The organism is Salmonella sp. SAL00672, assembly GCF_046552175.1.
Classification (GTDB): Bacteria; Pseudomonadota; Gammaproteobacteria; order Enterobacterales; family Enterobacteriaceae; genus Salmonella; species Salmonella enterica.
Map to the genome: position 1 here is coordinate 1 of NZ_JBGDUQ010000016.1, position 49,669 is coordinate 49,669.

The window sequence follows — 49,669 nt, forward strand, 5'->3', positions numbered from 1 at the left end:
GGTGCGTTTGAACTCAGTCATCATCACGTTCTCCGGATTTAAGTCTGGAACGTGTCAACGCTATTCAGGACGGGTCAAACACAATAAAAAAGGCGCCGGAGCGCCTTTTTTGATCAGAACAGTTCGTGTGTTTCACCATTATCAATAATGGTGGTTCCCACCTCGTGTACCGCCTGTTGTGTCGGCTGCGTGCCTTCGATGAAATACTCTTCACGGCTGTTACCGCCGCTCGCCAGTTGTCCGGTACTGCGGTCGATATTCACCGTGACGATGCCCGGCGGCGGCGTTAGCGGCTGTTCCGGCACGCCTTCCAGCACGGCTTTCATATAGGCGTCCCATGCAGGTTGCGCGCTCTTCGCGCCGCCCTCATAGCCGGAGATTTGATCTTTGATCGCGCCGGAAGCGGTGGTGCGGCCTAAATCACGGCGGTGATCGTCAAAGCCGATCCATACGGAAGTGACGACGCCAGGACCATAGCCGGAGAACCATGCGTCTTTCGAGCTGTTGGTTGTACCGGTTTTGCCGCCGATATCGCGACGTTTAAGGTCACGCGCCGCACGCCAGCCGGTACCCATCCAGCCGGGTTCGCCGAAGATATTGGTGTTCAGCGCGCTTTTAATCAGAAACGCCAGCGGCGTATTGATCACATGCGGCGCGTACTCCTGCGTGCCGTTTTGCGCGACCAGCGCCTGGTTTGCCTGTTCCAGCTCAGGCATCGGTACGGCGCTGTTTTGCTGCTCTTGCGAAACCGCGACCTCTTCCACATTGGTGTTTTCCAGCACATCGGATTTCTGCGTATTGCCGTAAATGACCGGGATATCGCACTCCGGGCAGGCGATTTTCGGTTTCGCTTCGAAGATCACGCCGCCCTGATCGTTCTCAATCTTGCTGATGAAATACGGATCGATCAGGAAACCGCCGTTCGCCATCACCGCATAACCGCGCGCAACCTGCATCGGCGTGAAGGAGGCGGAGCCCAGCGCCAGCGATTCGGTATGCACGATATTCTGCGCCGGGAAGCCGAAGCGTTGCAGATACTCCGCCGCATAGTCGACGCCCATGGCGCGCATGGCGCGTACCATCACCACGTTTTTCGACTGCCCCAGCCCCTGGCGTAAACGAATCGGTCCGGCGTACTGCGGCGGGGAGTTTTTCGGACGCCAGTCTGAACCTGCCCCGGCGTCCCAGCGGGAAATCGGCACATCGTTGAGCATACTGGCGAGCGTCAGCCCTTTATCCATTGCGGCGGTGTAGAGGAACGGTTTGATGTTCGACCCCACCTGACGCAAAGCTTGCGTCGCGCGGTTAAATTTACTCTGATTAAAATCGAAACCGCCGACCAGCGCCATTACCGCGCCTGTTTGCGGGTTAAGCGAAACCAGCGCGGAGTTCACTTCCGGTACCTGCGCCAGCCACCAGTCGTTATCCACCTGACGAACCCAGATTTGCTGACCTGTCTGGACGACATCGGTAACTTTACGCGGCGTCGGCCCCTGCTGTGTATCCGAGCGGTAAGGCCGCGCCCAACGCATTCCTTCCATATGTAGCGAAACGGACGTACCGTCGGCAAGCGCAGCGGTCGCCTCTTGCGGATTAGCGCTGGTGACCACGGCGGGAAGCAGCGGTCCGTAGGTCGGTAACGCTTTCAACGTATCGGTAATTTTTTTACTGTCCCACGCCGTTTCGCCCACTTTCCATAGCACATTCGCCGGGCCGCGATAACCGTGGCGCATGTCATAGTCCAGCACGTTATTACGCACCGCCTGTTGCGCGGCCTGCTGCACTTTGCGGGTGATGGTCGTGTAAATACGATAACCATCTTCGTAGGCGCTTTCGCCATAACGGTTATACATTTCCTGGCGCACCATTTCCGACAGATAAGGCGCGGAGAAGGCGATTTCCGGCGCGTGATAATTTGCGTCGATAGGTTCGCTACGGGCCTGATCGTACTGCGCCTGAGTGATATATCCCTCGCTTAACATTCGCGAGAGCACTACGTTACGGCGCGCCACCGCCCGATCCATCGAGTAGAGCGGGTTAAAGGTAGAAGGCGCTTTCGGTAGCCCGGCGATGACCGCCATTTCGCTTAGACTAAGCTGGTCGACCGTCTTACCAAAGTAGACCTGTGCCGCCGCGCCAACGCCATAGGCGCGGTAGCCGAGATAGATCTTGTTCAGATAGAGTTCGAGGATCTCATTTTTATTCAGCAACTGCTCAATACGAATCGCCAGAAACGCTTCCTTGATCTTGCGCATCAGCGTGCGTTCGGGGCTAAGGAAGAAGTTTCGCGCCAGTTGCTGGGTAATGGTACTTGCTCCCTGCGATGCGTGACCGGAGAAGAGCGCGACGCTGGCCGCACGGAAAATACCTACCGGGTCAATGCCGTGATGCTCATAAAAGCGGCTATCTTCGGTGGCGATAAAGGCGTTGATCATTTCCGGCGGAATTTGATCGAGCGTAACGGGAATACGACGTTTTTCGCCATATTGCGCGATAAGTTCGCCATCCGCGCTGTAAACCTGCATCGGAATTTGCAAACGCACATCTTTCAATGTCGCGACGTCAGGTAGCTGTGGCTCAATATAGCGATAAAGGCCATAAATCGAGCCTGCTCCCAGCAGGATGCAACATACTGCAAGGATCAATAAATACTTTACGAACTTCACTGGAGATTTCCCATTTAGTGTCATTTGGGCAGTTTATAAACAAACGCGCGGTAGTATAAAGGCAAGCCAGACGCATTGATATACCCGTTAACGCGACGGGTGATAAGGAGATCGACCGTTATGGCTTTTAAAACCTGGCAAATAGGATTGCATATTCAGCAGCATGAAGCGCTGGCCATCGCCGTTATTCGCGGCGCATCGGGCTGGTCCCTGCAACGTTGGTGGCGACTGCCGCTGATGAACGTCTCCACGGCAGAGGGTACGATTCCTGACCCGCAATCGCTGGCTCACGTACTGCGACCCTGGAGCCGCGAGCTGCCGCTACGTCACCGTATTTATCTCTCTTTTCCCGCAAATCGGACATTGCAACGCGCTTTTCCACATCCGCCGATGCGTCTGCGGGAACGTGAGCAAGTCGCATGGCTTTCACAAACGATGGCGCGTGAGCTGGATATGGATCCGGACTTATTGCGTTTCGACTTTCAGGACGATGCGCTAAGCCCTGCGTTCAACGTTACCGCCGTGCAAAGCAAAGAAATTTCAGCGCTGTTAACGCTGGCGCAAACGCTCAATGTGCGCATCGCTGCTGTAACGCCCGATGCCTGCGCGTTACAGCGCTTGCTGCCGTTTATACCTTCGGGGCGGCAATGTCTGGTCTGGCGCGATGAGAGCCAGTGGCTGTGGGCGACGCGCTATGCGTGGGGGCGTAAATCGGCGCGCGAGGCGACGACGCTGCATGACCTTGCCGCGACGTTATCCGTCATGCCGGAACATATTTCGTTATGCGCCGAAGACGAATTCGACCCCTGGCGCGCCGTTACCGTCCGCCAACCGCCGGTTCCGCCGGACGGTTATCGCTTTGCGATTGCGCTGGGTTTAGCCATAGGGGAGATACGCTGATGGCGCATTCTGTCAATTTGCTCCCCTGGCGGCGCCAACATTACGTAGCGCGTCTGCGGCTGTGGTGCGTGGTATGGGGCGCGTCCCTGCTGCTGATAGCAAGCCTCGCGACGATCGCCCGGTTGGTTTTTTGGCAGGAGGGGAGGATTAATGAACTGCTACTGACGGCGGAAAACGGACACACGACGGCGCTTGCGGCGAACATACCGCAGTTGCAGCAGCGTCAGCGGCAGCAACAGGCGCGATTACAACGTCAGGCGCAGCGTGAACTGACGCAAGCCTGGCAATCTATCTTGACTGACCTTGCCAACCTGTTGCCAGAGCAGGCATGGCTGACAAGCCTCAATTATCAGCAAGAGACGCTAGAGCTGGAAGGGCTGGCGAGAACGTTTGACGCTCTGCTCACGCTTGAGACATCGCTTCGTCACTATGTCAGTTTTCCGCTAAACCGCACGGGCGCCACGCAGCAGGATGCGCAAGGGCGCTGGCAGTTCCATTATCAGTTAACGAGGAGCGCCGCCCGTGAACGCGCTCTTTGATATCTGGTACGGGATGTCGCGGCGTGGTCGGGTTTTTGGTTGGTGTGCAGGCGTGCTGTGCCTGACGCTGACGGTTGCGTTATCTGTGGGCTATCCCGGCTGGAAAACGCTGGATACGCAACAAATGCGGTTAAGCCAGCAGCGCGAGGCCGCCCGGCAACAGTGGCGTCATCTGCGCCGTCTGAGCGTCGCGGCTGAACCGCTTTTCGGGCGCACAGTGGAAAATCCGCGTCCTTTTTCGCCGTTAGATTTCCAGGCGCCTCCCCTGCGTTTGCTGCACTGGCAGCCATCGGCGCAGGGGGGAGAAATGGCGCTGAAAACGTCCTGGGATGCGGTGCCGTCGCTGTTTGTCCGGTTGGCCGAAAGCGAGATGATCGTAAGTCGGTTTTCATTGCGTAAAGAGGGGGCGGAATTATTGATGACGTTGCAACTGGAGCGCCTGGCGAATGAAGGTTAGCTGCGGTGTATTGCTCTGTTTTTGTTTGCTGACGTTGACGGGAATGCGCGATCCCTTCCGCCCGCCGGAAGATCGCTGCCGGATAGCCGAACTCTCGCAGTGGCGGTATCAGGGCGCGGTGCGTAAAGGCGAGCGATGGACAGGCATTCTTAAAGACAGCCAGCAAAAATGGCGGCGAGTGGAAGAAGGGCAGACGCTGGAAAACGGTTGGACGATTGTCCACCTGACGGCGGAAGCCTTAACGTTAACGACCGGTAAAAATTGTGCGCCGCCGCAGTGGCGGTGGCTACGTCAGGGAGCGGACAATGAAGCGATGGATAGCCATAATACTGATAGCCTTGATGCCCGCCGCGCAGGCGGGAAAAGCGGCGAAAGTGACGCTGGTGGTTGATGACGTCCCTGTGGTGCAGGTTTTGCAGACTTTAGCCGAGCAGGAGCGGCAGAATCTGGTGGTGTCGCCGGACGTCAGCGGGACATTATCGCTACATCTGACGGATGTGCCGTGGAAACAGGCGCTACAGACGGTGGTCAATAGCGCGGGGCTGGTGCTACGTCAGGAGGGGAATATTCTCCATGTTCATTCACAGGCCTGGCAGAAAGAACACAGTGCGCGGCAGAATGCCGAGCGGTTAAGGCTTCAGGCTAATTTACCGCTGGAAAACCGCAGCATTAACCTGCAATACGCCGATGCCGGCGAACTGGCGAAAGCGGGCGAGAAACTCCTGAGCGCGAAGGGAACCATCATGGTAGATAAGCGCACCAACCGCCTGCTGTTGCGCGATAACCGCGCGGCCCTTGCGGAGCTGGAAAAATGGGTATCGCAAATGGATCTGCCGGTGGCGCAGGTGGAGCTGGCGGCGCATATCGTTACCATTAACGAAAAGAGTCTACGGGAACTGGGCGTAAAGTGGACGCTGGCTGACGCGACGCAAGCGGGCGCGGTGGGTGACGTGACGACGCTTTCCAGTGATTTATCCGTCGCCGCCGCCACCTCACGCGTCGGGTTTAACATCGGGCGCATTAACGGACGCTTGCTGGATCTGGAGCTGTCAGCGCTGGAGCAAAAGCAGCAGTTGGATATTATCGCCAGCCCCCGGCTGCTGGCTTCCCATCTGCAGCCAGCCAGTATCAAGCAAGGCAGCGAAATTCCTTATCAGGTTTCCAGCGGCGAAAGCGGCGCGACCTCCGTGGAATTTAAAGAAGCGGTGCTGGGGATGGAGGTGACGCCCACCGTTTTGCAAAAAGGGCGCATCCGCCTGAAGTTACATATCAGCCAGAATGTTCCCGGTCAGGTACTACAACAGGCTGACGGCGAAGTGCTGGCGATAGATAAACAGGAAATTGAAACGCAGGTAGAGGTAAAAAGCGGCGAGACGCTGGCGCTGGGCGGTATTTTTTCGCGAAAAAATAAATCGGGTAGCGATAGCGTGCCGCTGTTGGGGGATATTCCCTGGCTTGGTCAGCTCTTCCGCCATGACGGCAAAGAGGACGAGCGACGCGAATTAGTGGTGTTTATCACCCCCAGACTGGTGGCGACAGAATAATTTATGCATAAAAAAGCGCTGTTTTTGCACTGAACGCATCTGCGGGATTTGACGTGCGGATGTATTTAGCATACAAGGAGTACCGATTTGAGAGTCGTGCTTTTCGTTGCTTACGCATTGATTAATGCGCTTTGCCTTGCCGAAGGTGTGCATAAGACCGATGATAAACGGCTGAATGTCCGCTGATGCAGACGTATTGGTTCTGCGGATTGCGCACAATTGTTTGAAAGTAGAGCAATTTGTAGGCCGGATATGTTGTTCTGGTCGCCATTCGGCAACGCTAACTCGGGTTTTGCAACAATCAGGCTTGGTGATTTATTCAGTTGCCAAACCCGCTTGAGTATTGAGATAATTTTCAGTCTGACTCTCGCAATATCTTATGAGGTTTCAGTTCATGTCCTGCTGCGCTGGGTGTCTGTGAAGCGGGTTTACCATTAACGAATAGTCTTAGTAGTACCGAAAAAATGGCAGAGAAACGCAATATCTTTCTGGTTGGGCCTATGGGTGCCGGAAAAAGCACTATTGGGCGCCAGTTAGCTCAACAACTCAATATGGAATTTTACGATTCTGATCAAGAGATTGAGAAACGAACCGGAGCTGATGTGGGCTGGGTCTTCGATGTTGAAGGTGAAGACGGCTTCCGTAATCGTGAAGAAAAAGTTATCAACGAATTGACGGAAAAACAGGGTATTGTGCTGGCAACCGGCGGTGGCTCTGTAAAATCGCGTGAAACGCGTAACCGTCTCTCCGCGCGTGGCGTCGTGGTCTACCTTGAAACGACCATCGAAAAACAACTGGCGCGCACGCAGCGTGATAAAAAACGCCCGCTGTTGCAGGTTGAAGCACCGCCTCGCGAAGTTCTGGAAGCGCTGGCTAACGAACGCAATCCGCTGTACGAAGAGATTGCCGACGTCACCATTCGCACCGACGATCAAAGCGCTAAGGTTGTGGCAAACCAGATTATTCATATGCTGGAAAGCAACTAATTCAAGCAGAATACGCTGGGTAAGCGGGCACAAGTAACTAAGGTGGATGTCGCGTCATGGAGAGGATTACAGTCACTCTCGGGGAACGTAGTTACCCGATCACCATCGCGGCTGGTTTGTTTAACGAACCAGCTTCATTCTTGCCGCTGAAATCAGGCGATCAGGTCATGTTAGTGACCAACGAAACCCTGGCGCCGCTTTATCTGGACAAGGTTCGCGGCGTACTCGAACGGGCGGGCGTTAACGTAGACAGCGTGATTCTTCCTGACGGCGAGCAGTATAAGAGCCTGACGGTGCTGGATACGGTGTTTACGGCGTTACTGAAAAAACCGCATGGTCGTGATACCACGCTGGTCGCGCTTGGCGGCGGCGTGATTGGCGATCTCACCGGTTTTGCGGCGGCCAGCTACCAGCGAGGCGTTCGTTTCATCCAGGTGCCAACTACCTTACTGTCGCAGGTTGATTCTTCCGTGGGCGGGAAGACCGCCGTCAACCATCCCCTTGGCAAAAACATGATTGGCGCGTTTTACCAACCCGCTTCTGTGGTTGTCGATCTTGATTGCCTGAAAACGCTTCCCGCACGCGAACTGGCATCGGGACTGGCAGAGGTGATCAAATACGGCATTATACTCGACGCAGACTTCTTCACCTGGCTTGAGGGTAATCTGGATGCGCTATTGCGTCTGGACGGCCCGGCGATGGCGTACTGTATTCGTCGTTGTTGCGAGCTGAAAGCCGAAGTTGTTGCCGCCGACGAGCGTGAAGCGGGCTTACGTGCTTTACTGAATCTTGGACATACCTTTGGCCACGCCATTGAAGCGGAAATGGGATATGGCAATTGGTTACATGGTGAAGCCGTTGCCGCAGGTATAGTGATGGCTGCGCGCGCATCCGAGCGTTTGGGGCAGTTTAGTTCTGCTGATACGCAGCGCATCATCGCTCTACTCGAACGGGCCGGGCTGCCAGTCAATGGCCCTTGCGAGATGTCCGCGCAGGACTATTTGCCGCACATGCTGCGAGATAAAAAAGTGTTAGCGGGGGAGCTGCGTTTAGTGCTTCCGCTGGCCATAGGGAAAAGTGAAGTGCGCGGCGGAGTGTCGCACGAAGTCGTTCTTAGCGCGATTGCTGACTGTCAGCAGGCGTAACAACAAGAAAGGTCAGACTGATATTGCGTAGCTGTCAGTCTTTTAGCTTCAGGTTATGTGCAATGTCGTAAGCATTAACCTTTGAGTGGGGTGTTAAATGGATGAATTCAAACCAGAAGACGAGCTGAAACCCGATCCCAGCGATCGTCGTACTGGTCGTTCTCGTCAATCTTCAGAACGCGATAGTGAACCGCAGATCAACTTTGATGACGTTGATCTGGATGCCGACGATCGCCGTCCGACGCGTACGCGTAAAGCGCGTAGTGAAGAACCTGAAGTTGAAGAAGAGTACGAATCCGATGAAGACGATACGGTGGACGAAGAGCGTGTTGAACGCCGCCCACGTAAGCGTAAAAAAGCGGCCCATAAGCCAGCCTCTCGTCAGTACATGATGATGGGCGTTGGCGTACTGGTGCTGCTGCTGTTGATTATCGGTATCGGCTCCGCGCTGAAAGCCCCCTCAACGTCTTCCAGCGAGCCGTCGGCCTCTGGCGAAAAGAGTATCGATCTTTCCGGTAACGCCGCCGACCAGGCGAATGCGACCCAGCCTGCGCCGGGCGCCACCTCCGCAGAACAAACCGCGGGCAATACGTCGCAGGATATTTCGTTGCCGCCGATTTCTTCAACGCCGACGCAGGGACAGTCGCCTGTGGTCGCTGACGGTCAGCAGCGCGTGGAAGTGCAGGGCGATCTGAATAATGCGCTGACGCAGAATCCAGAGCAGATGAACAATGTTGCGGTGAACTCTACGTTGCCGACAGAGCCTGCAACCGTCGCGCCAGTTCGCAATGGCAGCACGACGCGTCAGGCGGCGGTTAGCGAACCTACCGAGCGTCATACCACGCGTCCGGAACGTAAACAGGCCGTCATTGAACCTAAGAAACCGCAGACCACGGCGAAAACCACGACTGCGGAACCGAAGAAACCGGTCGCGCCAGTGAAACGTACGGAACCGGCAGCGCCAGCCGCGACGCCGAAAGCGACCACCACGACGGCTGCGCCGACAGCGACGGCAAGCGCTGCGCCGGTACAAACCGCGAAGCCAGCGCAAGCCTCGACGACGCCTGTCGCAGGCGGCGGGAAAAGCGCCGGCAACGTTGGCGCGTTAAAGAGCGCGCCATCCAGCCACTACACATTGCAGCTCAGTAGTTCTTCAAATTACGACAACCTGAACGGTTGGGCGAAGAAAGAGAACCTGAAAAATTATGTGGTATACGAGACGACGCGTAATGGACAACCGTGGTATGTGCTGGTAACGGGGATGTATGCTTCGAAAGAAGATGCTAAACGTGCGGTGTCCACCTTACCTGCCGATGTGCAGGCGAAAAACCCGTGGGCAAAACCGTTGCATCAGGTTCAGGCCGATCTGAAATAATCCAGGCTGTGTCCTGCAATTGCCTGTGAGTGTCGCTGACAGCTATTTTTGTTCAGGACAGGCGCGAGGGGCGCATTTGCTACCGTCAAATGCGCCGTAAAGCAACGCGGCACAGCCTAAAGCGCAGGATGCTGTCGGAGCTTTCTCCACAGCCGGAGAAGGTGTAATTAGTTAGTCAGCATGAAAAAAAATCGCGCTTTTTTGAAGTGGGCAGGGGGAAAATACCCTCTGCTTGATGATATCAAACGACATTTGCCAAAAGGCGAGTGCCTTGTCGAACCTTTTGTGGGTGCCGGATCGGTGTTTCTTAACACCGACTTTTCTCGTTATATCCTCGCCGATATCAACAGCGACCTTATTAGCCTCTATAACATCGTGAAGTTACGTACTGACGAGTATGTACAGGCTTCGCGCGAGCTGTTTATGCCTGAAACTAACCAGGCTGAGGTCTATTACCAACTCCGTGAGGAGTTCAACACCTGCCAGGACCCCTTTCGTCGGGCGGTACTGTTTTTATATCTGAATCGCTACGGTTATAACGGACTCTGTCGCTATAACTTACGTGGGGAATTTAATGTACCGTTTGGTCGTTATAAAAGACCTTACTTCCCGGAAGCGGAGTTGTACCACTTTGCAGAAAAAGCGCAGAATGCGTTCTTTTACTGTGAGTCATACGCAGACAGTATGGCGCGTGCGGACAAGTCGTCGGTGGTCTATTGCGATCCGCCTTATGCGCCGTTGTCCGCCACGGCTAACTTCACAGCGTATCACACCAATAGTTTTAGCCTGACGCAACAAGCGCATCTGGCGGAAATCGCTGAGAATCTGGTCAGTAACCGGATACCGGTGCTCATTTCCAACCATGATACGGCGCTCACACGCGAGTGGTATCAACTCGCAAAATTGCATGTCGTCAAAGTTAGACGCAGTATAAGCAGCAACGGCGGCACACGTAAAAAGGTGGACGAACTGCTGGCTCTGTACCAACCAGGAGTCGCAACGCCTGCAAGAAAATAATTCTCAAGGAGAAGCGGATGAAACAGTATTTGATTGCCCCCTCAATTCTGTCGGCTGATTTTGCTCGCCTGGGTGAAGACACCGCCAAAGCGCTGGCTGCCGGTGCTGATGTTGTACACTTTGACGTCATGGATAATCACTATGTGCCGAACCTGACTATCGGCCCGATGGTGCTGAAATCCCTGCGTCAGTACGGTATTACCGCGCCTATTGATGTCCACCTGATGGTCAAGCCAGTCGACCGTATCGTGCCCGACTTTGCCGCCGCTGGCGCGAGCATCATTACCTTTCACCCGGAAGCCTCCGAACATGTTGACCGCACGCTACAGCTGATTAAAGAACACGGCTGTAAAGCGGGGCTGGTATTCAACCCGGCAACGCCGCTCAGTTATCTCGATTACGTCATGGACAAACTGGATGTGATCCTGCTGATGTCCGTGAACCCAGGCTTCGGCGGCCAGTCTTTTATTCCGCAGACGCTGGATAAACTGCGCGAAGTGCGTCGCCGCATTGATGCGTCCGGTTACGACATTCGCCTGGAAGTGGACGGCGGCGTGAAGGTGAACAATATCGGCGAGATCGCCGCAGCAGGTGCGGACATGTTTGTTGCGGGGTCGGCAATTTTCGATAAACCCGACTACAAAAAAGTAATTGATGAAATGCGCAGTGAGCTGGCAAAGGTAACTCATGGATAAGTTACAGAATATTCGGGGCGTCGCCTTTGATCTTGACGGTACGCTGGTGGATAGCGCGCCGGGTCTTGCCGCGGCGGTGGATATGGCGCTGTATGCGCTGGAACTGCCGGTCGCGGGCGAGGAGCGCGTGATTACCTGGATTGGTAACGGCGCAGACGTATTGATGGAACGCGCGCTGGCCTGGGCTCGCGAGGAGCGCGCCACGCTGCGTAAGACGATGGGGAAACCGCCCGTTGATGAAGATATTCCTGCCGAGGAACAGGTACGCATTCTGCGTAAACTGTTCGACAGATATTATGGCGAAGTGGCGGAAGAGGGCACTTTTTTATTTCCGCATGTCGCCGACACGCTGGGCGCGCTGCACGCCAGCGGATTGTCATTAGGTCTGGTGACGAATAAGCCGACGCCGTTCGTCGCGCCGTTGCTGGAATCGCTTGATATCGCCAAATACTTTAGTGTGGTTATCGGCGGCGATGATGTGCAAAATAAGAAGCCGCATCCGGAGCCGCTGTTGCTGGTGGCAAGCCGGCTGGGCATGATGCCGGAGCAGATGCTTTTTGTCGGCGATTCGCGTAATGATATTCAGGCTGCAAAAGCGGCGGGCTGCCCTTCGGTTGGCCTGACATACGGCTACAATTATGGCGAAGCGATCGCTCTTAGCGAGCCGGACGTCATTTATGACAGTTTTAACGATCTTTTGCCCGCACTTGGGCTTCCGCATAGCGATAACCAGGAAATAAAAAATGACTAAGCCCATCGTTTTTAGTGGCGCACAGCCCTCAGGTGAATTGACCATTGGCAACTATATGGGGGCATTGCGTCAGTGGGTAAACATGCAGGATGACTATCATTGCATCTACTGCATCGTAGACCAACATGCTATTACCGTGCGTCAGGAAGCGCAGCAGCTACGTAAAGCGACGCTGGATACGCTGGCGCTGTACCTGGCATGTGGTATTGATCCTGAAAAGAGCACTATTTTCGTTCAGTCCCATGTGCCGGAACATGCGCAGCTTGGCTGGGCGCTAAACTGCTATACCTATTTCGGCGAGCTGAGCCGTATGACGCAGTTTAAAGATAAATCTGCGCGCTATGCGGAAAACATTAACGCCGGCCTGTTTGATTACCCGGTGTTGATGGCGGCAGACATCCTGTTGTACCAAACCAATCTGGTGCCGGTAGGCGAAGATCAGAAGCAGCATCTGGAACTGAGCCGCGATATCGCCCAGCGTTTCAACGGGCTGTATGGCGATATTTTCAAAGTACCGGAACCGTTTATTCCAAAATCCGGCGCGCGCGTGATGTCGCTGCTGGAGCCGACAAAGAAAATGTCCAAATCGGACGATAACCGTAATAACGTGATCGGCCTGCTGGAAGATCCGAAATCGGTAGTGAAGAAAATCAAACGTGCGGTCACTGACTCCGACGAGCCGCCGGTAGTGCGTTATGATGTGAAAGAGAAAGCGGGTGTCTCTAACCTGCTGGATATTCTTTCCGCCGTGACCGGTCAGAGCATTCCTGAACTGGAAAAACAGTTTGAAGGTAAAATGTATGGCCATTTGAAAGGCGAAGTGGCGGAGGCGGTTTCCGGAATGCTGTCTGAGTTGCAGGAGCGCTATCATCGTTTCCGCAACGACGAAGCGTTCTTGCAGAAGGTGATGAAAGACGGGGCGGAAAAAGCCAGCGCACGTGCGGCCGAAACGCTGAAAGCCGTTTACGAAGCCATTGGCTTTGTGGCGAAACCGTAACGGTAATTGCTTGCCCGATGGCGCTAGCTTATCGGGCCTACCAACGAGCGTAAGTTGGACAAGGCATCTGCGCCGTACCGTTTATCAGACCTGTAAAAAAACCGGGAAAATCCCGGTTTTTTTGTATCTGCGCAGTCGTTTCTATTATTGATCGGCAGCCGGGCCGCAACCGCCAATAATTTTAGAAATAGAAATTGCAGGGTGCAGCAAATAATCGTAGCTGCAGTTATTTTTTTTGTTTTCGATATGACCAGTACAAGCAGTGAGCGTCGCCAGAACCCCTGCCACAACGGCAATTTTTACAAATTTAAACATTTCAAAATCCTTGTTGATAAAACGAGCACTACTGGTGGAATAAATATAAGATCTATTTAGCGTATAGTACGATAGCAATTAATGAATCATCCAGGTAGTCCAAATAAGGACTTTATCTTTACCAGGGGATATGATTTAAAAAGGCCGCTTAATAATAAGCGGCCTGTATTAGTGTTATATAATGTCGTTTATTTAACGAAATGTTTTCTTAACGTTAAGCATAAAGCCTTTATCGCTGATACCGTCTTCCTTCCACTGGTAGGCATCCAGATGTAGCGCGGTATCATTGCTGCTGTATTTCACGCCGATGGTTGCCAGACCATTAACGCCGCCGCCTTTTTGACCGTCATCCACGCCGAACGATTGACCCGCCGCACCCTGTAATGACGCTGTACGCTGGCTCTTGCTGTAGCTCAGGTTCGGGCCGCCTTCCAGGGTAGCGGTGGCGCTCCAGCCGTCTTTCCCGGCGTAATCCAGCTTCAGGCCGACAATAGAGTCTACCGCCGTTTCGTTGCCAGAGTTCATGGACAGGTTAAAATCTCCGGCGTTGCGCTCTTTGTAGCCTCCTTCCATGGTGTGACGGAATTTCACCCCGGCATACGGCGTGACTTTCAGCGTATCACTCATCATGGTGAAAGTTTTCGCCCCTTCACTGCGAAACTCAAGGTACTGCTGACGCATGTCGGAATCGGCAATTTTGTTGACATCGCCATAAGCGACAGAACGGCTACTGTCGAGGTTATGCACGTCATAACGCAGGCTGTTGTTCCACGCCAGACCTTCATCAAACGCCATGCTGTGCTTCAGGCCAAAGAACTGGCTGTAGCCGCCTGTCAGGCCGTTATCGCCCGCAGTTTTCGAACCGTCGCCATCCAGACGCGCAATACCGTACTCCAGCGTCAGATTCTGGCTGGCGGTGAGATCCAACGTCTGGCGTAATGCCAGCATGTCGTACTGGGTGTCGTTGCCCAGCTCCGCACGTGGGTCGCCTTTCGCCACCACGTTGAACGCCAGACCATCTTTAATTTGCGGCGCGGCGTCGGCCAGCATGGTAAAGCGGTTGCTGAGTACACGCGCTTCACGGAATACCGTGGTGGCCTGAGCACCGCTGACCTGCTTGAGTGCGCTGTTCAGCTCGGCGGTAGTCCCCACATTAAGGCTGGTGTACAGCTCGTTGTTGGTGTAACCGGCGTCCAGCGCCTGCGCCACGTCGCTTACCGAGCTGTCGGTCGCCACATCGGCATAGGCGTTTTTGGTCATGGTGACGTCAACGTTGCCGTCGGCATCCTGGCTACCCTGGGCGTTCCACACCACGCTGGTGGAAGTGATGTTGTCCGCGCCCTGGATATTGCTGCCGGTGAAGGCGTTATCCACCACCACGGTGGTATCCGCCGTACCGCTGGTAAAGCCGGTATCCACCTTCACGTTGTCGCCAATCACCAGGTTATTGGCTTTCAGCGTACCGGAGCTACCGTCGGCGTTGGTGCCAACAATATAGTTGGAGAGCTGCTGCGGCGCGTTGGGATCCTCTGGCGGCGTCGGGATGCTGCCCTCGGTCGGGGCGGTAGTCGCATCCGGGATGACGATGTCCGCTGTCCCGTTATGGTCGTTCTGCGTGCCCGTAGTACCCGGCGCGTAGATGTCGCAGCCGCTGTCGCACAGCAGGTTGATTTCGCCGTTGTTGATGATGGCTTTGGTCTTGCCGCCAAACGCATACGAGTCATCCGCGTAAACGTTAATCACGCCGTCTGCGGTGTTGTTTATGGTGGTGGCATTACCGTTGCCCTTGATGCCGATAAGCCCGGTGCCGTTGGTGCCGTCCTCCTTGCCCTGCTCGGTACCGACGTTGATGGTGCCGCTATTGACCAGGTTAATGACATAACTGCTGGTGCCGCCGCTAATCGCCACGGCGTTATCGCCCTGCACGTTGATAGTGCCCTGGTTGCCGAAGTTATAGCCGCGGCCCAAATTGATTAGCGGCGCATCCGGGTTAATACCGTTAATCACGCCGGTTGCGGTGTTCCAGATCCATTTGGGGTCATTGCTGCCGTTGACCGTGGTGATGGCGCTGTAACCGTTAGTGGCGGTGATGGTGCCGCTGTTCACCTGGGTCAGCGAATCGTTGGCGCGCGTCAGATTGATGATGGTGTTCTCGCCGCCTTCCACCGCGCTGCCGCTGTTGGTAAGCGTAGCGTCCTCTTCGTTATAGAAATAGAAGCTGCCGCTGACCAGCGATTTGCCATCTTCCGCCACCGTCATATCGCCAGTATTGACGATTTCCTGCTGGTAGCTGGTGCCCGCTATGGAGCCGGTGAAATCGCCGTTATTGTAAAAAGTGACGTCGCCATTAAGGGTTAACAGATCGGTGGTGATGCTGCCGTCCGCTTCATTAAAGAGGCTGTGCCAGGTGGAAATAGCGTCCGCGTCCAGCGTCCCGTAGTTAGCCAGCGCGTTAGCCCCGCCGTTAATCGTCAGGGTGCCGTTGACGGTGAGCGACGCGCCCGCCTCGTTGTACAGCCAGCCGCCATTAGCATCCAAATCCCCGTTCAGGGTTTCAGTTCCGTAGTTGGCCAGCGTTTTGTTAATGAAGAAGCCCGTGTCAGAGGTCCGGGTGTCGCTGTCGCCGCTGCCGGGCAGGGACTGGATCCAGATTTTATCCGTTGGCGTACCGCCCATGTGTGAATCAGTCTCATCCATCGGGCTGCCGTTGAGGTTGATGGAGCCGTTATTGATGATGTAGCTGGAACTGTCGCTCAGAAACGCCTGACCGTAATCGGCGTCAATGTTAATCACGCCGGTGGTATCGTTGATGACGACGCCGCCGTTCAGCGCCGCCATGCCGACCAACTCGTTTGCCTGGCCGGTCACGCCCTCATCGGCGGTCAGGGTGATCACGCCCTGGTTAATGGCGGTGCCGCCCTTGAGCGCCATCATACCGAACCCGGCATTGTTGACGGTAATGGTACCGGTGTTGATGGCGGTGGCGTCGCCATCACCATCGGTGGAGCCAGCCACCATCCCCGAACTGGTGAGATAAAGCTGCGACGGTTTCCAGTAATTTGTGTCGGTGATGTTATTTTCATCATCCAGCGTCGGGACAAAGGCATCCAGGTAGATATCGCCCGCGTTTGATGCGGTTCCTCTGCTGGCAGCGACGCCATACACGCCCGCCCCCTGCAAATGGATCGTGGCGCCCTTATCGTTAACGACATCGCCATAATCGGCCGCCAGCATGGCGTAAAAGGTATGGTTATACCATTTCACTGGGTATGCGCCATAACCGCCACTGGACCGTGGCGTCTGGTCAGAAATGACGGTAATATCGCCATCCGCTTTGTTACGTACAACAGAGCCTTTACCGTTGGCGCGAACAATGGCGGAACGATCCTCAATATTACTGCCATCGCCGGTGGTGTAAGACAGAATATTGCCGCTATTGCTGATTTCTGCGCCGTTATCAGCGCGCATAATGTAATACACGCCGTAGCTTGTGATATCGCCTTTGTTTTCAACAGAGGCTCCACTTCCGTTAGCCATTAATAAAGCATAATCGGTGTAATAACCCGTGGGTATATAGCTGGAAGTAACCTCAATAACCGAGTCGTCATTCAGTATCAGAGAACCGCCGTTACTGACCTGCGCCAGAATGACATGCCCCCCCATTATCGTGTTTGTATCGATAGCCGAATGGCCGCTTAGCGTGACGTTACTGTTACCGCTGACGTTAATGCCTATAACCTCTGCGGAGTATCCATCATCCGGTTGTTCGCCGTGGATGATGTTAATACCGCCGTCGATCTCAACGTTGTTATCATCACCGGTGACGTTCAGGCCAATAACGTCCAGGTATTGGCCGCTGACGGCGGACAGATCTTTATCGTCGATATTCAGTGCGCCATTAAGCGCAACATCGTTGCCGTCGCCGCTGACGGTGACGCCGATTATCGGCGTGTCGGACTGAGCCAGATCGTCCTGCCCGTAGTCGGCGTTGATATTCACATTTCCGGTGATATCAACGGTATTGCTGTCGCCGCTCACGCTCACCCCAGTTGCGGCGCGGAATATGCTTTCGCTGTCCTGCACTGAGGTTACGTTAATATCGCCATCCAGCGTCACCTGCGACGTATCGCCGCTCACCAGCGAGCCGGTGCCGTCAAGGCTGACATTAATATCACCCTTGTTGCTAAAGGTGTTTTGTTTGCCTGCGACCACAAACCCCACCGAGTCTGCATCACGTACGGTGGCGTTGCCGGTATTTTTTGCTTCATTTCCGGTGCCATAGGTGATGATGCCCATCGCGCCGTCGGTGACCAGCAGATCGCCCGCCTGGGTCAGGCTGCCGTTGTCGCCATTGATAATCACGGCGGCAGAGCCCGCGCCATCCACCGCGATATCACCGGTATTGGTGGTATGGGCGTCGTCGCCGTCAATGCGCGTACCGACGGCGCCGCCGGAGATAGTCTGATTACCTTCGTTGATAACGAGCGCGTTGTCGCCATCGATATACAGCGCCGTGGAGTCCGCGCCGCTGACGGTAGTGCTCCCGGCGTTATCGATAACCACGTTATCGCCGGTAATGTGGCCGCCGGTGCCGCCGTCGGTGATGGTCATATCACCGTCATTGTTGACGCGGGCGTTATTGCCGTTAATGACGGTGCCGGTGGAGCCTGCGCCGCTGATGTCAGAGGTACCGGTATTCTTAATCGTGGCGTTGTCGCCGTCGATGATGATGGCGGTACCGCCGCCGCTCACGGCAATGTCACCGGCGAAATTGGTGGTGGTGCCGTTGCCGGAAATCAGCGCGCCGGTGGCGTTGTCCACCGTTGAGTGGCCCGAAATGGTGTTGGTGGTGCCGTCACCGGAGATAACCATGCCGGTGGCGCCGTCGGTCACACTGGAGTCCCCGGTGAGCGTGTTGACGGTTCGATCGCCGGAAATAATCACGCCGGTGCGATCCTGGCCGCTGATATCCATGCCGCGATCGGAATTATGCGCCTGGTCATCGCCACTGATAACGGTGGTTTTATCGTCGGCAATAATCAGATAGCCACGGCTGTCGTACTTCCAGTAGAGACCGTTTTCCTGGGTGCCTTCAATCACGGCGGCATTGGCGTCGGTCACGTCCCAGCCGGTGACGTTCAGCGTTTTGCCGTCTGCGGTGGTGAGCTGCCACTGGTTGTCCTGTTCTGAATAATTCCACACGGCACCCTCGAGAACGCTGCCGTTATCCAGTTTGAAGCTATCGAAGGTCAGGGTGTCTTTGCCTTTATCGATGGTGACGCCGTTGCTGAAGGTAATAACAGAGTCATCCGGGGGCGTGTCGTCGTCGTCGCCGCTATCGTCGGGCGGGGTCACATCGTCATCGCCGCTATCGTCAGGCGGGGTTACATCGTCATCGCCGCTATCATCGGGCGGGGTTACATCGTCATCGCCGCTATCGTCGGGCGGGGTCACATCGTCATCGCCGCTATCATCGGGCGGGGTCACATCGTCATCGCCGCTATCGTCGGGCGGGGTTACATCGTCATCGCCGCTATCGTCAGGCGGGGTCACATCGTCATCGCCACTATCGTCGGGCGGGGTCACATTGTCATCGCCGCCATCGTCGGGCGGGGTGACGTTGCCGCCATCGTCGGGCGGGGTGACGTCGCCGCCATTATCGGGCTTAGGGGGGGTATAAGAATGATTAGAATCTCCGCCACCGTTATTTTCAACGCCAATAGCCACACCTGCGACCAGTGCAGCAACGCCGCCAGCAACCCAGCCCCAGTGATTATCATTTTCAGGTGTAGCAAGGCAGGTCGGTGAGAGTTTTGCGCGTTTTTCTTTAGGCAGGGAGGAGATATTACTGGGACATTCTTTTTCATCATCGTTATTTTCTGCGGCGATGGCCGGAATGTAATAACTTTGTAGCGTTAAAGCGATAGCGATAGAAATAAGTTTTTTCTTTTGCATAGGGTTCATCCTTAATTAATATTTTCCTTGCGTACTAAACATATGCAGAGAGCGATACAGGCAATGATGAAATGGCCAGAAGAAAAATTATGCTTTAGTGTTTATTTTATCACCCGATAACCAGGTCAGGTCAAATTGAGTGCTTAACGGTGTTATTTATTGTATGAATGAATAAGAGGTGAATTTGACGAGTAAAAGGGTTTTTAGGCAGAATTATTACTATTTAAATTTTTCTGGTGTATTTAAAGTTGATTTCTTAATTCACTTTTAAGTAAAAATAATTTGAGATTACGAGTGGTTGTAAAATAAAGCCCTGTTATTCAGGGCGTTATTTTAATTAATAATTAGAGAACCAATTTAATTTATCGCGTAAGCCAACGACCCGGCCAACGATAATCAGCGCCGGGCTTTCAACCTGTTGCGCTAATTCACCAAGCTGCGTCAGCACACCGTGGACGACGCGTTGCTTCACAGAGGTACCGTTTTCTACCAGCGCAACCGGCATATCGGCCTGCATACCGAATGCGATCAGTTTTTCCTGGATAGTCGCTGCCTGATTCAGCCCCATGTAGAACACCAGCGTCTGTTTTTCTGCCGCCAGGTTTTCCCAGTCCAGCTCGCCGCCGGTTTTCAGGTGACCGGTGACCAGACGTACGCTCTGGGCGTAATCGCGATGGGTTAGCGGAATACCAGAGTAGGCGGAGCAGCCGGAAGCCGCGGTAATCCCCGGCACTACCGAGAAAGGAATACCGGCATGACACAGCGTTTCCAGCTCTTCGCCGCCGCGACCAAAGATAAAGGGATCGCCGCCTTTCAGGCGTACCACGCGTTTACCTTTTTGCGCTTCACGCAGCAGGATCTGGTTGATTTCTTCCTGTGGGACGCAGTGGTAACCCGCGCGTTTCCCCACAAAGACCCGATCGGCATCGCGGCGTACCAGGTTCATAATGTCGTCGGAGACGAGGCGATCGTAAACCACGATATCCGCCTGTTGGATTTGTTGTAACCCTTTCAGCGTCAGCAGTCCGGCATCGCCCGGCCCGGCGCCGACCAGCACGACTTCGCCACGGTGATCCAGCGGTTCGCTAAACAGGCGTTCGGTTGTCGCGTTAACCGCTTTCTCATCGGCATTCGCCAGCGACTGCGCCAGCCGGTCATTGACGAAAAATTTTTCCCAGAAGCGACGACGTTCGCCCATGGTGGCAAACTGCTTTTTCACTCGGGCGCGGAGTTGTCCGGCATAGCGCGCGACCTGCCCCAGATGCTGCGGCAGCAGCGATTCCAGTTTCTCGCGCAGCAGACGCGCCAGCACCGGGGAGGTGCCGCCCGAGGAGACGGCGACCATCAGCGGCGAGCGGTCAATAATGGAGGGCATGATAAAGCTGGCGGCTTTCGGCGCATCCACCACGTTGCAAAAGATACGGCGTGACTCCGCCGCGTCGCTGACGCGCTGGTTGACGGTATCGTCGTCAGTGGCCGCGATCGCCAGCCAACACGAGTCGAGAAGCGTTTCGTCGAACGGTCCCTCAACCAGAGTCAACATGCCTTCATTTGCCCATACGGTGAACTGTGGAATAAAGGTTAGCGCATTGACCGTTAAACGTGCGCCTGCTTCCAGCAGTAACCGTGCTTTGCGTTCTGCGACATCGCCACCGCCGACGATCAGACAGTCGCGGTCGCGTAATTGACAAAATATAGGCAAATGGTCCACGACATTACCCCTTAATGGTTGGCTGTAACCTTAATTTGGTTGGTTTTTTGCGGAACAGGACGCTCCGATTTCGGCGTAGCATACCAATAACCCAATCCCATGAACACGACGCCGGACAAAGTATTACCCAGAGTGACCCATAACAGGTTGTGTCCGATTCCGGACAGGGTATAGGCGTCGCTGTGATGACCAAACCAGGAGAGGGCGAACAGCGTCATATTCGCGACGGAGTGCTCGTAGCCGGAAGCGATAAACGCCAGCAGACACCACCAGATAGCAAGAAATTTTGCCGTGCCTTCGGTGCGGATTGCCATCCAGATTGCCAGACAAACCAGCCAGTTACACAGCGCGCCTTTGAAGAACAGTACCGTGGCGGGCGCGGTGGTTTTCGCCAGCGCGACTGAGTGAACGATGCTGGTATCGACCGGCAATAAACTGCCGCCGCCCCAGCTGTAAAGCAGGGCGACAAACACGGAACCGACCAGGTTGCCGAGCCAGGTTTGCGGCAGGATAGCCCACATTTGACCGTGGCTGATGGTGCCTGCTTTGACGCCCAGCGTCAGGAACATGGTGTGGCCGGTAAACAGTTCGGAACCGGCGATGATGACCAGCGTTAAGGCGATACCGAAGGTCGCTCCCATCACCAAAGGACGCACGGACGGGTCGAGCAGATTGCCGAGGGTGAAAATAAGAATGATGCCGAGACCGACATAAGCCCCGGCCATTGCCGAACTGACCCAGAAGCCGAGCGGATTATTCGCCGACAGGCGTGCGATGCGCGCAGCGTTAGCCGCACACTTATTGATAGTGTCTGTAAACATTTGATTATCCTTTTCTCACTTCATCCTTTGCACTGCCTCTTTGTTGGCTGCCCTCGCTCACCCCAGTCACATAGTGAACTATGTTCCTGGGGATTAATGAGGGACATCCTTGTCCCTCACCGAAGGCAGCCAGCGGCTGTTCAAATTCGTTCCTGACGAATTTGTTGCTCAGTTGCCGCCGCGATGCAGTACAAATGATTTTGTGATAACAATTAAAATGAAAAAAATACAAAAAAGGGGAGGCGTTGCGCCTCCCAAAAATAATTAACCGCGCAACTGCACCACGCCGTCTTTCACCCGCGCGTCGTAATGTTTCACAGAAAACTGCTCATCTTCCATGCATAAACCATCGCTCAGGCGGAAGCGCTGCTTTTTCAACGGGCTGGCGACCCACAGTTCGCCCTGGTGTTCCGCAATCAGCCCACGAGACAGCACGCTGGCCTCAAAGAACGGGTCGATGTTGCTGATCGCGAACACCTGATCGCTATGGTAAGGACGGAAAATTGCCACCTGCTCGCCGCCTGACAGCGCGCAGACGCCGGTTCCCGGCAGGATGTCATCGATTTTGCAGATGTTTTGCCACTGGCTCATGCGTTTTCCTCCACCAAAGTGACCGGGATGCGTTCATACGGCGTGGCCGGACGATGCTGTTCGCGTTCAGGCACAACCTGGACATTTGGGTCGCGTTTGTCGCTGTTGATGAAGTGTTTGAAACGAACCTGCGCCGCTGGCGTGTTGACGGTCTCCGTCCACTCGCAGACCACCGCTTCACGCAGACGGGCCATCTCTTCTTCCAGATGTTCGTTCAGGCCCAGCTTATCGTCGATGATGACCGATTTCAGATACTCGATGCCGCCTTCCAGATTATCCAGCCACGGCGCGGTACGGGTCAGTTTGTCGGCAGTACGGATGTAGAACATCATAAAGCGGTCGAGGTACTTGATCAGCGTTTCGCGATCGAGATCGGCTGCCAGCAGATCCGCATGACGCGGTTTCATGCCGCCGTTACCGCAGACGTACAGGTTCCAGCCTTTCTCAGTGGCGATGATACCGACGTCTTTACCCTGCGCTTCCGCACATTCACGGGTACAGCCGGAGACGCCGAACTTCATTTTGTGCGGGGTGCGAATGCCTTTGTAGCGGTTTTCCAGCTCCACGCCGAAACCGACGCTGTCGCCCACGCCGTAGCGGCACCAGGTGCTGCCGACGCAGGTTTTCGCCATTCGCAGCGCTTTGGCGTACGCGTGACCGGTTTCGAAGCCCGCTTCAATCAACTGACGCCAGATTTCCGGCAGATCGTCTTTTTGCGCGCCGAACAGACCGATACGCTGAGAACCGGTGATTTTGGTATAGAGGTTAAACTCGCGGGCGATACGACCCACGGCCACCAGACCTTCCGGGGTGATTTCGCCACCCGCCGAGCGCGGGATCACCGAGTAGGTGCCGTCTTTCTGAATATTCGCCAGGAAGTTATCGTTGGTATCCTGCAACGGCGTGTGCTGCGGCTTGAGGATGTATTCGTTCCAGCACGACGCCAGCAGCGAACCGACGGTCGGCTTACACACTTCGCAGCCGTAGCCTTTACCGTGTTTCGCCAGCAGTTCTTCAAAGGTTTTGATACCTTCCACGCGGATTAAGTGGAACAGTTCCTGACGAGAATAAGCAAAGTGCTCGCACAGGTTGTTGTTGACTTCAATACCCTGTTTCGCCAGTTCGGCGTTCAGTACCTGCGTCACCAGCGGGATGCAGCCGCCGCAGCCGGTTCCGGCTTTGGTTTCCGCTTTCAGCGCCGCCACGGTATGGCAGCCTTTATTGATAGCGGCGATCAGATCGCCTTTAGTCACATCGAAGCAGGAGCAGATCTGCGCGCTGTCCGGCAGTTTATCCACGCCGATAGCGGGTTTACCACTGCCCGCGTGCGACGGCAGGATCAGCGAATCCGGGTTTTCCGGCAGTTCGATGGCGTTCAGTACCAGTTGCAGCAAATTGCCGTAATCGCTGGTGTCGCCGACCAGTACTGCGCCGAGCAGCGTTTTGTTATCTTCGCTGACAATAAGACGTTTGTAGACTTCTTTGCTTTCATCGAGGTAAACGTAGCTACGCGCGCCCGGCGTGCGGCCATGCGCGTCGCCAATCCCGCCGACATCCACGCCCAGCAGCTTCAGTTTGGCGCTGAGATCCGCGCCTTCAAAGGCGTTTTCACTGCCGAGGATATGGTCAACGGCGACCTGGGCCATTTTATAGCCCGGTGCGACCAGACCGTAAACGCGGTTGTTCCAACTGGCGCACTCGCCGATAGCGTAGATATCCGGGTCGGACGTTTGGCAGGTGTCGTTAATCACGATACCGCCGCGCTGCGCGACGGCCAGACCGCACTGGGTAGCCAGCTTGTCGCGGGGGCGAATACCGGTAGAGAAGACGATAAAATCGACTTCCAGCTCGCTGCCATCGGCAAAACGCATAGTCTTACGCGCTTCGTTACCCTGCTGAACAATCTCTTGCGTGTTTTTACTGGTGTGTACACGCACGCCCATGCTTTCGATCTTGCGACGTAGCTGCTCGCCGCCCATCTGATCGAGCTGTTCCGCCATCAGCATTGGCGCAAATTCAATGACGTGCGTTTCCACGCCGAGGTTTTTCAGCGCGCCAGCGGCTTCCAGCCCCAGCAGACCGCCGCCGACCACCGCCCCGCGCTTGCTGCGGCGGGCGCAGGCTTCGATAGCGTTGAGGTCTTCAATGGTACGGTAAACGAAGCAATCCTGGGTTTCGGAGCCTTTAATCGGCGGAATCCACGGATAGGAACCGGTCGCCATGATCAGCTTGTCATAATAAACGGTACGACCCGCGCTGGAGTGAATCACTTTCTCCTGACGGTTAATGGTAATTGCGCGTTCGCCAACCAGTACCTTCACGCCGTGCTTCTCGTAAAATCCTTCACGCACCAGAGAGAGCTCTTCCGCGGTGTGGTGAGAGAAGTAGGATGACAGGTGGACACGGTCATAGGCTTTACGGGGTTCTTCACAGAACACGGTAATGTCGAACAGGCTAGCGTCGGATTTATCAAGGAGATCCTCAATAAAGCGGTGGCCGACCATACCATTACCGATAATAGCGAGTCTGACTTTGCTCATTTTTGCCTCGATTTCTTTTCTATTACCGCCTACCTTAACGATTCAGCAACCCCGCTTATTGATGTAAATCAAATTCACCTTTATATACCTCTTAATGGGTATATGGCTGATTTGTCTGGATTTTTATAAGTGGCGGAATTGTCAGGCTTTTCAGGTTTGTACAAATAACATACAAAATGAGGGGTTTTTAGACCAACAGGCCTACCTCGTCAGGGGGGGATAGAGTGCCGGAGGGCGACGTCGCCTTATCCGGCCTACCAACAGCTTACGCTGTAGGCCGGATAAGACGCATCGCGTCGCCATCCGGCAATCATTATCAATGCGCCGCTGGCGAACTATGCTGGCGATGACGGGACACAAAGCCGAGCGCAAAGCACATCATAAAGACCACCGCATACAGACCATTCGCGGTGAGTAACGCCGCCTGTGGGCCGCTGTGCGCTACAATCGGGCCGGTGACGACGAAGGTCAGCATCGTTCCGATGGTGCCGCAGGTCAGAATAAAGTTAACCAGCTTAGGCGAGGCCACTTTCGTTTGCTGCGATCCCAGCGTAATGATGGAGGTATAAATGGCGCTGGAGAAGAAGCCCAGCATCAGAATAAACCACGGCATATGCGCCTGCGTGCCGGTAATAAACAGATACATCAGTACCGCCGCCATACCCGCCAGTACGGTCAGGATGCGTTGCAGATCGAAAAAGCGCAGGATAAAGCTGAACGCCCACATGCCAAACATATAGGACATCCAGAAATCACTCACCAGCGCCCCGGCGTCATTCAGGCTCATGCCGAGGCCTTTGGCGTATTCCGGCACCCAGGAGATAAAGCCCAATTGACCGAGGATATAGCACAGCGCGGCGACGGCCAGAAACAGTACGCCAATGCCCCATTTTTCTTTGACGACAGGCGCCTGAGAGTGCTGCGCATGTTTACCCAGCGCCGGAAATTCACAGCCGAAGGTCAGGATAAAAATCGCCAGGTAGACCAGGCCGATGCAGGCGTAGACCCAGTACCACTCAATACTACGCGCCAGCAGGAAGGCGGCGACCATAGGAAAAATCATCCCCGCCATGCTGAAGAAGGAGTCGGTAAACAGCAGTCGGGAACCGCGCTGACGCCCTTCATAAAGTTGCGTAATCAGGAAGGTGCCAATCGACATGGTGATCCCGCTGACCAGCCCCAGCACAAACATCGCCGCTGAGAACAACGCCAGGCTATGGCTGAACATCAGCCCGGCCACCGCCAGCACCATCAGGATAAAACCAAAGCGTAGCTGTGTTTTCAGCGGGACGATTTCCATCAGCCACGCGTTGAGGAAGATCGAGATCAAAATCCCGGCGTTCAGAAAAGTAAAGGTGTTACTCATACTGGAAACGGGCAGATGAAAATAGTCTGCGATATTTCCCATCACCATCCCGGTGACAATCACCAGCGCCCCGGTCAGGGCGTAGGAAAGAAAGCTGATCCATGTGAGCTTGATGCGGTTGCTGTTAGTCATGTCTGGCCTTGAAGAGAAGTGAAGCGCGTGGAGGGCGCGTTAAGCGGGCAGATTTTAGGCGTTTTTGTGATGTATTTAAATAATTATTAGTGATAGTAATGTTCATTACATTTTTTAATGTGATGTTTGTCACATCATATTGCAAGGACAAGGCGTTGCGTCGTAACGTTACATTTGTTTCATGTACGTAAAATTAGGTAAAGGGCTGGCCTGGCCCAGGAAGGCTCTTTAGAATCATTCCACTTGCTTTATTTCTGCTCTCTTTAAGGAAATCTCATGCTCAAATCGACTCTGGCGGCTGTCGCAGCTGTTTTCGCTCTTTCTGCTCTTTCTCCCGTAGCGTTGGCAGCAAAAGGCGATCCTCATGTGCTGTTAACCACCTCCGCCGGGAATATTGAGCTGGAGCTGAACAGCCAGAAAGCGCCGGTTTCTGTGAAAAACTTTGTCGATTACGTCAACAGTGGTTTCTATAACAACACTACGTTTCACCGCGTTATTCCTGGCTTTATGATTCAGGGGGGTGGTTTTAACGAGCAGATGCAGCAGAAGAAACCGAATCCGCCGATTAAGAATGAAGCCGACAACGGTCTGCGTAATACTCGCGGCACGATCGCGATGGCTCGCACCGCAGATAAAGACAGCGCCACCAGCCAGTTCTTTATTAACGTCGCGGATAACGCTTTTCTCGACCACGGCCAGCGCGACTTTGGCTATGCGGTATTTGGTAAAGTGGTAAAAGGTATGGATGTCGCCGATAAAATCTCACAGGTACCGACGCACGATGTCGGGCCTTATCAGAATGTGCCGACAAAACCAGTCGTTATCCTTTCCGCGAAAGTCCTGCCATAAAACATGCCTGCGCGGGTGCGAGCCGCCCGCGTTTTCTCCCTGTCTCAGCGTAACCTGAAATTGCTGTTTATACTTGTGGTCAAGCACAGGCATATTCAGGGAGGCTAGGTGAAGAAACTTACCGATAAACAAAAGTCACGCTTTTGGGAACAGCGGCGCAACGTTAACTTCCAGCAAAGCCGCCGTCTCGAAGGTATTGAGATCCCCTTAGTAACCCTGACCGCCGATGAAGCGCTGGCACGTCTTGACGAGCTTCGGAGGCACTATGAGCGATAAATTTGGCGAAGGGCGCGATCCGTACCTCTATCCGGGGCTGAATGTGATGCGTAATCGGCTGGGGATTCATCAGGCCCAGCGACTGGCGCAAGCGGCATACGAAATGACCGCGCTCCGCGCCGCTACGATTGAACTGGGGCCGCTGGTACGCGGCTTGCCTCATCTGTGCGCGATTCATCGCCAGCTCTATCAGGATATTTTCGACTGGGCAGGGCAACTGCGGGAGGTCGATATTTACCAGGGCGATACCCGTTTCTGCCACTTTGCCTATATCGAAAAAGAGGGCAACGCTCTGATGCAGGATCTGGAAGAAGAGGGCTACCTGGTTGGTCTGGCGCACGAGAAGTTTGTCGAGCGGCTGGCGCATTACTACTGTGAAATTAATGTGCTTCATCCGTTTCGTTTGGGGAGCGGGCTGGCGCAGCGCATCTTCTTTGAACAACTGGCGCTACATGCAGGCTACGCGCTGAGTTGGCAAGGTATTGCGGTTGAAACATGGAAGCAGGCGAACCAGAGCGGCGCGATGGGCGATCTCTCCGCTTTGCGGGCGATTTTTCAGAAAGCGATAAGCGAAGCTCGCGAAACTGAGTAAAATAGTGCGGTTCTACTCACCCGGAGCCGCCATGATCCTGCTTATCGATAACTATGATTCCTTTACCTGGAACCTCTACCAGTATTTTTGTGAACTGGGCGCGGAAGTGCAGGTCCGGCGCAATGATGCGCTGACGCTGGCGCACATTGACGCTTTGAACCCGCAAAAAATCGTTATCTCTCCTGGCCCCTGTACGCCGAATGACGCTGGCATTTCACTGGCGGTCATCCGCCATTATGCCGGACGTATTCCGATGCTGGGCGTTTGCCTGGGTCATCAGGCGATGGCGCAGGCCTTTGGCGCGTCGGTGGTGCGGGCAGCGAAAGTGATGCACGGTAAAACGTCACCTGTTACGCATAATGGACAGGGCGTGTTTCGGGGATTGCCCAGCCCGTTAACCGTGACACGTTACCACTCGCTGATTGTCGACCCTGCCACGTTGCCAGAGTGTTTTGAGATCACCGCCTGGAGCGAAACGCAGGAGATTATGGGCATTCGCCACCGCGAGTGGGATCTGGAAGGCGTGCAGTTCCACCCGGAAAGTATTCTTAGTGAACAGGGACACGCGCTACTGGAAAATTTTCTTCAACGTTGATTAATGGTTGTCATTGAGTGATTTTTTATTCATATTTTGTGAGTATAATTTCAATGAATTTTCTGCTTAACCGGGTGGTAATGATATGGCAACTGAACAAACGGCTATTACGCGCGCAACTTTTGATGAGGTGATTCTGCCTGTTTATGCACCGGCGGACTTTATTCCGGTCAAAGGTAAAGGCAGTCGCGTATGGGATCAGCAAGGCAAAGAGTATATCGATTTCGCCGGCGGGATTGCAGTGACTGCGCTGGGCCATTGCCATCCGGCGCTGGTCGAGGCGCTGAAATCCCAGGGGGAAACCTTGTGGCATACCAGTAACGTTTTTACCAATGAACCGGCGTTGCGTCTGGGACGTAAACTGATCGACGCCACGTTTGCCGAGCGCGTGCTGTTTATGAATTCCGGCACCGAAGCGAACGAAACCGCTTTTAAACTGGCGCGTCATTATGCCTGCGTGCGCCATAGCCCGTTCAAAACGAAAATCATTGCCTTCCATAACGCCTTTCATGGCCGTTCCTTGTTTACCGTCTCTGTCGGCGGGCAGCCAAAATATTCCGACGGCTTTGGGCCGAAACCCGCCGATATTATTCACGTTCCCTTCAACGATCTTCATGCGGTAAAAGCGGTAATGGATGACCACACCTGCGCGGTGGTGGTCGAGCCGATTCAGGGTGAAGGCGGCGTGCAGGCGGCTACACCGGAATTCCTCAAAGGGTTACGTGACCTGTGTGACGAGCATCAGGCGTTGCTGGTGTTTGATGAAGTGCAGTGCGGGATGGGGCGCACCGGAGACCTGTTTGCCTATATGCACTACGGCGTCACGCCGGATATCCTCACCAGCGCCAAAGCGTTAGGCGGCGGTTTTCCGGTGAGCGCCATGCTGACCACGCAGGAAATCGCCTCGGCCTTTCATGTCGGTTCGCATGGTTCAACCTATGGCGGTAATCCGCTGGCCTGTGCGGTGGCTGGCGCGGCATTCGATATTATTAATACGCCAGAGGTACTACAAGGCATTCACACTAAGCGGCAACAGTTTGTGCAACATTTGCAGGCGATTGACGAGCAATTTGACATTTTCAGCGATATTCGCGGCATGGGGCTGCTGATTGGCGCGGAACTGAAGCCGAAGTACAAAGGTCGGGCGCGCGATTTTCTGTACGCAGGCGCGGAGGCCGGCGTGATGGTGCTCAATGCCGGAGCCGACGTGATGCGTTTTGCCCCGTCGCTGGTGGTGGAAGAGGCGGATATCCATGAAGGAATGCAGCGCTTTGCGCAGGCGGTAGGGAAGGTGGTGGCCTGATGGCGGATTGCCGGATAAGCGTAGCGCATCCGGCAGTCGGTCTTAACCTTTTGTATCCCGTAGCCGCTTACTCAGCCAGATACCGTGATGCGGACGCTGACGCCAGGCCATCGACGAAATGGTGTGCATGGTGTTCAGATGGCCAATGATGCGCTGTAAATGTTGTTCCAGAGTGCTCAATAAGCCATGTGACGGCATGTCCGGCGACTCCAGAATATTGACATCGCCGGAGCCGCCTGGCCTGTCGTACTCCAGGCGCTGCTGGCAGCGCTGAATTGCAATCTCGCAAGATTCCAGATAGCGCTGCGCCAGATCAGGCGTCAGCATGGTGTGTTCCCGCGCCAGCGTCGTCATAGCGTTGATATGCTCGACAATAAACTGGCTGTGCGTGACCCACAGTTTCATATCCGACAGATAGTGGGTATTGAATCCGGGTTCCTGCATTGCCTGATTTAACGAGTTGAATAACGTGTTATGCGCCTGGTTGACCCGCATTCTTTGATAAGCGAGCGGGGTGGCCTGCGGATCGTTACTGAGGATCAGTCGGATAGCTTCTTGATCGGCTTCCAGCGCATCATGGGCGTTTTTACGTAATAGCCCGCTTTGCCATTGCGGCCACAGCCAGACCATGCCGCCAAAGGCAATTAAACAGCCAATCAGCGTATCGATCAGCCTCGGCACAATAAACTGCTCTCCGTTTAGCGTCAGTAACTGGATGGTGTATACCGCCGTCACCGTAAAGCCGACCGTCGCCCAGCCGTAGTTTTTACGAATAATCAGATAACTTGCCAGCGTGAGTACCAGCATGACCGCCAGCGTAATGCTTTCGGGAATATGTAAGTGCAGCGTGACGCCGGCAATCACCAGGCCGACCAGCGTTCCGACCGAACGGTGCAGAATACGCACGCGTGTCGCGCCATAGCCGTTTTGGGTGACAAACAGCACCGTCATGAGTATCCAGTACGGTTTAGGCAGGTGCAACGCACTGCCCATCAGACTGGCGATGCTCATCATCACGCTGATGCGTCCGGCGTTGCGTAGCGCCGGCGATTTAAGAGACATATAATTTTTCAGCGCCGGAAGTAGCGGCAAACGACGCTGTTTATCGGCCATCAGGTCGCGGGCGTACAGCGGTCGCTGAGTACGCAGCACACGGGCGATTCGACTGAAGTGCCAATAGCAGAACTGGCCTACCGGATTTTCAGGATGCTGATTGGCGATCTTCTCCAGAGCGCCAATCTGTTTTTCCATGGAGAAGCGCGTCGGCAGACGATGATAAAGAATGTCATCCGCCAGCACGCGCAGACGGGCGGCGACCGTTTGCGCATTCCAGCGAATCACCTCTTCCGCATGGCTGCGTTCTACCAGTTTCTGTACCTCTTCCGGCTGATGCAAGCTGACGGAGATGTGCTCCTGCAAATCCATCGCTTCCTGAAAAGCCCGCAACAGGCGCTTGTAATCATTATTGTTGTGCGCCGAAAGCATATGCATCTGTTGGTAACACTGGGTAATGAGATCGACCGCTTTTTGCTGGCGTATCAGCAGGGGAGGCAGCGCTTTTTCCGGATCGATATGTTGGGTGAGCAGGCTGTATTTCGCTTCACAATAATCGGCCAGTTCACGGTATAACAAACTCAATGACTCGCGCAGCGGCTGTTCGCGCCATAGCCAGAACCAAAACCAGTTAAACACGCCGTACCATAGCGTGCCCAGCGCATAAATGAGCAGCGGCTCCCAGACGGGCATGTATCCCGCAAGGCTCAGGGTAAAGATGGCGGCAATCAGCGACGCTGGCAGTAGCCGCGCGTGAAGCGGGCTAATTTCCGCCGTCACGCCAAGCACCAGCGTCAGCCCGGTCAGGATCAACGGCAGGGGGATGGATTCCGCCAGCAGAAGTTGCGTTACCAGACTGCATCCGGCGAACAGCGATGCGCCGATGATCAGGCGTTTAAAAAAGCGTTTGTGCGGGGTATCCAGACCTGCAATGTTGCAGCAGGCGGGAACGAGAGAGAAAAGCAAGCCCAGGTGTAGCTGGCCTATCAATAAACCAACAGCCACAGGCAGGCACAGCACCAGCGTTTGCCGTAGTGCGTAATTAATCTCTGGGTGATAAATCAGTCTTCGCCACATCGATGCAAACAAAAATGGCGCATGATAAAACGCGCCATTCTGACGGGATTAACGGGTGCCGTAGACGACGATGGTCTTGCCATGCGCGGAGATCAGGTTTTGATCTTCCAGCATTTTCAAAATACGACCAACGGTTTCGCGGGAGCAGCCGACGATCTGGCCGATTTCCTGACGGGTGATTTTGATCTGCATCCCATCCGGGTGCGTCATGGCATCGGGCTGTTTCGCCAGATTCAGCAGCGTCTGAGCGATACGCCCGGTGACGTCAAGGAAGGCGAGGTTACCTACTTTTTCAGAGGTGACTTGTAAGCGACGAGCCATCTGGGAAGAGAGGCGCATCAGAATATCCGGGTTGACCTGGATTAATTGGCGAAATTTTTTGTAGGAAATTTCAGCGACCTCACATGCGGTTTTCGCACGTACCCAGGCGCTGCGTTCCTGGCCTTCTTCAAACAGGCCCAGTTCACCAATAAAATCACCCTGATTCAGATAAGAAAGGATCATTTCTTTCCCTTCTTCATCTTTGATCAGCACTGCCACGGAGCCTTTAACGATGTAGTACAGCGTTTCTGCTTTTTCACCCTGGTGAATCAGCGTGCTCTTTGACGGGTACTTATGAATGTGGCAATGAGACAAGAACCATTCAAGAGTCGGGTCTGTTTGCGGTTTGCCAAGCACCATGCGCGGTTATCCTCTGTTATAAGCTGTCTCCAGAGCCAGAAAACGGCACTGTCTCTGGGGTTGCAAAAATATACTTCCCGCTACCTGGGAAGGGGGCTACGAAAATAGATTGTAGCCTGTAATGTGATGTCCTCTGCATACATGCAGTACGTCAATGTATTACTGTAGCATCTTGTCTGTTTTAGCATAGCTTTCGCCGTGTGTCTCCTGGTGTCTCGCTTCAGCATGACCCAGGTCGCCTTCCATTGCGACTTTTGTTGTATGCGCGTAATCTTTCAGGAAAATTGAAACATTGGAGTTACGAAATATGCAAGCGCGTGTAAAGTGGGTTGAAGGGCTCACGTTCCTCGGAGAGTCCTCCTCCGGCCACCAGATTTTAATGGATGGTAACTCCGGTGACAAAGCGCCGAGTCCGATGGAGATGGTATTAATGGCGGCTGGCGGATGTAGCGCTATTGATGTGGTATCAATCCTGCAAAAGGGCCGTCAGAATGTCACCAACTGCGAAGTGAAGCTGACATCCGAGCGCCGGGAAGACGCGCCGCGCCTGTTTACGCACATTAATCTGCATTTTATCGTTACCGGCAGCGATCTGAAAGAGGCTGCCGTCGCGCGCGCTGTCGATCTCTCCGCGGAAAAATATTGCTCGGTGGCGTTAATGCTGGAAAAAGCGGTCAATATTACCCATTCGTATGAAGTGATTGCGGCGTAACATGTGATGCCGGATGGCGGCGTGGCTTTATCCGGCCTACCCGTTTTTATCTCGTAGGCCCGATAAGCGTAGCGCCATCGGGCATTTCACCGCGGTTATTCGATTTTTTTGCCTTCCATTAATCGCTGCACCAGCGGCAACATAATCAGCTCCATCGCCAGCCCCATTTTGCCGCCCGGCACCACTAATGTATTAATGTGAGAAATGAACGAGCCCTGGAGCATCGCCAGGAGCCAGGGAAAATCGATCCCTTCCAGATTGCGGAAATGGATCACCACAAAACTCTCATCCAGCGAGGGAATACCCTTTGCGGCGAACGGATTGGACGTGTCGACGGTCGGTACGCGCTGGAAGTTGATATGGGTACGCGAGAACTGCGGCGTAATGTAATTGATGTAGTCGTCCATGGAACGCACCACGGAATCCATCACCGCTTCACGGGAGTGTCCGCGCTCGCTGGTGTCGCGGATTAGTTTCTGAATCCACTCGAGGTTGACGATAGGCACCACGCCAACCAACAGATCAACATGACGCGCGACATCATGTTGCGGGGTGACGACGCCGCCGTGCAGTCCTTCATAAAACAGCACATCGGTCGGTTCGGGAAGCGGCTGCCAGGGGGTAAACGTGCCGGGAACCTGATTCCACGGTACGGCTTCATCATAGGTATGCAGATATTTACGCGACTGGCCTTTACCCGTCTGCCCGTACTCAATAAAGGTATGTTCCAGTAGGCTGAAGTCATTGGCTTCAGGCCCGAAATAGCTGATATGCCGCCCGGCGTCACGCGCTTTGCGGATCGCCATATCCATTTCCGGGCGGGTGTAACGATGAAAACTGTCGCCTTCCACCTCGGCGGCGTGCAGATTTAACTGCGCGAAAATTTTACGAAACGCGAGGCTGGTGGTGGTGGTCCCCGCGCCGCTTGACCCTGTTACTGCTATCACCGGATGTTTGGCTGACATGGCAACTCCATGATTGAGCTTTAGTAATAATGTATTGTCGGCAAAGGCGTTTTATTCGCGAAACTGCTTTTTCGGCATAATATTGACCGTTTCATGTAATTCAGACCATACCAGCACGGCCTCGCCGGATTGCAGTTGGCGTTTTACGTCAGCGACTTTTTGTTCAAGCGAACGTTCATGTTCACCATAATCGGTGCCTTCGCGCAACACAAAGCTTTCGATCAGGTTGTCCAGCGTGTCGGGGGCGAGCCCCTGCCAGGGAATGATCATGATGACGCCTCCAGGTACGTTGTCAGCCAGTCAGGAATTCGGCGTTCCAGCCACATTTCAGGGCGCAGCGGCGTACCGCCGATAAATCCTACGTGTCCGCCATGCTCAGTCAGCTGATACTCCACCTGCGGGGGCAGATCTTCCGCTTTAGGGATCACATGATGATCCATAAACGGATCGTCTTTAGCGTGAATAATCAGCGTCGGTTTAGCAATCTGGTTAAGCAACGGCATGGCGCTACACTGACGATAGTAGTCGATGGCGTCGGCAAAGCCGTGAATTTTCGCGGTGATCAGGTCGTCAAACTCGCGAATTCGGCGCATTGATTTCAGTTGCGCCAGATTCACCGGCAGCGACCCGGGATATGCCGCCAGCTTGCGTGACGCATTCGCTTTTAACAGATTAAGCAAATAACGCTGATAGACGCGGGAAAACCCTTTGTCCATGTGGTAGCTACAGGCTTCGAGAACGAAAGGCGCAGAAACAATTACCGCCGCCTCGATGGGAATATCGCGGCCTTCTTTCGCCAGCAGGCACGCCAGCATATTACCGCCGAGCGAATAGCCCACGGCGGCTGTCGGAACGGCGCCGAACTCCCGCTGTAGCCAGCGTAAAAACCAGGCTCCATCCTCCGTTTCACCGGAGTGGTAAATACGATTCAGACGGTTGGGCTCGCCGCTACAGCCGCGAAAGTGCATCACCACGCCCAGCCAGCCGCGCTTTTGCGCCGCCTCAATCAGCCCGTGGGCATAGGGGCTGTTCAGGCTGCCTTCCAGACCGTGAAAGACCACCAGCCGCGGTTTATGCTTTGCCTGTTGCGGATCTTCGCTCCATGCCAGATCGACAAAATCGCCGTCCGGTAGCTCCAGCCGCTGCCAGTGGGCGTTGAACTTCACTTTGCGGCGGATTAAACGCGGCAGCATAGTTTGTAAATGGCGATTACGAATGCCACGCATGGGAATAAATTCATGCGAGTCATTGACAGGCGGGGTCATTTCTGTGGACGTGATCTCAACCATAGCACCAGAACAATTGATAATTGGAAACAATACTATACCGCGCATAAGGTTCACAGATTAGTCAATATGTGATTTTACGTTCAATTGGTCGTCTGGCGAAATAAAATTGCGCCTCATTTCACCAGAGGGGGCGGTATGCAAGGCGCGCGCAATACCCCACAGAAATCGCGTGAACCCCTGCATCAGCCGAATTAATCGTGGTAGTGTGGCAACACGATAGTTATGTGACTCAAGGAGAAGGCATGTCGAAGACACTTTTACAGATCCATTTTAACTTTAGCGGCCCTTTTGGCGAGGAGATGACTCAGCAACTGGTCGGGCTGGCGGAGTCTATCAATGAGGAGCCGGGCTTCATCTGGAAAATCTGGACAGAAAGCGAGAAAAACCAGCAAGCTGGCGGCATTTACTTGTTTGAATCCGAAGAAACGGCGCAGGCTTATATTAAAAAACACACTGCGCGTCTGAAAAATCTTGGCGTTGATGAGGTGACGTTTAAATTATTTGGCGTGAACGACGCGCTGACGAAAATAAATCACGGCAACCTTTGCCGCTAAATCACATAACGCAGGCTTCTGTTCCGGTGCTGCCGACCGCAACGGTAACCTTTATATCGGGACGAGTACCGAAGAGGCCTTTATGGACGAACAGCGGACCACGAACGTTCTCTTCCAGCGTGTGCAGCGCCTCGGCGGTGCGGGCGATGTTACCCTTCTCCACAAGCATCATGAAGATAGTGAGCTTGCGGAAGGTAATGTCATCGGTGATAGACAGGTTCATCGTCCGCCCCGTGCGTTAGAGCCTATCCCAGTAGGCGTAATTGTTGAAGCCAGTTTGGGGCCGGACAGCGCGCAGAAACCGGAGCGTACACATAGTACGTGAGGATTTCGAGCACTGCCCGGCCCTAAAATGGCGAATAAAATAGCCTAATGGGATAGGCTCTTAGTCGTTCTGCATCATCTGCTCAAGCTGCTCCTGCGCCTCAAGCCATGCCATTTCACATTCTTCCAGCCCGGATTTGGCGCTGGCCTGCAGTTGCAGGCACTCGGTCATCTCCGCTTTACGGCTTGGGTCATACAGGCTGCTGTCGCCGAGCTTCTCTTCCGCCTGCGTTAACTGGGCGTTGAGCTTTTCCATCTCTTTTTCCAGACGGGTAATCTCTTTACGCAGCGGTTGCGTCAGAGTGCGTAGCTCGGCTTCGCGACGCTTCTGATCTTTGCGTGACTGAGCGCTGTTGGCGTTGTTTTCCTTCGGCGCGTTGTCGGCCTGGTTTTCCTGTTTCTGCACGTCGCTCAGCCATTGCTGATAATCCTCCAGGTCGCCGTCGAACGGTTCGACCTTTTTGTCGTGAACCAGATAGAGGTCGTCAGTGGTGGAGCGAATCAGGTGGCGGTCGTGCGACACGACGACCAATGCGCCTTCGAAATCAATCAGCGCTTCGGTGAGCGCCTGACGCATGTCGAGATCCAGGTGGTTGGTCGGTTCATCGAGCAGCAGCAGATTTGGACGCTGCCAGACGATCAGCGCCAGTACCAGGCGCGCTTTCTCGCCGCCGGAGAAACGTTGCGTCTCTTCCGTTACTTTGTCGCCCTGGAAACCGAAGCCGCCGAGATAGTCGCGCAGCTTCTGCTCCAGTTCCTGCGGCGCCAGACGCGCCATATGTTGCAACGGGGATTCATCGGCGCGCAGGAACTCCAGTTGGTGCTGGGCGAAGTAGCCGAGCTTAATGCCTTTGGCGAGGCCGATTTCACCGTGCAACGGTTCCAGTTCGCCCGCCAGCAGCTTGATCAGCGTCGATTTCCCCGCGCCGTTGCGACCCAGCAGGCCGATACGCGAGCCTGGCACCAGGTTCAGCTTGATGGATTCCAGAATGATGCGATCGCCATAACCTGCGCTGACTTTTTCCATCTTCAGCAGCGGGTTTGGCAGGCTTTCCGGCGCGCGGAAGCTGAAATGGAACGGGTTGTCGACATGAGCCGGCGCAATCAGCTCCATACGCTCCAGCATCTTGATACGGCTTTGCGCCTGCTTGGCCTTGGTGGCCTTGGCGCGGAAACGGTCGATGTAGCTTTGCAGATGCGCCACACGCTCCTGCTGACTCTCATACATCGCCTGCTGTTGCGCCAGGCGCGTGGCGCGCTGAACTTCAAACGCGCTGTAGTTGCCGGTGTACTCGAACAGAGTCTGCTGTTCGATATGGATAATTTTATCCACTATCGGGTCAAGAAAATCGCGATCGTGGGAGATCAGAATCAGGGTGCCCGGATAGCTCTTCAGCCATTTTTCCAGCCAGATAACGGCATCCAGATCGAGGTGGTTGGTCGGTTCGTCGAGCAGCAGTAAATCGGAACGGCAAATCAGCGCCTGGGCCAGGTTAAGGCGCATCCGCCAGCCGCCGGAAAAGTCGCTGACCGGACGTTCCAGCTGATCGTTAGAGAAGCCGAGACCGTGTAGCAGGCTGGCGGCGCGCGAGCGAACGGTCCATGCGTCGATGGCGTCCAGCTTGCCATGTATGGAGGCGATAGCATGTCCGTCGTTACGTTCGTTGGCGTCGTTAAGCTGTGCCTCCAGATGCCGGTATTCACGGTCGCCGTCAATGACATACTCAATCGCTGGCTGAGGCAACGCAGGTGTTTCCTGATTCACCCACGCTAATTGCCAGGTTCCGGGCAGGGTAAAACTCCCGGCATCGGCGCTGATTTCATTTTTTAGCAATGCCAGCAGGGTAGATTTACCGCAGCCGTTTTTACCCACCAGGCCGACTTTCTGGCCTGGATTAATGGTAGCCGAGGCATTGTCCAGTAGGACGCGCACGCCGCGACGAATTTGTAACGAGGAGAAAACAATCATAAGGCGCCGTATGTTCAGACTATGTTAATTTATCATTATGATAATGTAATATTCGGGCGTACCGCCGCGCTGGAGCGCAATGGTAGCTCAAAACAACAACGATACACAAAATCATTCAGGCCGCCTTTGGTGAGGGACAAGAATATCTCTCATTAATCCCCAGCGGCGGACATAGAGTACGTTCCTGAGTTGAACAAACGCTGTCAACGTAGAAGCGGCCTGAAGAATGGCATGTATCGACCCAAAACAACCGGGAGGGGGATTGATGTCTCAGCCAGCGAAAGTCTTGCTGTTGTATGCCCATCCGGAATCTCAGGACTCGGTTGCTAACCGGGTACTGCTTAAACCGGCCATACAGCACAATAACGTAACCGTGCACGATCTTTATGCGCGCTATCCTGATTTTTTTATCGACACGCCCTATGAACAAGCCCTGTTACGTGAGCACGACGTCATTGTTTTTCAGCATCCCCTTTACACCTATAGCTGTCCGGCTTTACTGAAAGAATGGCTTGATCGCGTTTTGAGTCGGGGGTTCGCCAGCGGACCAGGGGGAAACCAACTGGTGGGAAAGTACTGGCGTAGCGTGATTACGACCGGCGAGCCGGAGAGCGCTTACCGGTATGACGCGCTAAACCGCTATCCAATGAGCGATGTACTCCGCCCTTTTGAACTGACCGCGGCCATGTGCCGGATGCACTGGATGCCGCCCATTATTGTGTACTGGGCGCGCCGCCAGTCGCCGCAGACGCTGGCCAGTCATGCGAAAGCCTATGGCGAGTGGCTGGCGAATCCTGTGAGCGCGGGAGGCTATTGATGGAAGGTGCTGATTTATTGACCGCGGGAGTGTTGTTCCTCTTCGCGGCGGTAGCGGCGGTGCCGCTGGCCGCGAGGCTGGGCATCGGCGCGGTGCTAGGGTATTTGCTGGCGGGAATCGCCATCGGTCCGTGGGGGCTGGGATTTATCAGCGACGTTGACGAGATCCTGCACTTTTCCGAACTGGGCGTCGTGTTTCTGATGTTTATCATTGGTCTCGAACTCAATCCGTCCCGGCTTTGGCAACTGCGGCGCTCTATCTTCGGCGTCGGCGCTGCTCAGGTGCTGTTAAGCGCGGCGGTGCTTGCGGGATTATTGATGCTTGCTGATTTCTTATGGCAGGCGGCGGTCGTCGGCGGGATTGGCCTGGCGATGTCTTCGACGGCGATGGCGCTACAACTGATGCGCGAGAAAGGCATGAATCGTAGCGAGTCCGGGCAGTTAGGGTTTTCCGTCTTACTGTTTCAGGATTTAGCGGTGATCCCCGCGCTGGCGTTGGTGCCTTTATTGGCGGGATCGGCCGACGAGCATTTCGACTGGTTTAAAGTGGCAATGAAGGTACTGGCCTTCGCGGTAATGCTGATTGGCGGTCGTTACCTGTTGCGCCCGGTATTTCGTTTTATTGCTGCGTCCGGCGTACGGGAGGTTTTCACTGCCGCGACGCTATTGCTGGTGTTGAGCGCCGCTTTATTTATGGATGCGCTGGGACTGTCGATGGCCCTGGGAACCTTCATTGCCGGCGTTTTACTGGCAGAGAGCGAATACCGGCATGAGCTGGAAAATGCTATCGATCCCTTTAAAGGTTTACTGCTTGGGCTGTTCTTTATCTCCGTCGGTATGTCGCTAAATCTCGGCGTACTTTATACCCATTTACTGTGGGTGGCGGCGAGCGTTGTTATTCTGGTCGTCATAAAAATGCTGACGCTGTATCTGCTGGCGCGGTTATATGGAATAAGAAGTTCTGAACGGATGCAGTTTGCCAGCGTGCTGAGTCAGGGGGGCGAGTTCGCTTTTGTGCTCTTTTCTACCGCCTCTTCTCAGCGCCTGTTTCAGGGCGATCAGATGGCGTTATTATTGGTGACTGTCACATTATCAATGATGACCACGCCGCTACTGATGAAAGGGATTGATAAGTGGTTATCGCGCCGTCTTAATGGCCCGGAAGAGAATGATGAAAAGCCGTGGGTTGAGGATGATAAGCCCCAGGTGATTGTCGTCGGCTTTGGCCGTTTTGGTCAGGTGATCGCTCGCTTATTGATGGCGAATAAGATGCGTATCACCGTGCTGGAACGCGATATCGGCGCCGTTAATCTGATGCGCAAATATGGTTATAAAGTGTATTACGGCGACGCTACACAAGTCGAGCTGCTGCGTTCTGCGGGCGCGGAAGCGGCGGAGTCGATAGTCATCACGTGTAATGAACCGGAAGACACGATGAAGCTGGTGGCGCTGTGTCAGCAGCATTTTCCTCATCTGCATATTCTTGCGCGAGCGCGTGGACGTGTGGAGGCCCATGAGTTATTACAGGCTGGTGTCACGCAGTTTTCCCGTGAAACGTTTTCCAGCGCGCTGGAACTGGGACGTAAAACTCTGGTGTCGTTAGGTATGCATCCGCATCAGGCGCAACGCGCGCAGTTGCATTTTCGTCGGCTGGATATGCGAATGTTGCGGGAGCTGATCCCGGAGCATAGCGACATGGTACAGATTTCGCGCGCCAGAGAGGCCCGACGCGAGCTGGAGGAGATTTTTCAGCGCGAAATGCAACAGGAACGGCGCCAGTTGGATGGCTGGGATGAATTTGAGTAGAGGTGAACAATGGCAATCCGTAAACGTTTTATTGCAGGCGCGAAATGTCCGGCCTGTCAGGCGCAGGATACAATGGCGATGTGGCGTGAAAATAATGTCGATATTGTTGAATGCGTTAAGTGCGGGCATCAAATGCGGGAAGCGGATAAAGACGTTCGCGAGCATGTTCGCAAAGAAGAGCAAGTGATCGGGATTTTTCATCCGGACTAGCGATATGCCGCAGGTTTTTTTAAGCTAAGGGGTACACGGCTGCAGAATTCCGCTACAATCTGCGCCACTATTCTTCCCATGCTCAGGAGATATCATGAAAGTAGCAAAAGACCTGGTGGTCAGCCTGGCCTATCAGGTACGTACAGAAGACGGTGTGTTGGTTGATGAGTCTCCGGTGAGTGCGCCGCTGGATTACCTACACGGTCACGGCTCCCTGATCTCTGGTCTGGAAACCGCGCTGGAAGGCCATGAAGTTGGCGACAAATTTGATGTCGCTGTTGGCGCGAACGACGCTTACGGCCAGTATGACGAAAATCTGGTGCAGCGTGTGCCTAAAGACGTCTTTATGGGCGTTGATGAACTGCAGGTAGGGATGCGTTTCCTGGCGGAAACCGACCAGGGCCCGGTACCGGTAGAGATTACCGAAGTGGAAGACGATCACGTTGTGGTTGATGGTAACCACATGCTGGCGGGTCAGAATCTGAAATTTAACGTAGAAGTTGTTGCGATTCGTGAAGCGACTGAAGAAGAACTGGCTCACGGTCATGTTCACGGCGCACACGATCACCACCACGATCACGGTGAAGACGGCTGCTGTGGCGGTCATGGTCATGACCATGGTCACGAGCACGGCGGCGAAGGCTGCTGCGGCGGTGGTGGTAAAGGCGGCTGCGGTTGCCATTAATCCCCGTCGTCTTTCAAGCCACCGCGGTGTTGGCTACGCTTTCAAACCCCGGTCACATAGTTATCTATGCTCCCGGGGAATTTTCAAGCTTGCCGCCTTGCTGTGACTCGAAATCCTTAGGGTATTATCATTGGTTCGATAAATCATCGGGCACAAAAAAAGCGGGTTAACCCCGCTTTTTTTTCGTCTCAGTAATGCGGCGGTGGCGTTTCTTCTGCCTGAGAGGCGATATTTGACGGCTGACTGGCTTTTAACTTTTCCGTGAGCAAACGCAGATGATCGCGCAGCTTCGCCATCTCCATTTCATGTGCGGTTACCGTCAGGTTTAGTTCTTCTATGGTAATCTCCTGGAACGCCAGACGGCTTTCCAGTTCAGCCAGACGAGCTTCCATCGTGATATCCTGCATGATGTACCTCTTTATGTTGTCTCCGTCGGCGGATTCTACTTAACTTTACCGGCTTTCACAGCAACCATTACGCGCCCTACGAAACTAATTTAAACAAAAAGAGTCTGAAAAGAAGTGATAATAGGGCGTGTTCGTATGTTGATTTGTTCTGCAACGATTTATAGTACGCTTCTTACGTAAGTTAACATGGGGCGAGATGCCCCGGCCCTGGAGATATGGATGAAATCACTGTTTAAAGCCACGCTGCTGGCAACTACGATGGCCGTTGCTATGCACGCACCGATCACTTTTGCTGCTGATGCGGCGAAACCGGCAGCTACCGCTGATAGCAAAGCAGCATTTAAAAACGACGATCAAAAAGCGGCTTATGCGCTGGGCGCCTCGCTGGGTCGTTACATGGAAAATTCGCTTAAAGAGCAGGAAAAGTTAGGCATCAAACTGGATAAAGATCAGTTGATTGCCGGCGTTCAGGATGCCTTTGCCGATAAGAGCAAACTGTCCGATCAGGAAATTGAGCAAACGCTGCAGACGTTTGAAGCACGCGTGAAGAGCGCTGCTCAGGCGAAGATGGAAAAAGACGCTGCCGATAACGAAGCAAAAGGTAAAACGTTCCGCGACGCTTTTGCTAAAGAGAAAGGCGTGAAAACCTCCTCTACCGGCCTGCTTTACAAAGTAGAGAAAGAAGGCACAGGCGAGGCGCCGAAAGATAGCGATACCGTTGTGGTGAACTACAAAGGTACGCTGATCGACGGTAAAGAGTTTGATAACTCTTACACGCGCGGCGAACCGCTCTCCTTCCGTCTGGACGGCGTTATCCCTGGCTGGACTGAAGGGCTGAAAAATATTAAGAAAGGCGGCAAGATCAAGCTGGTTATCCCACCTGAGCTGGCCTACGGTAAAACGGGCGTTCCGGGTATCCCGGCGAACTCCACCCTGGTATTCGACGTAGAGCTGCTGGATATCAAACCAGCGCCGAAAGCGGATGCTAAACCTGCCGATGCGGCTGACGCTAAAGCCGCAGATGCTGCTAAAAAATAAAAACTGAGAGCCGCCGCTTGTAATAGCGGCGGTTTTTTTTATTCAGGCCGGATATATTACTCACCATAATTTGATTTGCGGATAACGGCGCTTGCGCTGGTCGTTAAGGGCGAGACCGTAGGCTGAATGACCGCCAACGCACACGTAGTCTGAAATAGCCGAGCAAATTAGTACTGGAAAGAGGAACCCTCACTGTATTAATTTAATCATCCGCGTAAATAATGAGCCTGCCCTGAAAACATAACGACAGGCTCCTGAAAAGGAGTGTTTTTTTTCATGTCCAGGTCGCTTTTAACCAACGAAACCAGTGAACTTGATTTGCTGGATCAGCGTCCCTTCGAGCAAACCGACTTCGATATTCTGAAATCCTACGAAGCGGTAGTGGACGGGTTAGCGATGCTTATAGGTTCCCATTGTGAAATCGTATTGCACTCTTTGCAGGATCTAAAATGTTCTGCCATTCGTATTGCCAATGGCGAACATACGGGCCGTAAAATTGGCTCGCCGATTACCGACCTGGCGTTGCGCATGTTGCACGACATGACAGGGGCGGACAGTAGCGTGTCGAAATGCTATTTTACGCGCGCGAAAAGCGGTGTCTTGATGAAGTCGTTGACGATTGCCATTCGCAACCGCGAGCAGCGCGTCATTGGTCTACTGTGCATCAACATGAATCTTGATGTGCCATTTTCACAGATTATGAATACCTTTATTCCGCCGGAAACGCCGGAAGTCGGCTCAGCGGTTAATTTTGCCTCCTCAGTCGAAGATTTAGTCACCCAGACGCTGGAGTTCACGATCGAAGAAGTGAATGCCGATCGTAATGTCTCTAACAATGCGAAAAATCGTCAGATCGTCCTTAACTTGTACGAAAAAGGCATTTTCGATATTAAAGACGCCATTAACCAGGTAGCCGATCGTCTGAATATCTCAAAACACACGGTTTACCTCTATATTCGCCAGTTCAAAAGCGGCGATTTTCAGGGGCAGGATAAATAATGCGTTATGCCATTATGGTCACCGGGCCGGCATATGGCACCCAGCAGGCCAGCAGCGCATTGCAGTTCGCCCACGCGCTGCTCAATGAGGGGCATGAGTTAGCCAGCGTCTTTTTCTATCGGGAAGGTGTCTATAACGCCAATCTCCTGACCTCGCCGGCGAGCGATGAATATGATCTGGTACGCGCCTGGCAGAAATTGAATACGCAGCATGGCGTAGCGCTGAACATCTGTGTCGCGGCGGCGCTTCGTCGCGGTATTATTGATGAAACTGAAGCCGGCAGACTGGGGTTGCCGTCCGCCAATCTTCAGCCGGGCTTTACGCTAAGCGGCCTGGGCGCGCTGGCGGAGGCTTCTCTCACCTGCGATCGGGTGGTGCAGTTTTAATGAAACGTATTGCATTTGTCTTTTCCACCGCGCCGCACGGTAGCGCCTCAGGTCGTGAAGGGCTGGATGCGCTGCTGGCGACGTCAGCGCTAACGGAAGCGCTGGGCGTCTTTTTTATCAGCGACGGCGTCTTTCAGTTATTACCAGGACAAAAACCAGACGCTGTGCTGGCGCGTGACTATATTGCTACTTTCAAGCTCTTTGATTTGTACGATATTGATCAATGCTGGATCTGCGCGGCATCGCTGCGCGAGCGTGGTCTGGAGAACGTTAATTTTGTGGTAGACGCCACGCCGCTGGAACCCGTGGCGTTACGCCGCGAGCTTGGCAACTATGATGTCATCCTAAGATTCTGAGGCGTTTATGCTGCATACCTTACCTCATTGCGCTTCGAGCGTTGATTTTCCCGCTTTGCTGCGCCTGCTAAAAGAGGGCGATGCGCTTTTGTTGCTCCAGGATGGCGTTACCGTCGCGATTGAAGGTAACCGCTTCCTTGAAAGTCTGCGCGATGCCCCCATAACGGTCTATGCCTTGAAAGAAGACATTGACGCCCGCGGCCTGGGTGGTCAAATTTCAGACAGTGTCGTCAGGGTTGACTATACTGAGTTTGTCAGACTCACGGTTAAGTATGCCAACCAGATGGCCTGGTGATGGCGGGATCGTTGTATATTTCTTGACACCTTTTCGACACCGCCCTAAAATTCGGCGTCCTCATATTGTGTGAGGGCGTTTTATTACGTGTTTACGAAGCAAAAGCTAAAACCAGGAGCTATTTAATGGCAACAGTTAACCAGCTGGTACGCAAACCACGTGCTCGCAAAGTTGCGAAAAGCAACGTGCCTGCGCTGGAAGCATGCCCGCAAAAACGTGGCGTATGTACTCGTGTATATACTACCACTCCTAAAAAACCGAACTCCGCACTGCGTAAAGTTTGCCGTGTTCGTCTGACTAACGGTTTTGAAGTGACTTCCTACATCGGTGGTGAAGGTCACAACCTGCAGGAGCACTCCGTGATCCTGATCCGTGGCGGTCGTGTTAAAGACCTCCCGGGTGTTCGTTACCACACCGTTCGTGGCGCGCTTGACTGCTCCGGCGTTAAAGACCGTAAGCAAGCTCGTTCTAAGTACGGCGTGAAGCGTCCTAAGGCTTAATGGTTCTCCGTTAAGTAAGGCCAAACGTTTTAAATTAATGTCAAACTAAACTCGTAGAGTTTTGGACAATCCTGAATTAACAACGGAGTATTTCCATGCCACGTCGTCGCGTCATTGGTCAGCGTAAAATTCTGCCGGATCCGAAGTTCGGATCAGAACTGCTGGCTAAATTTGTCAATATCCTGATGGTAGATGGTAAAAAATCTACTGCAGAATCAATCGTATACAGCGCGCTGGAGACCCTGGCTCAGCGTTCTGGTAAATCTGAACTGGAAGCTTTCGAAGTCGCTCTCGAAAACGTTCGCCCGACTGTAGAAGTTAAATCCCGCCGTGTAGGTGGTTCTACTTATCAGGTACCAGTTGAAGTCCGTCCGGTCCGTCGTAATGCTCTGGCAATGCGTTGGATCGTAGAAGCTGCTCGTAAACGCGGTGATAAATCCATGGCTCTGCGCCTGGCGAACGAACTTTCTGATGCTGCAGACAACAAAGGTACTGCAGTTAAGAAACGTGAAGACGTTCACCGTATGGCAGAAGCCAACAAGGCGTTCGCACACTACCGTTGGTAATCCCTTCGGAGTCATAGTCACCAGGCGGGCGCTTCAGGTAAGTCGCCCGTTTTGGATAACTTAACTGAACGCCTAAAGATATCAACGAGGAATCAAATGGCTCGTACAACACCCATCGCACGCTACCGTAATATCGGTATCAGTGCGCACATCGACGCCGGTAAAACCACTACTACCGAACGTATTCTGTTCTACACCGGTGTAAACCACAAAATCGGTGAAGTTCATGACGGCGCAGCTACCATGGACTGGATGGAGCAGGAGCAGGAGCGTGGTATTACTATCACCTCCGCAGCGACTACTGCATTCTGGTCTGGTATGGCTAAGCAGTATGAACCGCATCGCATCAACATCATCGACACCCCGGGGCACGTTGACTTCACTATCGAAGTAGAACGTTCCATGCGTGTTCTCGATGGTGCGGTAATGGTTTACTGCGCAGTTGGTGGTGTTCAGCCGCAGTCTGAAACCGTATGGCGTCAGGCAAACAAATACAAAGTTCCGCGTATTGCGTTCGTTAACAAAATGGACCGCATGGGCGCGAACTTCCTGAAAGTTGTTGGTCAGATCAAAACCCGTCTGGGCGCGAACCCGGTTCCGCTGCAGCTGGCAATTGGTGCTGAAGAAGGTTTCACCGGCGTTGTTGACCTGGTGAAAATGAAAGCCATCAACTGGAACGATGCCGACCAGGGCGTTACCTTCGAATACGAAGATATCCCGGCTGACATGCAGGACCTGGCTAACGAATGGCACCAGAACCTGATCGAGTCCGCCGCAGAAGCTTCTGAAGAGCTGATGGAAAAATACCTGGGTGGTGAAGAACTGACTGAAGAAGAGATCAAACAAGCTCTGCGTCAGCGCGTTCTGAACAACGAAATCATCCTGGTAACCTGTGGTTCTGCATTCAAGAACAAAGGTGTTCAGGCGATGCTGGATGCGGTAATTGATTACCTGCCATCCCCGGTAGACGTACCTGCGATCAACGGTATTCTGGACGACGGTAAAGATACTCCGGCTGAGCGTCACGCAAGCGACGACGAGCCGTTCTCTGCGCTGGCGTTCAAAATCGCTACCGACCCGTTTGTGGGTAACCTGACCTTCTTCCGTGTGTACTCCGGTGTGGTTAACTCTGGTGATACCGTACTGAACTCCGTGAAAACCGCACGTGAGCGTTTCGGTCGTATCGTTCAGATGCACGCCAACAAACGTGAAGAGATCAAAGAAGTTCGCGCGGGCGACATCGCGGCTGCTATCGGCCTGAAAGACGTGACTACCGGTGACACCCTGTGTGATCCGGAAAACCCGATCATTCTGGAACGTATGGAATTCCCTGAGCCGGTAATCTCCATCGCGGTAGAACCGAAAACCAAAGCTGACCAGGAAAAAATGGGTCTGGCTCTGGGCCGTCTGGCGAAAGAAGACCCGTCATTCCGCGTATGGACTGATGAAGAATCTAACCAGACCATCATCGCTGGTATGGGTGAACTTCACCTGGATATCATCGTTGACCGTATGAAGCGTGAATTCAACGTTGAAGCTAACGTGGGTAAACCTCAGGTTGCTTACCGCGAAGCGATTCGCGCGAAAGTTACCGACATCGAAGGTAAACACGCGAAACAGTCTGGTGGTCGCGGTCAGTATGGTCATGTTGTTATCGACATGTACCCGCTGGAGCCGGGCTCTAACCCGAAAGGTTACGAGTTCATCAACGACATCAAAGGTGGTGTAATTCCTGGCGAATACATCCCGGCCGTTGATAAAGGCATCCAGGAGCAGCTGAAATCTGGCCCGCTGGCGGGTTATCCGGTAGTTGATCTCGGTGTGCGTCTGCACTTCGGTTCTTACCATGACGTTGACTCCTCTGAGCTGGCGTTTAAACTGGCTGCGTCTATCGCCTTTAAAGAAGGCTTTAAGAAAGCAAAACCAGTTCTGCTTGAGCCGATCATGAAGGTTGAAGTAGAAACACCTGAAGAGAATACCGGTGACGTTATCGGCGACCTTAGCCGCCGTCGTGGTATGCTCAAAGGTCAGGAATCTGAAGTTACAGGCGTTAAGATCCACGCTGAAGTACCGCTGTCTGAAATGTTCGGATATGCAACTCAGCTGCGTTCTCTGACCAAAGGTCGCGCATCGTACACTATGGAATTCCTGAAGTATGATGATGCGCCGAACAACGTTGCTCAGGCCGTAATCGAAGCCCGTGGTAAATAAGCCGCAGGGTTAAAAACCAAAATCCCGTGCTCTCTCCTGAAGGGGAGAGCGCTATAGTAAGGAATATAGCCGTGTCTAAAGAAAAATTTGAACGTACAAAACCGCACGTTAACGTCGGCACCATCGGCCACGTTGACCACGGTAAAACTACCCTGACCGCTGCAATCACCACCGTACTGGCTAAAACCTACGGCGGTGCTGCTCGTGCATTCGACCAGATCGATAACGCGCCGGAAGAAAAAGCGCGTGGTATCACCATCAACACTTCTCACGTTGAATACGATACCCCGACCCGCCACTACGCACACGTAGACTGCCCGGGGCACGCCGACTATGTTAAAAACATGATCACCGGTGCTGCTCAGATGGACGGCGCGATCCTGGTTGTTGCTGCGACTGACGGCCCGATGCCGCAGACCCGTGAGCACATCCTGCTGGGTCGTCAGGTAGGCGTTCCGTACATCATCGTGTTCCTGAACAAATGCGACATGGTTGATGACGAAGAGCTGCTGGAACTGGTTGAGATGGAAGTTCGCGAACTGCTGTCTCAGTACGACTTCCCGGGCGACGACACTCCGATCGTTCGTGGTTCTGCTCTGAAAGCGCTGGAAGGCGACGCAGAGTGGGAAGCGAAAATCATCGAACTGGCTGG

At 54.0% G+C, this 49,669-nt stretch carries 48 protein-coding genes; 32 read left to right on the forward strand and 16 right to left on the reverse strand.

What is annotated here, in order from left to right; genetic code table 11:
- Positions 1-113: 113 nt before the first annotated feature.
- Positions 114-2,666 (reverse strand): peptidoglycan glycosyltransferase/peptidoglycan DD-transpeptidase MrcA, encoded by a 2,553-nt coding sequence (gene mrcA, locus ACLJTG_RS22620; RefSeq protein ID WP_000673820.1) that lies wholly within the window; start codon positions 2,664-2,666, stop codon positions 114-116.
- Positions 2,667-2,786: 120 nt separating this feature from the next.
- On the opposite strand from mrcA, the gene ACLJTG_RS22625 reads away from it, so the two are divergent.
- The 12 genes from ACLJTG_RS22625 to trpS all read left to right on the forward strand — a co-directional run bounded on the left by ACLJTG_RS22625 (position 2,787) and on the right by trpS (position 13,072).
- Positions 2,787-3,566: a DNA utilization protein HofM gene (locus tag ACLJTG_RS22625; protein ID WP_198898401.1), complete on the forward strand. Its 780-nt coding sequence runs from the start codon at positions 2,787-2,789 to the stop codon at positions 3,564-3,566.
- Positions 3,566-4,105: a PilN domain-containing protein gene (locus ACLJTG_RS22630; RefSeq protein WP_000951381.1), complete on the forward strand. Its 540-nt coding sequence runs from the start codon at positions 3,566-3,568 to the stop codon at positions 4,103-4,105. Before ACLJTG_RS22625 ends, ACLJTG_RS22630 begins: the two co-directional genes overlap by 1 nt.
- Complete coding sequence (locus ACLJTG_RS22635; RefSeq protein ID WP_198898402.1) at positions 4,089-4,562, forward strand: hypothetical protein; 474 nt, start codon at positions 4,089-4,091, stop codon at positions 4,560-4,562. Before ACLJTG_RS22630 ends, ACLJTG_RS22635 begins: the two co-directional genes overlap by 17 nt.
- Positions 4,552-4,953, forward strand: a complete 402-nt coding sequence (locus ACLJTG_RS22640; RefSeq protein WP_001748863.1) for a HofP DNA utilization family protein — start codon at positions 4,552-4,554, stop codon at positions 4,951-4,953. The genes ACLJTG_RS22635 and ACLJTG_RS22640 overlap by 11 nt, the downstream gene beginning before the upstream one ends.
- Positions 4,868-6,106, forward strand: a complete 1,239-nt coding sequence (hofQ, locus tag ACLJTG_RS22645) for a DNA uptake porin HofQ (protein WP_198898403.1) — start codon at positions 4,868-4,870, stop codon at positions 6,104-6,106. Before ACLJTG_RS22640 ends, hofQ begins: the two co-directional genes overlap by 86 nt.
- A 464-nt stretch (positions 6,107-6,570) precedes the next feature.
- A complete protein-coding gene (aroK, locus tag ACLJTG_RS22650; protein ID WP_000818621.1) occupies positions 6,571-7,092 on the forward strand; it encodes a shikimate kinase AroK in 522 nt (173 codons plus the stop codon).
- Between the two features lie 56 nt (positions 7,093-7,148).
- Entirely contained in the window at positions 7,149-8,237 is a 1,089-nt protein-coding gene (aroB, locus tag ACLJTG_RS22655) for a 3-dehydroquinate synthase (RefSeq protein ID WP_000439824.1), read from the forward strand.
- 97 nt (positions 8,238-8,334) lie between these two features.
- Positions 8,335-9,612 carry a cell division protein DamX gene (damX, locus tag ACLJTG_RS22660; protein ID WP_001593392.1) on the forward strand — a complete coding sequence of 426 codons (1,278 nt, stop codon included), beginning with the start codon at positions 8,335-8,337 and terminating at the stop codon, positions 9,610-9,612.
- Between the two features lie 180 nt (positions 9,613-9,792).
- Positions 9,793-10,629 (forward strand): adenine-specific DNA-methyltransferase, encoded by an 837-nt coding sequence (dam, locus tag ACLJTG_RS22665; protein WP_000742132.1) that lies wholly within the window; start codon positions 9,793-9,795, stop codon positions 10,627-10,629.
- A gap of 17 nt (positions 10,630-10,646) precedes the next feature.
- Positions 10,647-11,324, forward strand: a complete 678-nt coding sequence (rpe, locus tag ACLJTG_RS22670) for a ribulose-phosphate 3-epimerase (RefSeq protein WP_000816284.1) — start codon at positions 10,647-10,649, stop codon at positions 11,322-11,324.
- Entirely contained in the window at positions 11,317-12,075 is a 759-nt protein-coding gene (gph, locus tag ACLJTG_RS22675) for a phosphoglycolate phosphatase (protein ID WP_000359649.1), read from the forward strand. Before rpe ends, gph begins: the two co-directional genes overlap by 8 nt.
- A complete protein-coding gene (gene trpS / locus ACLJTG_RS22680; protein WP_079951249.1) occupies positions 12,068-13,072 on the forward strand; it encodes a tryptophan--tRNA ligase in 1,005 nt (334 codons plus the stop codon). Before gph ends, trpS begins: the two co-directional genes overlap by 8 nt.
- 144 nt (positions 13,073-13,216) lie before the next feature.
- Here the strand turns inward: trpS and ACLJTG_RS22685 are convergent, their stop codons facing one another.
- The 7 genes from ACLJTG_RS22685 to tsgA form a co-directional block, all read right to left on the reverse strand.
- On the reverse strand, positions 13,217-13,387 hold the full coding sequence (locus tag ACLJTG_RS22685) for a YhfL family protein (protein WP_000472323.1): 171 nt from the start codon (positions 13,385-13,387) through the stop codon (positions 13,217-13,219).
- A 192-nt stretch (positions 13,388-13,579) separates the two neighbouring features.
- Positions 13,580-19,351 (reverse strand): autotransporter adhesin BigA, encoded by a 5,772-nt coding sequence (gene bigA / locus ACLJTG_RS22690; RefSeq protein ID WP_410959108.1) that lies wholly within the window; start codon positions 19,349-19,351, stop codon positions 13,580-13,582.
- Positions 19,352-19,679: 328 nt separating this feature from the next.
- Positions 19,680-21,053 (reverse strand): siroheme synthase CysG, encoded by a 1,374-nt coding sequence (cysG, locus tag ACLJTG_RS22695; RefSeq protein WP_000349897.1) that lies wholly within the window; start codon positions 21,051-21,053, stop codon positions 19,680-19,682.
- A gap of 11 nt (positions 21,054-21,064) precedes the next feature.
- The gene (nirC, locus tag ACLJTG_RS22700; RefSeq protein WP_000493576.1) at positions 21,065-21,874 is read right to left on the reverse strand and encodes a nitrite transporter NirC; all 810 of its coding nucleotides are present in this window, start codon (positions 21,872-21,874) and stop codon (positions 21,065-21,067) included.
- Positions 21,875-22,138: 264 nt separating this feature from the next.
- Positions 22,139-22,465: a nitrite reductase small subunit NirD gene (gene nirD, locus ACLJTG_RS22705; RefSeq protein WP_000084814.1), complete on the reverse strand. Its 327-nt coding sequence runs from the start codon at positions 22,463-22,465 to the stop codon at positions 22,139-22,141.
- Complete coding sequence (gene nirB, locus ACLJTG_RS22710; RefSeq protein ID WP_079951605.1) at positions 22,462-25,005, reverse strand: NADPH-nitrite reductase large subunit; 2,544 nt, start codon at positions 25,003-25,005, stop codon at positions 22,462-22,464. The genes nirD and nirB overlap by 4 nt, the downstream gene beginning before the upstream one ends.
- A 316-nt stretch (positions 25,006-25,321) precedes the next feature.
- Positions 25,322-26,503 (reverse strand): MFS transporter TsgA, encoded by a 1,182-nt coding sequence (gene tsgA / locus ACLJTG_RS22715; protein ID WP_198898405.1) that lies wholly within the window; start codon positions 26,501-26,503, stop codon positions 25,322-25,324.
- Between the two features lie 276 nt (positions 26,504-26,779).
- Between tsgA and ppiA the strand changes: the two genes are divergently transcribed.
- The 5 genes from ppiA (at position 26,780) to ACLJTG_RS22740 (ending at position 30,118) form a co-directional block, all read left to right on the forward strand.
- Complete coding sequence (gene ppiA, locus ACLJTG_RS22720; RefSeq protein WP_000920482.1) at positions 26,780-27,352, forward strand: peptidylprolyl isomerase A; 573 nt, start codon at positions 26,780-26,782, stop codon at positions 27,350-27,352.
- 108 nt (positions 27,353-27,460) lie between these two features.
- Complete coding sequence (locus ACLJTG_RS22725) at positions 27,461-27,628, forward strand: YhfG family protein (protein WP_001519136.1); 168 nt, start codon at positions 27,461-27,463, stop codon at positions 27,626-27,628.
- The gene (locus ACLJTG_RS22730; protein ID WP_001280676.1) at positions 27,618-28,220 is read left to right on the forward strand and encodes a putative adenosine monophosphate-protein transferase Fic; all 603 of its coding nucleotides are present in this window, start codon (positions 27,618-27,620) and stop codon (positions 28,218-28,220) included. The genes ACLJTG_RS22725 and ACLJTG_RS22730 overlap by 11 nt, the downstream gene beginning before the upstream one ends.
- Before the next feature lie 31 nt (positions 28,221-28,251).
- Complete coding sequence (gene pabA / locus ACLJTG_RS22735) at positions 28,252-28,815, forward strand: aminodeoxychorismate synthase component 2 (RefSeq protein WP_000601878.1); 564 nt, start codon at positions 28,252-28,254, stop codon at positions 28,813-28,815.
- A gap of 85 nt (positions 28,816-28,900) precedes the next feature.
- Positions 28,901-30,118, forward strand: coding sequence for an aspartate aminotransferase family protein (locus ACLJTG_RS22740; RefSeq protein ID WP_000190023.1), 1,218 nt, complete (start codon positions 28,901-28,903; stop codon positions 30,116-30,118).
- A gap of 42 nt (positions 30,119-30,160) precedes the next feature.
- Here ACLJTG_RS22740 and ACLJTG_RS22745 read toward each other — a convergent pair whose 3' ends face one another.
- Both ACLJTG_RS22745 and crp read right to left on the reverse strand, forming a co-directional pair.
- A complete protein-coding gene (locus tag ACLJTG_RS22745) occupies positions 30,161-32,248 on the reverse strand; it encodes a YccS/YhfK family putative transporter (protein WP_000269311.1) in 2,088 nt (695 codons plus the stop codon).
- A gap of 48 nt (positions 32,249-32,296) precedes the next feature.
- Positions 32,297-32,929 (reverse strand): cAMP-activated global transcriptional regulator CRP, encoded by a 633-nt coding sequence (gene crp / locus ACLJTG_RS22750; RefSeq protein ID WP_000242758.1) that lies wholly within the window; start codon positions 32,927-32,929, stop codon positions 32,297-32,299.
- Between the two features lie 307 nt (positions 32,930-33,236).
- Here crp and ACLJTG_RS22755 point away from each other — a divergent pair, with 307 nt between their 5' ends.
- Positions 33,237-33,641: an OsmC family protein gene (locus tag ACLJTG_RS22755; RefSeq protein WP_001148919.1), complete on the forward strand. Its 405-nt coding sequence runs from the start codon at positions 33,237-33,239 to the stop codon at positions 33,639-33,641.
- A 95-nt stretch (positions 33,642-33,736) separates the two neighbouring features.
- On the opposite strand, the gene ACLJTG_RS22760 is transcribed toward ACLJTG_RS22755, so the two are convergent.
- From ACLJTG_RS22760 to ACLJTG_RS22770, 3 genes are read right to left on the reverse strand one after another with little or no spacing between them, the layout of a single operon-like run.
- On the reverse strand, positions 33,737-34,606 hold the full coding sequence (locus ACLJTG_RS22760) for a phosphoribulokinase (RefSeq protein WP_001274690.1): 870 nt from the start codon (positions 34,604-34,606) through the stop codon (positions 33,737-33,739).
- Positions 34,607-34,657: 51 nt separating this feature from the next.
- A complete protein-coding gene (locus ACLJTG_RS22765; RefSeq protein WP_000586568.1) occupies positions 34,658-34,876 on the reverse strand; it encodes a YheU family protein in 219 nt (72 codons plus the stop codon).
- Positions 34,873-35,940 (reverse strand): hydrolase, encoded by a 1,068-nt coding sequence (locus ACLJTG_RS22770; protein ID WP_001214109.1) that lies wholly within the window; start codon positions 35,938-35,940, stop codon positions 34,873-34,875. Before ACLJTG_RS22770 ends, ACLJTG_RS22765 begins: the two co-directional genes overlap by 4 nt.
- Before the next feature lie 197 nt (positions 35,941-36,137).
- Between ACLJTG_RS22770 and ACLJTG_RS22775 the strand changes: the two genes are divergently transcribed.
- Complete coding sequence (locus ACLJTG_RS22775) at positions 36,138-36,449, forward strand: monooxygenase (protein WP_000047689.1); 312 nt, start codon at positions 36,138-36,140, stop codon at positions 36,447-36,449.
- Position 36,450: 1 nt separating this feature from the next.
- On the opposite strand, the gene ACLJTG_RS22780 is transcribed toward ACLJTG_RS22775, so the two are convergent.
- Both ACLJTG_RS22780 and ACLJTG_RS22785 read right to left on the reverse strand, forming a co-directional pair.
- A complete protein-coding gene (locus ACLJTG_RS22780; protein ID WP_001054032.1) occupies positions 36,451-36,672 on the reverse strand; it encodes a LysR family transcriptional regulator in 222 nt (73 codons plus the stop codon).
- 162 nt (positions 36,673-36,834) lie between these two features.
- Positions 36,835-38,742 (reverse strand): ABC transporter ATP-binding protein, encoded by a 1,908-nt coding sequence (locus ACLJTG_RS22785; protein ID WP_114707339.1) that lies wholly within the window; start codon positions 38,740-38,742, stop codon positions 36,835-36,837.
- 265 nt (positions 38,743-39,007) lie between these two features.
- Between ACLJTG_RS22785 and kefG the strand changes: the two genes are divergently transcribed.
- The 4 genes from kefG to slyD all read left to right on the forward strand — a co-directional run bounded on the left by kefG (position 39,008) and on the right by slyD (position 42,259).
- Positions 39,008-39,559 carry a glutathione-regulated potassium-efflux system ancillary protein KefG gene (gene kefG, locus ACLJTG_RS22790; protein WP_000081820.1) on the forward strand — a complete coding sequence of 184 codons (552 nt, stop codon included), beginning with the start codon at positions 39,008-39,010 and terminating at the stop codon, positions 39,557-39,559.
- Positions 39,559-41,364 carry a glutathione-regulated potassium-efflux system protein KefB gene (kefB, locus tag ACLJTG_RS22795; RefSeq protein WP_000398133.1) on the forward strand — a complete coding sequence of 602 codons (1,806 nt, stop codon included), beginning with the start codon at positions 39,559-39,561 and terminating at the stop codon, positions 41,362-41,364. Before kefG ends, kefB begins: the two co-directional genes overlap by 1 nt.
- A gap of 9 nt (positions 41,365-41,373) precedes the next feature.
- Positions 41,374-41,574 carry a YheV family putative zinc ribbon protein gene (locus ACLJTG_RS22800; RefSeq protein ID WP_001007735.1) on the forward strand — a complete coding sequence of 67 codons (201 nt, stop codon included), beginning with the start codon at positions 41,374-41,376 and terminating at the stop codon, positions 41,572-41,574.
- 94 nt (positions 41,575-41,668) lie between these two features.
- Complete coding sequence (gene slyD, locus ACLJTG_RS22805) at positions 41,669-42,259, forward strand: peptidylprolyl isomerase (protein WP_000861341.1); 591 nt, start codon at positions 41,669-41,671, stop codon at positions 42,257-42,259.
- A 188-nt stretch (positions 42,260-42,447) separates the two neighbouring features.
- On the opposite strand, the gene ACLJTG_RS22810 is transcribed toward slyD, so the two are convergent.
- Complete coding sequence (locus tag ACLJTG_RS22810; RefSeq protein ID WP_001152701.1) at positions 42,448-42,666, reverse strand: protein SlyX; 219 nt, start codon at positions 42,664-42,666, stop codon at positions 42,448-42,450.
- A gap of 219 nt (positions 42,667-42,885) precedes the next feature.
- Between ACLJTG_RS22810 and fkpA the strand changes: the two genes are divergently transcribed.
- From fkpA to ACLJTG_RS22855, 9 genes are all read left to right on the forward strand, one after another.
- On the forward strand, positions 42,886-43,704 hold the full coding sequence (gene fkpA / locus ACLJTG_RS22815; protein ID WP_000838227.1) for an FKBP-type peptidyl-prolyl cis-trans isomerase: 819 nt from the start codon (positions 42,886-42,888) through the stop codon (positions 43,702-43,704).
- Positions 43,705-43,980: 276 nt separating this feature from the next.
- Entirely contained in the window at positions 43,981-44,703 is a 723-nt protein-coding gene (locus tag ACLJTG_RS22820) for a transcriptional regulator (protein WP_000091471.1), read from the forward strand.
- Positions 44,703-45,089, forward strand: a complete 387-nt coding sequence (gene tusD / locus ACLJTG_RS22825) for a sulfurtransferase complex subunit TusD (protein ID WP_001268012.1) — start codon at positions 44,703-44,705, stop codon at positions 45,087-45,089. Before ACLJTG_RS22820 ends, tusD begins: the two co-directional genes overlap by 1 nt.
- Positions 45,089-45,445 carry a sulfurtransferase complex subunit TusC gene (gene tusC / locus ACLJTG_RS22830; protein ID WP_000820705.1) on the forward strand — a complete coding sequence of 119 codons (357 nt, stop codon included), beginning with the start codon at positions 45,089-45,091 and terminating at the stop codon, positions 45,443-45,445. Before tusD ends, tusC begins: the two co-directional genes overlap by 1 nt.
- 7 nt (positions 45,446-45,452) lie before the next feature.
- Positions 45,453-45,740, forward strand: a complete 288-nt coding sequence (gene tusB / locus ACLJTG_RS22835; protein WP_000903400.1) for a sulfurtransferase complex subunit TusB — start codon at positions 45,453-45,455, stop codon at positions 45,738-45,740.
- 125 nt (positions 45,741-45,865) lie between these two features.
- A complete protein-coding gene (gene rpsL / locus ACLJTG_RS22840; protein WP_000246815.1) occupies positions 45,866-46,240 on the forward strand; it encodes a 30S ribosomal protein S12 in 375 nt (124 codons plus the stop codon).
- Positions 46,241-46,335: 95 nt separating this feature from the next.
- Positions 46,336-46,806 (forward strand): 30S ribosomal protein S7, encoded by a 471-nt coding sequence (rpsG, locus tag ACLJTG_RS22845; protein WP_001138042.1) that lies wholly within the window; start codon positions 46,336-46,338, stop codon positions 46,804-46,806.
- Between the two features lie 96 nt (positions 46,807-46,902).
- Entirely contained in the window at positions 46,903-49,017 is a 2,115-nt protein-coding gene (gene fusA, locus ACLJTG_RS22850) for an elongation factor G (RefSeq protein WP_000124693.1), read from the forward strand.
- Between the two features lie 71 nt (positions 49,018-49,088).
- Positions 49,089-49,669 (forward strand): GTP-binding protein (locus ACLJTG_RS22855; protein WP_072194561.1); only part of this gene is annotated, 581 nt, incomplete at its 3' end.

Bases quoted from the DNA above. Each gene is read 5' to 3' on its own strand.
- ACLJTG_RS22625 (WP_198898401.1), top strand. From the start codon at position 2,787: ATGGCTTTTAAAACCTGGCAAATAGGATTGCATATTCAGCAGCATGAA.
- ACLJTG_RS22630 (WP_000951381.1), top strand. From the start codon at position 3,566: ATGGCGCATTCTGTCAATTTGCTCCCCTGGCGGCGCCAACATTACGTA.
- ACLJTG_RS22640 (WP_001748863.1), top strand. From the start codon at position 4,552: ATGAAGGTTAGCTGCGGTGTATTGCTCTGTTTTTGTTTGCTGACGTTG.
- hofQ (WP_198898403.1), top strand. From the start codon at position 4,868: ATGAAGCGATGGATAGCCATAATACTGATAGCCTTGATGCCCGCCGCG.
- aroK (WP_000818621.1), top strand. From the start codon at position 6,571: ATGGCAGAGAAACGCAATATCTTTCTGGTTGGGCCTATGGGTGCCGGA.
- aroB (WP_000439824.1), top strand. From the start codon at position 7,149: ATGGAGAGGATTACAGTCACTCTCGGGGAACGTAGTTACCCGATCACC.
- damX (WP_001593392.1), top strand. From the start codon at position 8,335: ATGGATGAATTCAAACCAGAAGACGAGCTGAAACCCGATCCCAGCGAT.
- dam (WP_000742132.1), top strand. From the start codon at position 9,793: ATGAAAAAAAATCGCGCTTTTTTGAAGTGGGCAGGGGGAAAATACCCT.
- rpe (WP_000816284.1), top strand. From the start codon at position 10,647: ATGAAACAGTATTTGATTGCCCCCTCAATTCTGTCGGCTGATTTTGCT.
- gph (WP_000359649.1), top strand. From the start codon at position 11,317: ATGGATAAGTTACAGAATATTCGGGGCGTCGCCTTTGATCTTGACGGT.
- trpS (WP_079951249.1), top strand. From the start codon at position 12,068: ATGACTAAGCCCATCGTTTTTAGTGGCGCACAGCCCTCAGGTGAATTG.
- ACLJTG_RS22685 (WP_000472323.1), bottom strand. From the start codon at position 13,387: ATGTTTAAATTTGTAAAAATTGCCGTTGTGGCAGGGGTTCTGGCGACG.
- bigA (WP_410959108.1), bottom strand. From the start codon at position 19,351: ATGAACCCTATGCAAAAGAAAAAACTTATTTCTATCGCTATCGCTTTA.
- nirC (WP_000493576.1), bottom strand. From the start codon at position 21,874: ATGTTTACAGACACTATCAATAAGTGTGCGGCTAACGCTGCGCGCATC.
- nirD (WP_000084814.1), bottom strand. From the start codon at position 22,465: ATGAGCCAGTGGCAAAACATCTGCAAAATCGATGACATCCTGCCGGGA.
- nirB (WP_079951605.1), bottom strand. From the start codon at position 25,005: ATGAGCAAAGTCAGACTCGCTATTATCGGTAATGGTATGGTCGGCCAC.
- tsgA (WP_198898405.1), bottom strand. From the start codon at position 26,503: ATGACTAACAGCAACCGCATCAAGCTCACATGGATCAGCTTTCTTTCC.
- ppiA (WP_000920482.1), top strand. From the start codon at position 26,780: ATGCTCAAATCGACTCTGGCGGCTGTCGCAGCTGTTTTCGCTCTTTCT.
- ACLJTG_RS22730 (WP_001280676.1), top strand. From the start codon at position 27,618: ATGAGCGATAAATTTGGCGAAGGGCGCGATCCGTACCTCTATCCGGGG.
- pabA (WP_000601878.1), top strand. From the start codon at position 28,252: ATGATCCTGCTTATCGATAACTATGATTCCTTTACCTGGAACCTCTAC.
- ACLJTG_RS22740 (WP_000190023.1), top strand. From the start codon at position 28,901: ATGGCAACTGAACAAACGGCTATTACGCGCGCAACTTTTGATGAGGTG.
- ACLJTG_RS22745 (WP_000269311.1), bottom strand. From the start codon at position 32,248: ATGTGGCGAAGACTGATTTATCACCCAGAGATTAATTACGCACTACGG.
- crp (WP_000242758.1), bottom strand. From the start codon at position 32,929: ATGGTGCTTGGCAAACCGCAAACAGACCCGACTCTTGAATGGTTCTTG.
- ACLJTG_RS22755 (WP_001148919.1), top strand. From the start codon at position 33,237: ATGCAAGCGCGTGTAAAGTGGGTTGAAGGGCTCACGTTCCTCGGAGAG.
- ACLJTG_RS22760 (WP_001274690.1), bottom strand. From the start codon at position 34,606: ATGTCAGCCAAACATCCGGTGATAGCAGTAACAGGGTCAAGCGGCGCG.
- ACLJTG_RS22765 (WP_000586568.1), bottom strand. From the start codon at position 34,876: ATGATCATTCCCTGGCAGGGGCTCGCCCCCGACACGCTGGACAACCTG.
- ACLJTG_RS22770 (WP_001214109.1), bottom strand. From the start codon at position 35,940: ATGCGCGGTATAGTATTGTTTCCAATTATCAATTGTTCTGGTGCTATG.
- ACLJTG_RS22775 (WP_000047689.1), top strand. From the start codon at position 36,138: ATGTCGAAGACACTTTTACAGATCCATTTTAACTTTAGCGGCCCTTTT.
- ACLJTG_RS22780 (WP_001054032.1), bottom strand. From the start codon at position 36,672: ATGAACCTGTCTATCACCGATGACATTACCTTCCGCAAGCTCACTATC.
- ACLJTG_RS22785 (WP_114707339.1), bottom strand. From the start codon at position 38,742: ATGATTGTTTTCTCCTCGTTACAAATTCGTCGCGGCGTGCGCGTCCTA.
- kefG (WP_000081820.1), top strand. From the start codon at position 39,008: ATGTCTCAGCCAGCGAAAGTCTTGCTGTTGTATGCCCATCCGGAATCT.
- kefB (WP_000398133.1), top strand. From the start codon at position 39,559: ATGGAAGGTGCTGATTTATTGACCGCGGGAGTGTTGTTCCTCTTCGCG.
- ACLJTG_RS22800 (WP_001007735.1), top strand. From the start codon at position 41,374: ATGGCAATCCGTAAACGTTTTATTGCAGGCGCGAAATGTCCGGCCTGT.
- slyD (WP_000861341.1), top strand. From the start codon at position 41,669: ATGAAAGTAGCAAAAGACCTGGTGGTCAGCCTGGCCTATCAGGTACGT.
- ACLJTG_RS22810 (WP_001152701.1), bottom strand. From the start codon at position 42,666: ATGCAGGATATCACGATGGAAGCTCGTCTGGCTGAACTGGAAAGCCGT.
- fkpA (WP_000838227.1), top strand. From the start codon at position 42,886: ATGAAATCACTGTTTAAAGCCACGCTGCTGGCAACTACGATGGCCGTT.
- ACLJTG_RS22820 (WP_000091471.1), top strand. From the start codon at position 43,981: ATGTCCAGGTCGCTTTTAACCAACGAAACCAGTGAACTTGATTTGCTG.
- tusD (WP_001268012.1), top strand. From the start codon at position 44,703: ATGCGTTATGCCATTATGGTCACCGGGCCGGCATATGGCACCCAGCAG.
- tusC (WP_000820705.1), top strand. From the start codon at position 45,089: ATGAAACGTATTGCATTTGTCTTTTCCACCGCGCCGCACGGTAGCGCC.
- tusB (WP_000903400.1), top strand. From the start codon at position 45,453: ATGCTGCATACCTTACCTCATTGCGCTTCGAGCGTTGATTTTCCCGCT.
- rpsL (WP_000246815.1), top strand. From the start codon at position 45,866: ATGGCAACAGTTAACCAGCTGGTACGCAAACCACGTGCTCGCAAAGTT.
- rpsG (WP_001138042.1), top strand. From the start codon at position 46,336: ATGCCACGTCGTCGCGTCATTGGTCAGCGTAAAATTCTGCCGGATCCG.
- fusA (WP_000124693.1), top strand. From the start codon at position 46,903: ATGGCTCGTACAACACCCATCGCACGCTACCGTAATATCGGTATCAGT.